The following is a 57,433-nucleotide window of genomic DNA, read 5'->3' on the forward strand; positions in this document are numbered from 1 at the left end:
CCTCTGTGTAGATGAGTAGTAGCAAAGTTAAGGCTTAAGCAATGGTGCGCATGGCGCAAGTCAGCTCGGCTTCCACGGCCACTTCACCATCAACCAACGCTGCTGCCTTGAATTTGAAAATACCCGCTTTCATACGCAGCATTTCCACTTGCAAAATGAGCTGATCGCCGGGTTCGACGGGACGCTTGAAGCGTGCGCCATCAATGCCTGCAAAGTAGTACACCGAGTTCTCGTCCGGGGAGGCGTCGAGTGCGTCAAAGGCCAACAAAGCCGCCGCTTGCGCCAAGGCTTCGAGCATGAGCACGCCAGGCATCACGGGGCGGTGTGGAAAATGCCCATTGAAGAAGTCTTCGTTGATGGTGACGTTCTTGACGGCTTTGATGCTTTTGCCCTTTTCCAGCTCAATCACACGATCAACCAGCAAAATGGGATAGCGATGGGGCAATTGCTTGAGTATTTTGTGAATATCCATGACTGTCATGATTGTGCTTTTTCCAGTTGTTTGATGCGATCGCGTAGCGCGTGCAAGTGCTTGAGCGTGACGGCATTGCGCTCCCAGCTGGCGTTGTCATCCAGCGGAAAGATGCCGGTGTACTGCCCGGGCTTATGAATAGAACGGCTGACCACAGATGCCGCTGAAATATGAACGTTGTCGGCCAAGCTCAGGTGACCCAGCACCACAGCGCCGCCCCCTATGGTGCAGTTGGCGCCGATGGTAGCCGAACCAGCCACCCCCACGCAGCCAGCCATGGCGGTATTTTTGCCTACACGCACGTTGTGGCCGATTTGGATCAAATTGTCCAACTTGACCCCATCTTCGATGACGGTGTCGTTCAAAGCACCGCGGTCTATGCAGGTATTGGCTCCGATTTCCACATCATCACCAATACGAACCGAGCCCAATTGTTCGATTTTTTCCCACCGCTCACCGTCGGGCGCAAAGCCAAAACCATCCGCCCCAATCACCACACCTGCATGCAACAAGCAGCGCTGCCCTATCACACAGTCTCGACCCACGGTGACACGTGATGCCAGTCGCGTGTGGGCACCTATGCGTGCACCTGCCTCCACCACACAGAGCGGACCGATGCATGCACTGGAATCCACAATGGCCAATGGATCGACCACTGCCGAGGGATGGATTGATCCATTGACGGGAATTTGTCCGAACACTGTTTTTTTCCACCACTGAGTCAAGTGCGCGTAGTACAGGTAAGGCTTGTCGGCCACGATGCAATCGCCACGCTCTATAGCCAACTCTTGCATAGCGGGCGATACGATGACACAGCCAGCCTGCGATGCGAGCAATTGCTGCTGGTACTTGGGATTGCTGAGAAAAGCGATCTGGGTGGGAGTAGCGGACTCCAAAGGGGCAATCGCATCGATGACCCGCTTCGGATCACCGTGCAATGTGCCACCCAGCGCTGCAATGATGTCGGCGAGGATCACCTCTTACCTCCCCGCGAGTGGATCAGTAAAGCGTGCTTTACTTGGCTTGATTCAAGATTTTCAAAACCTTGTCAGTGATGTCGTTGCGGCCACTGCTGTACGCCACACCGTCTTGGATCACGATATCGTATTTGTCTGCATCAGCCACTTGCTTAACGGCTTTATTGGCTGCCTCCAGCACTTTTTGCAACTCTTCATTGCGGCGGCTGTTCAAGTCTTCTTGAAACTCACGCTGTTTGCGTTGGAACTCGCGATTGAGATCGTTGAATTCTTTTTGGCGGGTTACCCGTTGGGTTTCGCTCAATGTTGGCGCATCGCGCTCAAAGCGCTCGCTCATGCTTTTGAGAGTCTGTTGGGTATCTGCCAACTCCTTTTGACGCTTGGAAAACTCTTGCTCCAAACGGGCAGTAGCTGCCTTGGCAGGTGCAGACTCCGAGGTAATACGCTGGGAGTTGATGGTTGCCACACGTGAGTCTTGTGCATGCGCGATCGAATGGGACAGCAACACTGACAGAGCAACCACGCCGAAAAATTTAAAGGCTTGCATTAGAAAGAGGTTCCGATCTGAAATTGGATGTTTTGGATTTTATCGCCAGAAAAATGCGACAGGGGTTGGGCAAATGCAATGCGCAGTGGGCCGACTGGGGAAATCCAGCTGATACCAACCCCCATGGAAGAACGCATGTCTTGCAGCTTAATGTCTTCATTCTCGCCGTAAATGCCTCCTGCATCCATGAAGAAATATGCACGCAAGCTCTTGTCATAGCCGCCACCAGGCAAAGGGGTCAACCACTCGGTATTTACCACAACGCGTTTAGTACCACCGTAATATGTTGAACCCGCATCGCGCTGTGTACCCGTGGTCAATGTACTTTGCTCATAGCCACGCACCGACCCCAAACCACCCAAATAGTAGTTTTTGAAGATCGGGTATGCGCGATCTCCTGTGGAAGCGCCTACAGACAACTCTGTATTCAGTGCAAACGTAACTTTTCGGGTGACTTCCACAAAGCGCTGCATTTGCAAGGTTCCACGGGCATAGCGCGTGTCCCCCCCCACACTCCATTCGGCACTGGTGCGCAAAATACCACCGCTACTGGGAACCAACGCACTGTCACGGGTGTCGCGCGTCCACCCCAAAGTCAAGGGCAAATACTGCGCCGAGTACCCGTAGCTATCGACGTAGTTGGTATAGACGGTTGGCATGTATGTGCCATCCAGAATCAAGTTCTTCTCGGCACCAACCCCGAGATAAATCGTGTCGTTGTCCGATACAGGCAAGCCAAAACGCATACTCACACCATCGGTTTCCAAACCGTAGCTGCTGGAATCGTAATCTGAGTAGGGACGGTAGGTGCGCTGGTACAGGTCAAAGGTACGCGACACGCCATCTTCTGTGAAGTACGGATTGGTTGTACTGAGTACCGTCGTTCGACTTGTTTTGCTGGTATTTAACTCCAAGCCCAAGGAATTACCAGAACCGAATGCATTGTCCTGCTTAAAACCAAAGGTCAGACCCAATCCATCAGCCGAGGAGACACCGGCTCCCAAGCTCACACTGCCAGTTGGTTTTTCTGCCACGGTCACCAGCAAATCCACCTGATCCGGTGAATCAGGTACTTCTTGCGTGTCTATTGATACATCCGTGAAATACCCCAAACGGTTCACCCGTTCGCGAGAAACACGAATTTTTTGACCGTCATACCACGAGGCTTCAAACTGACGAAACTCGCGCCGTATCACTTCATCACGGGTACGGTCGTTGCCTGCCACATTGATGCGGCGAACATACACACGGCGAGAAGGTTCAGACACCAAGGTCAAAGCCACTGTGTTGTTGCTGCGATCGATATCGGTACGCACCTCGGTGCGTGCAAACGCGTAGCCAAAATTGGCAAAATAGTCGGTAAACGCCTTGGTCGTTTTGGTCACATCATTGATGTTGTACGCACCACCAGCCTTGATGGTGATAAGGGATTGAAACTCAGGCTCCTTACCCAAGTAATTACCAGCCAATCGAATACCAGATACAACATATTTGGCCCCTTCAGACACGTTGATGGTGATATCAATCGCTGTTTTGTCAGGAGAAATTTCAACTTGGGTCGAGTCCACCTTGAACTCCAAGTAGCCTTGTGAGAGGTAATAGGAGCGCAATGTTTCCAAATCAGCATTGAATTTGGCACGGGAAAAACGATTGGATTTGGTGTACCAACTCAACCAATTACCGGTATTCATGTCGAGCTGATCCAACAAATCCGACTCGCTAAAACCTTTGGAACCAACAATGTGGATAGAGCGAATCTTGGCGGTTTCCCCCTCCACCACCGCAAAACTAATGTTGACCCGGTTGCGCTCCAATGGCGTGATGGTGGTGACTACCTCGGTGGAGTACATACTCTTGCTGATGTATTGGCGCTTGAGCTCTTGCTCAGCCTTGTCAACCAGCGACTTGTCCAACGGTCGCCCATCGGTCAAACCAATTTCTTTGAGTGCCTTTTTCAATGTGTCTTTGTCAAACTCACGCAGTCCCACAAAGTCCACATCGGCAACAACTGGGCGCTCCTCAACCACAACCACCAACACATCACCTTTGGCTTCGATGCGCACGTCTTTGAACAAACCCAAGCTGTACAAAGAGCGAATAGCAGAGGAAGCTTTTTCATCGGTGTAGGTATCCCCTGCACGCAACGCAATCGAGGCAAATACCGTTCCAGGCTCTACCCGCTGCAATCCCTCGACGCGGATGTCTTGTACTACGAATGGATCAAGTGCCCATGCCGCATGCGTCAGAGCGCTACCAATCACTGCGCCAGCTATCCAACGCATGGGTTTCACAATTTTTTTCATCAACAACTTCCTAGCGTATCAACCGATCAAACGGTTCACATCGTTGTACAGCGCGACCGACATCATGAGTAGCAGCAATGCCACTCCTACTCGCTGCAAATAATCCAACCAAATAGCTGGCAACGGACGACGAGCCACTGCCTCACAAAGATAATAAAGTAGGTGCCCACCATCCAAGACAGGCAATGGCAACAAGTTCAAAACGCCTAAGCTGACACTTACCAAAGCCATGAAGCTGACATATTCCACCCATCCAAGGGCCGCGGTTTTACCCGCGTAATCAGCAATCGTAATGGGGCCACTCAGGCTACGCCATGAGGTATGCCCAATCACCATGCCCCATAGGCTGCGCAGACTCATCTGCACCACGTCCACCATGTGCTGCGCGCCACGCCACAAGCCATCCAAGCCAGCATGGCGTACCAGCACCATCTCGGGTGCCCGACCAAGCGCAGCGCCAACGCGAGGCAGACGCTCGCTCTGGACTTGTTCCCAACGAGGCGTCACGGCTATGTCCATCAACACGCCATTACGACGAACTTGCCAAGTTTGGGTTTGTGCTTGGCTTTGGCGTATCCACAAGCGCAGTTGCGCGGCATCTTCCACCAAACGTCCATCCACACGAAGCACCTCATCGCCTGCCTGCAAACCCGCTTGTGCTGCTGCGGAATTGGGCACTACCGCCTCAATAACGGCGGGCGTATAAAATCCTTGCCATCCTAACTGGGCCATAAAGCGTGCGTCTTCCAGCGCCGTGTTGGCGAAGGCTTGCAAGGACAGTGTTTTATCCAGAGGTGTGCTGTGTCCTAGTTGCTGCACACTGAACACCAACCCCTCTTGCTGCCCCAAAATGGCTTGCACTACATGCCAACGCACATCGTCTAGAGATTGCACAGGATGGGAGACTTCATCATTCATGGCACGCACGGCCAACACGCGATCTCCCGCTGCAAAGCCTGCTTGCTGTGCTACAGAGGCAGGTACGGGACTAGGCAATTGGGCAACCACTTCTTGCTGACCGACCCAATTAACCAAGGCGTATAGCATCCATGCCAACAACAAATTCGCCAGAGGACCGGCAGCCACAATGCAGGCACGCTTGTACAAAGGTTGCCGATTGAACGCCAAATGTTTCTCTGCATCGATGACGTCACTCTCTTGTTCATCGAGCATGCGTACATAGCCGCCCAGTGGAATCGCACTCACACAGTATTCGATACCCGACACAGGCGAAACCTTGCGCCATACCACAGGCCCCATGCCAATGGAAAAGCGCAATACCTTGACACCACACCAACGAGCCACAGCAAAATGACCGTACTCGTGCACAGCGACAAGCACAACAATGGCAAATAAAAAAGCCAAAAGGGTCAACATGGCAAGTCCTTGGTCAATCGGTTCCGCAGCGAGCCAGCCATTCATGCGCTACAGCACGCGCTTGCTTGTCCAGTTCCAATAAGTCTTGCAGATTGCTAGGTTGGCTAGGCAAGACGCGCTCTAAGGTATTCGCATTCACTAGGTGAATCTGGTCAAAACGAATGCGTTTATCTAGGAAAGCCTGTACCGCCACCTCATTAGCAGCATTGAGCACAGCCGTAGTCCCAAATGGTGCCCGCATACTATCCCAAGCCAATTGCAAACCGGGGTAGCGCTGCTGATGCCCAGGGCTGCTTGCATCCTCAAAAGTCAAACCCTGCAAACGAGCAAAGTCCAAAGCACTAGCGCCCGATGTCACACGCTCGGGCCATGAAAGACCATAGGCAATAGGGCCGCGCATGTCAGGCGTTCCCAATTGCGCCACCACAGAGTTATCTACGTACTGCACCATAGAGTGAATCACACTTTGTGGGTGTATGACCACGCGAATGCGATCTGGTTCCATGCCAAAGAGGTAATGAGCCTCAATAACCTCCAAGGCTTTGTTCATCATGGTGGCTGAATCCACGGATATCTTGCGCCCCATCACCCAATTGGGATGGGCGCACGCTTGCTCTGGCGTAACTTGGCGCAATGCAGCGGGTTCCCAAGTCCGAAATGGCCCACCAGAAGCCGTCAAAATAATGTGGTCTACATCCACACTCCAACGCGCCCGATCCATCGGCAAGGACTGAAAGATAGCCGAGTGTTCACTGTCGATAGGCAACAACTCTGCTCCACCCTTGGTGATAGCCTGCATGAACAAATCGCCCGCGACAACGAGTGCCTCCTTGTTCGCCAACAGCACACGTTTACCTGCGTACGCAGCCGCCATGGTCGCAGGCAAACCTGCGGCACCTACGATGGCAGCCATCACAGCATGCACGCGCTCATCCTGCGCGACCTCAAGCAACGCTGTAGCTCCCACCAGAACGCGCGTAGAAGAAGCGCTATTAGCCAAGCGCAGCTCCAAATCCCGTCCCGCATCTGGATCCACGACCACCGCATAAACAGGGTTAAAGCGCAAACACTGCTCTAGCAAACGATCCACATTGCGATGCGCAGTCAAAGCAAAAACTTGCCACCGATCTGAATGCCTAGCCACCACATCCAAAGTATTCTGACCTATCGATCCCGTAGCGCCGAGCACCACCAACTGTTGCACCATCGCTTATACCCCCACCAACCACAATGCCATGGGCAGAACAGGCAACAGCGCATCCACCCGATCCAACACACCACCGTGACCAGGCAGCAAGCCACTACTGTCTTTAGCACCAGCACTGCGCTTAACCAACGACTCCAACAAGTCCCCCATCACGCTGGCAACAACCAAGAAAACCACAGCCAGTGGCCATAACCACATGAGATGTTGCTGCAAAGAGAAAAATACATGCACCACAGACCACTGCTGCATTGCCCATGCAAAGGCCAACACACACAACAACCCGCCAATCGCACCTTCCCATGATTTGCCCGGACTCAAGCTGGGGGCGAGTTTGCGCTGAATCCAACGCCCGCCAAAAGCCTTGCCAGAAAAATAGGCCATGATGTCAGCAATCCATACCAAAGACATGGTGGTCAATAAAAATGGAATGCCCATAGCCTTGGCTTTTACCGCAGCAAACCAAGCCACTGCAATCAAGCACCACCCGAGCAACAGACGCACACCCGCAGGAATGGAACTCCAAGCAGAGACGCCACGGTGCATGCACCATGCACCACCGAGCATCCACAGTGCTGAAACCCACAGCCACAGCCAAGAAGGCAATTGCAAGTGGAACCATAAAGCTATAGCACAGAGTACTGCCACTGCGACAGTACCCAACCAAACCAGCCCACTTTGGGTTGTATTGAGCCTCCCCCATTCCCACGCAGCAGCAACCATGGCAATGGCTGATACCACACCAAATGCCAATCCCGAGGACTCCAGTACTGCAGGTATCAGGATGAGGAGCAGCACCAATGCCGTCCAAACACGTTGCTTCAGCATATGGACTCCATGTGCAAACTCACTGTTTAGGAACCCTTGCGAACTTGCTCTGACGTTTTGCCATAGCGTCGTTCACGCTGCGCAAAATCATGCAACGCTGCATCTAAGGCCTTTTCATCAAATTCAGGCCACAGCAAGGAGGAAAAATACAGTTCGGCGTAGGCAGCTTGCCAGAGCAAAAAATTACTCAGACGGTATTCGCCACCCGTGCGAATAATCAGATCAGGATCCCGACTGGGTCGCAACGGCAAAGCAGCATCCAAGGCTGTTTCGCTAATTGCTTCTCCATTGGCTTGCAAGCGACGCACACCCTCCGCAATTTCCCAACGCGCCCCATAGTTGAAGCACACATTGAAGTGCAGACCTTGATTGGCAGCAGTCAACTCTTCCGCTTGCTGTAGGCCTTTTTGTACTTTGGCGGACAAGTGGTTACGCTCACCAACAAAACGCAGATGTACGCCATCTTGATGCAGTTGGGGAACCTCTTTGGCCAAACCATTGGCCAGCATTTCCATCAAGCCGTCCACTTCGTCAGCAGGACGCCCCCAGTTTTCAGACGAAAAAGCGAAAACCGTCAAAGTATCGATACCTCGAGTAGGACATACTCTAACGATGCGTCGCAAGGCCTCAAAGCCCTGCTTATGTCCAGCCAACCGTGGCAAAAAGCGCTGGGTCGCCCAGCGGCCATTGCCATCCATCACAATGGCCACATGCAAAGACATGGATGCAGTAAAACTCATGCTATGGACAGTCTTTAGACCGCCATGATGTCCTGTTCTTTGCTGGCAACCAGTTTGTCAATTTCTTGGATGTGCTTATCGGTCACTTTTTGAATGTCCGCTTCGCTGCGTTTCTGGTCGTCCTCGGATGCCAATTTGTCTTTCACCAGCTTTTTGACAGCTTCATTGGCATCGCGGCGGATATTGCGGACAGCCACTTTGGCGGCCTCACCTTCAGTACGAACCACTTTGGTTAATTCCTTGCGTCGCTCTTCTGTCATAGGAGGCATAGGAACGCGGATCAAATCACCCATGCTGGCTGGATTCAGACCCAGATCACTTTCGCGGATCGCCTTCTCGATTTTGGCACCCATGCCTTTTTCCCAAGGCTGTACGCTGATCGTGCGAGCATCCAGCAAAGACAAATTGGCAACTTGGCTCAAAGGCACCATGGAGCCGTAATAGTCCACATGCACTGTGTCCAACAAAGCGGGGTTGGCACGACCTGTGCGAATTTTGGTCAGATTGTGCTTGAACGCCTCAATAGATTGATCCATTTTGGCGTCCACGTTTTTCTTGATATCAGCAATCGACATGTTTTCTCCTAAAGCTGCCAGCGCAGTTCAAACGTGCACCAAAGTGCCCTCGTCCTCACCCATCACCACACGCAGCAGAGCGCCGTGTTTGAAGATAGAAAATACCTTGATAGGCAGTTTTTGGTCACGACACAAAGCAAATGCAGCCGCATCCATGATGCCCAAATTCTGCGACATCGCAGCATCAAACGACAGACGCGAATAACGGGTCGCCGTAGGATCTTTCTTGGGATCAGCGGTATACACACCATCCACCTTGGTTGCTTTTAGCACCACCTCTGCACCGATCTCTGCGCCACGCAGCGCAGCAGCCGTATCGGTAGTGAAAAAAGGATTTCCAGTGCCTGCCGCAAAAATTACCAGCTTGCCTTCCTCAAGGTATTGCAACGCTTTGGGGCGAACGTATGGTTCTACCACTTGCTCAATTCCAATAGCCGACATCACACGCGCTGTAAGGCCTGCTTTGTTCATCGCATCACCCAAAGCCAATGAATTCATCACCGTGGCCAACATCCCCATGTAATCTGCAGTGGCACGATCCATCCCAACCGAGCCACCTGCCACACCACGAAAAATGTTGCCACCACCGATAACTACAGCCACTTGCACACCATGGCGAGTCACTTCGGCAATTTCTTCTACGATGCGAACAATGGTGTCCCGATTAATGCCAAACTGGTCATCACCCATGAGGGCTTCGCCAGAAAGTTTCAGCAAAATACGCTTGTAAGCTGGTTGTGCAGTCATCAGGACACCTTTGTCGTTGAGAAAATTAAGCGGATTGCTTAGCTGCAGCGACTTGAGCAGCCACTTCAGCAGCAAAGTCGTCTACCTTCTTCTCAATGCCTTCACCCACCACGTACAAAGTGAATCCCTTCACAGTGGTGTTGGCAGCCTTCAGGTAGGCGGAAACCACTTGTTTGCCGTCAGCAGCTTTCACAAACACTTGATCCAGCAAAGAAACTTCTTTCAGGTACTTCTGAACAGAGCCTTCAATCATCTTGGCTGCGATGTCAGCAGGCTTGCCAGATTCAGCGGCTTTGGCCGTTGCCACTGCACGCTCTTTCTCGATCAAGTCAGCCGATACGTCGGCGCTGGTCAGTGCTACAGGCTTCATGGCAGCAATGTGCATCGCCACGTCCTTGGCAGCCACTTCTTCACCAGTAAATTCGACCATCACGCCAATGCGGGTGCCATGCAGGTAGCAAGCCAGTTGAGAACCTTCAAAACGCTTAAAGCGACGGAAAGTCATGTTCTCGCCGATCTTGCCGATCAAGCCCTTACGCACATCTTCCAGCGTGGGGCCAAAACCATCTTGGCTGTAAGCCAAAGCGGACAAGGCATCCACGTTCGTTGGATTGTGTTGAACGATCAAATCAGCAGCAGCCTTGGCCATGGCCAAGAAGCTGTCGTTCTTGGTCACGAAGTCGGTTTCGCAGTTGATTTCAATCAAGGCACCCACGTTGCCATTGATGCTGGAGGCCACAACGCCTTCCGCTGTGATACGGGCAGCTGCTTTGCCAGCCTTACTACCCAATTTAACGCGCAGAATTTCTTCTGCTTTGGCCATATCGCCATCAGCCTCGGTCAAAGCCTTTTTGCACTCCATCATGGGCGCATCGGTTTTGCCACGCAGTTCTGCCACCATAGAAGCTGTAATAGCCGCCATAAAATTCTCCGTTGAGTCTTGTTCAAACCAAAAAAAGGGGCACCAAGGCCCCCGCCAAGTGATTCACCTGCAATTAGGCAGATGCATCCTCGACTTCCACGAATTCATCTTCGCCTTCAGCCACAACCGCTTTGACGACTTCGTCAACCGCATTGGCACGGCCTTCCAAGATAGCGTCTGCGATAGCGCGGGCATACAAAGCCACAGCCTTGGCAGAGTCATCGTTACCAGGAATCACATAGTCAATGCCTTCTGGGGAATGATTGGTATCTACCACGCCAATCAGAGGAATGCCCAGTTTGCGTGCTTCAGCAATGGCAATCTTGTGGTAGCCAACGTCGACCACAAAAATGGCGTCAGGCAATGTGTTCATATCTTGGATGCCGCCGATGTCTTTTTCCAGCTTTTCCAATTCGCGTACAAACATGAGCTGCTCTTTCTTGCTCATGCTATCCAGACCTGTCTCTTGCTGTGCCTTCATGTCTTTCAGACGCTTGATAGAAGTCTTCACAGTCTTGAAGTTGGTCATCATGCCGCCCAACCAGCGCTGGTCAACATAAGGAGTGCCTGCGCGTTGCGCTTCTTCAGCAACGATTTCACGCGCTTGACGCTTGGTGCCAACCATCAAAATGGTACCGCGCTTAGCAGACAACTGCTTCACAAACTTGATTGCCTCTTCCAGCATAGGCTGGGATTTTTCGAGGTTGATGATGTGGATTTTGTTGCGATGGCCGAAAATGAAGGGGGCCATCTTGGGGTTCCAGAAGCGAGTTTGGTGACCAAAGTGGACACCCGCTTCCAGCATTTCACGCATGGATACAGTCATATTTACTCCAAAGGTTAGGTCTTGAAGTCGATTCACTGATTGCTAAAGCAGCAACACCTTGAACGAATCGCTCCGCGTTTCATTGCTTACACACCAAGTGCAAAGCCTGTCAATTCTAACATGCCTACATCGGAATAATAAAACTCAGCCACTTGCAACGTTCACCAAGGCTCTATAGCACCCCAAAATTGTGCGTACACTTGCACAATTACAAACCAAAGTGCAGTCCACAAGAGTCATGAAAATTGCCGTCATTGGTGCTGGCATAGCAGGGATTACCACCGCTTATCGTTTATCGCAAGAAGGGCACCAAGTTTGTGTTTTCGAGCGCCGTGCAGGCGTTTGTGAAGAAACCAGTTTTGCCAATTTGGGACTGAGTAGCAATGCCAATCTGCTCACCCTGCAAACACTGTCGAGCAATGCTGGACGATTGGGTCGTTTCTGGGAAGAAAAGAAGAGTTTGCAAGGCAGCGGCAATTGGCACAAACCACTGCTACGGTGGCTATGGCAGCGCGCCAAGCACAGCCCCAAGGTAGAACCATCGCTAATTAGTCTGCAGCGTTACAGCGCTCAATTACATGCCGACTGGTCCTCATTGCTCAAACTGGAAACTGAGCACACCGTTGGCCAAATCATCCTCATCAGTGATGAACAGGCTATGCCTGAGTGGTTGACTAAAGTAGAAGCCTTGAAAGCAGCTGGTATCAGCGCCAATGTGCTCAGTGCAGACGATGTACGCAAACGCGAACCGGCACTACACGCCACCTTGCCCTTGAGCGGAGGTATATGGTTACCCGGCGATCAGGTCACCAACAGTCGACAATTTGCGATTCAATTGCGCAATGAAGCACTCAAAAATGGCGTTGTCTTTCAATTCCAGCAAGAAATTACCACCTTGGAGCCCGGAGCCAAGGTTCGTCTTGGCACTGCCGATGGACAGTCGCATAGTTTCGACCATGCGGTCATTTGCACACAGCAACTCCCGGCATTCAGCCCTGTGAAAACTAATCCTACTCAGTCGTTTGCGTTGCTGGATAGTTACACCGCCACGGTACCAATCAAAGAGGCTTTGAACGCCCCCAATCATGTGATCCATGATGCAGCCAGTCGCATCACCATTTCGCGACTTGGCAACCGTCTTCGCATTCAAGGTGGAATGCATCACTCTGCGCCAGATCGTGACCCGCATCCAGCAACCGTTCAGCAGCTCTACAACACACTGGACAATCATTTCCCTGGTGCAGCCAATTACCCTGCCGGAACACAAACATGGCGCGGAGTTTGCTGCTTCTCTAGCGATAGCATGCCGGTAGTGGGACTGTCTTCAGCCACAGGAATTAGCTTAAACCTTGCGCACGGCATGCATGGTTGGTCTTTGGCATGCGCCTGTGCCGATCTATTGGCGCACCAAATCGTGCGCAAAGACTTTCCCTTGGATGCAAGATTGCTTGCACCACAGCGCTTGGGCCTGTAAAACAGAACGCTCTAGGGAGTTTTTATGCAAGCAGAACTGGCCACCAAATTGGCTGCAGCTGTCGACAAAATGCCTGCTTTTCCCAAAAGTGTGCAGCGCATCATTGAATTGACTCGTGACATCAATGCAGATGCACGTGAATTGGTGGACGTCATCGACAAAGACCCTGTTGTCACCGTGAAAATTTTGAAGGTAGTCAATTCAAGCTACTTCAATCTGCCACGCCAAGTCACATCTGTCGCCAATGCAGTGGCTTTTCTAGGATTCAATACGCTCAAAAACTTGTCTTTGAGCATTGCCGCGGTGGGCATGCTTTCCCCCAGTAACCAAGCGGGGTTTGACATGCAACAGTACTTGCTGCATTCGCTCTCTACCGCTGGAATTGCAAAAAAACTGGCTACACGGCTTGCGCAAGCTGATCCAATGGATTGCTTTATTGCTGGTTTGTTACATGACTTTGGCAAAGTCGTATTAGCCCAGCACATGCACGAAGCCTTCAAACTAGCGCTGGAACAAAGTCGTACTCACAACCTGTCTTTGCACGAAACCTTGCAACAAACGCTTGGAGCACACCATACTGAAGTAGGTGCGATGCTGGTTGAGAAATGGCGCTTTCCTGACAGTTTAGTTCAAGCAATTCGCATGCAAACACCAGGGGGAGACTTGGCATCTGGCATGGCTATTGCCATATTTGCAGCCAACCAATTGAGCAAAAAACTGAGCATGGGATTTGCTGGCAATCCATGCGTGCATGCGCTACCGCCTGCTGCAGAAGCCGCATTGGGCATGAACTTGGACATTTTAGCCGCTAGCGAAGACTGGGGTGTGGTGTTTGACGAAGCCAAAGTCTTTGCCAATCTTTGAAAGGCGCACATGAAAATTCGTTTTTGGGGTGTACGTGGATCCATCGCATCCCCTGGCGCACACACCGTGCGTTACGGTGGGAATACTACGTGTATAGAAATTCGCACGGACTCCAACGAACTGATCATTTTGGATGCAGGCACTGGGATATTTCCACTGTCTCAAACCCTGCTCAAAGAACTGCCAATCAACGCCAACGTATTCATTACCCACAGCCACTGGGATCACATCCAAGGGCTGCCCTTTTTTATCCCCAACTTCATCCCTGGCAACACATTGCATCTGTACGGCGCATTTGACCCCGTTTCAGGTCAAGGTGTTGAACAAGTGATGGCTGTGCAGTTGCAATACAGCTACTTTCCCGTGCGCGAAGCAGAGATGAAAGCACGCATTGAATACACCACCCTCATTCCCGGGCAATCGGTACAAGTGGGGGGTGCCTGCATTACGCCTGTGCTATTGAACCATCCTGTAGTGGACTTGGGTTACCGCATTGACTGTGATGGAAAATCGGTTTTTTTCACCGGAGACCATGAGCCGCCCTACAACATCTATGAAACACATGAACCACAGTATGCGGAGTATCAGAGCTTTGTCGATGAAAAAAAAGCCAACATCATGGAAGTGGTGCGTGGCGTGGATGTGCTGATTGCTGACTGTTCGTACACCGATGCGGAATACCCAAGCAAGATTGGGTGGGGCCACGGCACATTTGGAAGCAGCATAGAGATGGCCTTGCAAGCACAAGCCAAAGTATTGTTCTGCACGCACCATGAGCCCACTCGCAGCGACGATGCACTAGAGCAAGTCTTTCATCAAACGCTAAATGACCACCCAGAAGCGACCCAGCTGCTGGATATTCGCCTAGCGCGCGAAGGCGATTGCTTCGAGTTCTAGGCACCAGCGCCCATTGTTTTAGGCCACCACAATTTCGTCTTGGTGGTTGGCTATGTGCATCGCATGAGCCAGTGCAAAGTCGGCACGACTGAGCGCTCCATAGGCAAAGTGAGGCATCAACGCTCCAGAGTGCTTGTTAAAACGATCCACCGCTGCACGCAAGCGCTGCACGCCTGCATGCCAATCAGTACTCTGCGCCAGTACAGGTGCTCCGGGGATAGGATCGGTTAAACCGTGCGACATCTTGCCGCGCCACTTGAACACAGCAAATGCTGCCGATCCCACTGTAGCTTGAAAGAGTGCCCCTTTAGGCTCAGGAAAGCCATCCATGCTCATCTCCACACTTTGCGACATATGCTCCATCACCGCACCAATAGACCATGCGGTTGTACTTTGCACCGACTTGGCTTTTTCCAGTTTATCGAGCCAGCGCAATACGTCTGAGAGTGATTCAACTTTGGGGGTGTCAGCCATCGCCATTCCTTGCATAACGCTGAGTGAACTCAGCAAAAAAATACGTCTCTTCATGCGCGCATGGTAAAGCGCAACAACCTACAGTACAAAGAGACATAGCTCTAGTTTCAGCCCTTCAGATATGCTTGATGGGCATCCAGCCACGCATCAAAGCTAAGTGGCTGGACACCTGTGAGTTTTTCATAATCAGTCGTGACCTGTGCCACTCGGCCTTGGGCTGTATTGGTATCAAACGATGCATAGGCTTTGGCGACCGACTCAGGTAAGCCCGCTGCCACCATACCAGCGGCCAACTGCTCTACGGTTGCAGGAACCAACGCAATAGATTGTCCCGCAGCAGCTGCAACCAACTGCACAATCTCGGCGGTGTTGTATGCCTTGCTGCCACTGAGGGTATAGGTGTTTTTCCCCTGCTCTGTACGTGACACAGCATAAGCAGCTGCTCGTGCCAAATCATCGCGAGCAATGTGGGCCACGCGGCCATCACCCGCTGCACTGAACCACATTCCACTTTGCAAAGCAGGCACCGCAGATGCCAGCAAATTCTCAAAGTACCAGTGATTGCGCAAAATGGTCCAGCCGGGCAAAGAACTGCTCTTGATAGCAGCTTCGGTAGCCTCATGCTCTGGCGCAAACAGCACAGGCGAGCCTTCCGGCAAGGGCATTGATGTGTACGCCAAATGCACAACACCGGCGGCTTGGGCAGCGCGAATTGCCGTGACATGCTGGGCTGCGCGGCGTCCAATCGCGTCTGTGCTGATCAGCAGTACACGGTCGATACCTTGGAAGGCAGCCTCAGCTGAAGCATATGCATCCAAATCCAGAGAGCGCACCTCCATTCCCAATTGCGCCCAATCGTTCAGAGCAGCAGGTTTGCGGGTGGCTGCCACCACATTTTGGATAGGCAGCTTCACGGTGTGCAGCAAGTGGTGCAACACACGACGACCCAATTGACCACTGGCACCGGTAACCATAATTTTTTGCATATTGTCCTCTTTAAATATCAATAGTCTCTTTTTGAGACTTGGATTATTTTAGATACTTAAATACAATCGTAAAGAAGGCACAATTGGCCCCCTTGGTAACCCAAAGATTACTAATATGGAAAAAATCACGACCAGTGAGACTGCAACTCCTGCAGTGCGTCTGAGCGACTTGACGCAATGTCCTGTGCGAGATGTCATCGACAGGCTAGGCAGTAAATGGGCACTGTTGATCTTGGAGTTGCTGGCTGAGCAACCACGCCGCTTTGGTGACTTGCGCCGCAATGTGCCTGACATCTCGCAACGCATGCTGACGCAAACGCTGCGTGAACTGCAGCGTGATGGCTACGTTCACCGCAAAGTATTCGCCACCGTGCCACCCAGCGTGGAGTACAGCCTTACTACCCTAGGAATATCGCTCAAACAACCACTTGAGCAATTGGTGCAATGGGCCAGCCAGCACCATGCTGTCATTAGAGAAGCTAGGCAGCAATTTGATAAAACAACAGGCGCCGCAGCGCCTGTTGCCAGCATCGAGTGAGATTCACTCCTCGCGTATCAACTCAAAGTCATCGACATTGCCCCAGACACCAGGCTTGGAATCCACCAACACCCCGATGGTGCATTTGCCATCGCTGATTTTGAGGTCTTTGACAGTAGCTTGTGTCCATTTTTGCCACCCAGTGTTAGTCCAGCTAGCCGATTGACGGCCTGCAGCACCGCAGTCCCGCGCAAAAAGTTCCAAGGCTTTTTCCCCCCCTCCACCGGCTGCCCACGCTTTGAGCGTGTAAATGCCAGGCTTGAGATTGTCAAACTGGTGAACAACCTCAAACTGGAACGGATCGGATGACCAGTAATGCAGCGACTGAATGCCGCTGTGGGCATTGCCTGGGTTGCGCTCATTGCTCACTGCCGCAACACTGCCAGTGACAGTCCAATACTTGAGGTTGCCAGACTCAAAACTGTCATCCTGCACCATATTGCGACGGGGAACCACCGTGACGTTGGCTGTGACCTTCAAATCCATGCTGACAGCCTCACCTTTGAGTTGGAAAGTGCCAGTGTTTTGCAAAGCTTTCGCAGGTACATCCTCCCAATCGATGTAGACAGGACGCACCGCATCGTCGCTGAAGGTAACTTTGATGCTGGCTGGAGGACTCCAAAGTTCCCCTACAAACGCAGACAGCTCGACAGGGCCTTGGCTGATGACCTTGGGTGTTTGCGCAGAATCTGCCACATCACGCACGCGCTTAAACACAGCCAGTGATGGCAAGGCTTTGCCCTTGGCGTCGAACATCGCTTGGTTATCCCACCCATTGCCTTCGCCTGTTCGCCAGCCCACGCCATTGACCCCGTACCACAAAGGCTCCCAATAAAACAGCCCCGCACCCCGTGCACCAGGTACTTTGGCAACGGCATTAATCATGTCGCGCACCAAGCTCGCCTGCCCTTGTACTGTGGCTTTGTAACCCACAGACTTTTGCATACTGGCATTGAACAAATTAGGCCAGTTGTCACCGTTGTCCAAGGTATAGGCATAAGCTGTCTCCATGACGATGACATCCTTGCCGTAACGGGCCGATATTTCATCGGCATTGGTCTGAAAGTCTTCGATCGTTCCATGCCAGTAGGGATAGAAAGACATGCCAATCAGGTCGAAATCCACTTTCTCTGCCGTCAACAAATCAAAAACCCGACGGTAGAGTTCATTTTTCCCCCCATCGGCCAAATGGATCACGATGGGGGTGTGCTTACTGGTATCCACTGTTTTTTCCACCTCCCGGGTGGCGCGAATGCCTTGGCGCAACAAGCCCACAAAACCGGCATTGCCACCGATTTCTTCATCCGGGCGGCTTTTGAATGTCTTCCCATCGGGCCAGAGCAAACCACCATTGAGTTCATTGCCAACTTGGAGCATGTCAGGAAAGACTTGTTCGTTCGCCAAGCTCAGCAATACTTGCTTGGTGTAATCGTAAACTGCCTGCTCTAGCACAGCTCCTTTGAGTTTGGCCCACGCTGCGGGTTTGGTTTGCTTGTCAGGATCGGCCCAAAAATCGCTGTAGTGAATATCCAGCATGAACTTCAAGCCCAACGCTTTGGCCCGTTTGGCCAACTTGATCGTGGTCGCCAAATCGTTATTGCCACCGCCTACCGCTTGTCCTTTTTGCCCAACCGTACGCCCATTCTCAATCACACTCTCGGCATAAACAGGCGTGTGCCACAAGCGCAATCGTATCCAGTTAACACCGTTGTCTTTCAATATCTCCAGTGGATCTTTGCGATTGCCCATTTGGTCGTAATAACGAGCCCCCTTCTTTTCCATCTCATTCAAGATAGATACATCGGCTCCCATCACAAAATCGGGACGTAAATTCCCCACTGGTTCTACCGTGATAGCAGGTGACTGCGCCTGTACCGCTCCAAGCAGTGCCCCCAACAGCAACCCTGCGCCCAACCATTGTTTGACTTGTCTCATGCTCAATGTCCGGTAAGCCTTCACCGCACTGAATAATGCGGTGAAGGCAGTTCAACTGATTACTGACAATACAGCCGTGCTTACCACCAGTACTCGGCTTGCACACCAATCGCGTCCGCACTCTTTTTGCTGGTCGACCAGCTCTTGGCAGTGGCAGCAGCATCGTTCCAGTTGAAATGGGAGTAGAAGAAGCGCAACTCCGGACGGTCTTTGATGCCACCACCTGTGGAGATGGTTGGTGCAATCGTGAATTTATTAAGCGTCTGGGTATCACCATTCTCGGGTTTGGCCATGCTAAAGCCCACCTCAGTCAACAACTTAAAGTTATTGGTAAATGCATAGGCAACACGGCCACCCACAGCGGAATATTGTGTGCGGATCAAAATACCCGCTGTGTCATTCCAAGTTTTGCGATCTTCCACGCTCACCACCAATGCGCCACCCCACTTGCCTTGTTGGAAATTGAATTCATCCGCAATACGTGTTGCAGTTTGACGTGGTGCCTGTATTCTGACCCAAGGTTGTCCTTGGATCACTTGCGACCAAATTTCGCCATTTGAATCGGGGCTAGCACCGCCGAACGCACTAGCGAAGTTGCCATCTAAACCTGCTGCACCACTGGCAGTTTGCACAAACAGGTTATTGGCACCGCCCAAGCCCAATGCATTCCACTGACTGTGTTGGAAACCCAAAGCCAGTCCATCGGTACCCTTCACCCATTCACCAGACGCTAATTTGGAATACTCTTCAGTTTGCACAACCGTTCCAACCACACGCAGCCAACCACCCTCATTTACTTTGCTGGTGTTGTAGTCCACGTTGATGCGCGTGGCCAAGCCCCAGCCGTTTTGTTGGTTGCTGGTTACGTTGGCATCGCGGCGGTAGTAGCCCACACCCAGTTTGCCGCCAGCCACGCTGATGTTGTCCACACCGCCACCGTTGCCATCCAATTTGAAGTACTTGGTATCGGTGATATGGATGTCTGAGCGACCTTGGTAACGCTTACCAACCCAGAAGCTGACTTCAGGTGCGATGTCTGCCCCTGACACTTCGATGTACGCTTGGTTGGTCGTCCAGTTAGGCGATGCAGACATATTGGGACTGGAGTCAGTGGTGGAGTTGGAGTAATAGCCAGGCATCAAGTGGGCTGTCACCTCCAAGTCGCCAACCTTGGTCTTATTGGTCAAGTCAATTTCACCAAACACATCGCATTCATTGCCCAAGCGGAAAGTACCACCACCGTAATCACGGTCACCCAGACCGTAGCACTGCGTTGTGCGATCCCCAGAAGAAATGGTTCCAGCGCGGAAATAACCGCTGGTACTGAATTGGGCATGCGCTGTGGCATTGATTGCCAGCAATGCAGCTACTGCCACCGTTTGCATCACAAATGTTGCTTGCTTCATTGTCGTCTCCATATGGCTTGCGCCTGTTGTTAGGCAGGATTACCTGCAGATAAAACGTTTAACCTAAATACTAAAAGAATGTGCTACACGAGCACATCCGGATTAGCCCTTAACAGCCCCCGCAGTCAGGCCAGAGGTCAACCAACGTTGGGTTACCAAGAACAGCACCGTCAGTGGAATACCGGCCAAAACCGCCGTGGCGGCAAAGTCACCCCACAAGTAACGCTGGTTGAACAGGAACAAGCGCGACCCGACAGCCAAGGTCAGGTTCTCCTCGTTGTGCATCAAGACCGAAGCCACGGGGTATTCGATCATTCCGCCCAAGAAAGCCAACACAAACACCACTACCAAAATAGGCACGGCCATGGGCAACAGCACGTACACAAAGGCTTGCAACGGGGTGGCACCATCGACTGCCGCAGCCTCTTCCAACTCGTGGGGCACGCTGTCGAAATAGCCTTTGATAAGCCAGATGTGCTGCGCAATCCCACCGGTATATGCCAATGCCAAGCTCCAATGGCTATTAAGGCCCAACCACGGCACAAACTCCCCAATGCGTTCAAACAAAGCGTAGATGGCAACCAAAGCCAGCACCGAGGGAAACATTTGCAACAGCAGCAAACCATTGAGCAAGGTTGTTTTGCCCTTGAAGCGCATGCGAGCAAATGCATAGGCGCTGGTGATAGACAACAGCAAAGCAATCGCGGCCGAGACGAAAGACACTTTGAGCGAATTCCAAATCCACAGCAACACGGGGAACGGTGGTTTGACCAATTGCCCATCGGCATCGGTGTAAGAAAAGCCCAGTGCCAACTTCCAGTGCTCCAAGCTGAAGTTTTTGGGAATCAAACCACCGCCCAAGAAATTTCCCTGCTTGAACGAGATGGACAAAATCACCAAAAAAGGCAGCACGGTGATGGCTACAAACATCAGCATCCATGCATGGGCCAGCAAAACGCGCCAGCGCTGCGATTTTTTCATTACCACGGCCATAGTCAGCGTCCTTCCTTGCCTACTTTGAACAACTTGAGGTTGATCACCGCTAAAGTACCCACCAGCACAAACACCAGTGACGAGATGGCACACGCCAAGGCATAGTTCTGCCCTGAATCCTGAAATGCAATGCGGTAGGTGTAAGACGCTAAAAGATCGGTCGCTCCCACCGGCACCATGGTGTCCAAATAATCCGGCGCACCTCCGGTCAGCAAGGCAATCAACGTGAGGTTATTGAAGTTCGTCGCAAACGAGGCCACCAGCAAAGGCGCAATCGGCTTGGCAATCAGTGGCAAGGTGATGCGGAAAAAGTTCGTCAAAGGCCCCGCTCCAGCCAAAGCCGATGCTTCGTACAACTCGGACGGAATCGCCTTGATCAAGCCCATGCACAAAATCATCATGTAGGGATAACCCAACCATGCGTTGACGATGAGCACCATAGACCTAGCCAAGCCCGCCTCCGAAAACCATCCGGGGCGAATACCAAACAAGGCATCCAACACGGCATTGATCTCACCCAAATTTTCGTTGAACAACCCACGAAACACCGGGATAGAAATGAACGCAGGCACCGCATACGGCAAGAACAACATGATGCGGTAGAAGTTGCGATGACGCAGCGCATCCCAGCTCAGCAAAGTCGCCAACACAATGCCCAAACCGAAGGTAAACAAGGTATTGAGAGTGGCAAAGCTAAACGTCCAAGCAAACACCCGCAAAAAGGGGTCGAGAAATTTTTCCTCGGTGAAGATTTGCACGTAATTCTGCAAACCCACTACGGCGCGAAAACCCGGTTCTACCGTGCTGCCATCAACACGCGTCCAAAAGCCCGTACGCAGGTTGGCCGACAACACCTGCTGGCTGGCCAATTCGGTCAGCGACCCATCGGCATTGATTTGGAATTTGGGCTTCATACTGACAAAACGGCGCAAACTGCTCATACGCAACTCTTGCCCATCGGGCAGCACCGCCACCACTTTCTCCAAGGCATCCTTGTGCTGCAAGAGGTCTTTGAATCCCAAGGCAGCGTCAGCCTCTACGACACCGGCTACCAAAGGCAGGCGCACAGGCTCTCCCAACGCAAAGAGGGCCGAGTGGTATTGCGCGCCATCATCGGCCGTCATCAAAAGTTGAAAAGCGCCCTCACGTGGAATGACTTGGGCTTGCATTCCATTGCCTTGGCTATCCATCTGCCCCAGCAGCACCTCGCGGCTACGCTCCAAAGTCAGCAAATGGGCCGAGCTGTAGTTGGTGAAACTGATGGAAAAGGTGTACGCCATGGGCAACACGATGAACACCACTGCTGCCAATACCCCTGGAAACACATAACGCCAGGCATAAAAGCGGGGCGACAGGTACAGCAAAAAGCCCAAGGCCAAAGCACCCAAGGTGCTGATTGCCAAAGCCTTCTGGTGCAGCATCAGCATGACCACCACCAAGGCCAGTACGGCTAGCACAGCCAGTACCCCCAAGGCAGCTACTGCATAGTGCAACAGGGAACGTTTACGCACGATTGGACTCTCTCTCATATTCACGTTCAAGGCTCACGAAATCACCACCGAAGGGCCACTCACAATCAGTCGGCTGCCGTGATGCGTTTGGCAGCACGATTGAGGCCATTGCTCACGCTCTCGCGGCCTTGCGTAATGTTTTGCAGCGCAGCGGACATGGCCGTCCAAAAACGCGTCATTTCGGCAATATTGGGCATAGGCGTCCCGCTTTGGGCTGTTGCCATGGCTCCGGCAATGCGTGGATCAGACTTCAACTCGGTGTAATAAGCCTTGTTAGCAGGCACACCCAGTGGCACATGGGCGTTCATGGCCTTGAGTCCATCCATCGACAGCAGATAACTTTCCAAAAACTCGTTGGCAATTTCCTTGTTGGGCGTAGAGCTCGACAACATGGCACCCACTACCCCCACAAAAGGGCCACCTTGCTTGCCATCCACTTTGGGAAAGGGCGCCACGCCAAAATCGATCTTGCTCTTTTTCAGGTTGTTCCAACTCCATGGGCCGTTGATCATCATCGCCACACGGCCCTCATTCATACCCGCTTCGGCTTCCGCGTAGTTGGCAGTCTTGGGCATCACGCCCGCATTGATGAGCTTCATCAGCGTTTCCATGCCACGCACAGAGCCGGGATTGTTCATGCCCGTATCCTTGGCGTTGTAGCTGCCATCGGGATTGCGCTTGAAGGCATAACCACCACCCGCTGAGAACAAACCGTAGGAGTAATACACCTCGGTCATGGGCCACATGATGGCGCGCTTGCCATTGGCATTGAGCTTCTTGTCCAGCTCAATCACCTCCTCCCAGCTACTGGGAGGAGTGGGCACTAGCGCCTTGTTGTAGAGCAAAGCCACCGATTCGATGGACAGCGGATAGCCCCATACCTTGCCCCCCATAGTCCATGCACTCCAAGCCAAAGGATCGATGGCATCCATGGTCTTTTTAGAAGGGGTCACAGGGCTGATCAAACCCGACGATGCCCAGCTACCCGCACGGTCATGGGCCCAAATCCAAATGTCAGGGCCTTTGCCTGCTGCTGCAGCTTGCTCAAACTTGGCAATGGCATCCTCTGGGTGCTCCACCTTGACGGGGATACCCGTGTCCTTGGTGAACTTCTCCCCCATTTTGATGATGCCGTTGTAGCCCTTGTCGCCGTTGATCCAAATCGTCAATACGCCCTTCTCGGCAGCGTGGGCTACCGCGCCCCAACCGGCCACCAGCGCTGCTGCCAAGGCCACGGATACACCACGGCGGGTCAAAGTTGCCAATGTATTACTCATACCTGTCTCCTCGTTGTTGGATTTACGCATTCAAGGCCGGCAAAGCCTGGCCGTCTTTGTCAAACACATGCCCATGCTGGGCTGGCACATGCACATGGGCCACATCACCGACTGCCACGGCGCTATCACCGGGCAAGCGCAGTGTGATTTGCGCTTGCTCAGGCACATCCAGATAAGCGTAGGTCATATCGCCCAAACGCTCGACCCAATTGACCCGGCAAGGCAAGGTATTGGCCTGCGCTTGCGCCACCATGCTCAGATGCTCGCTGCGCACTCCCAGTGTGACGGCATCCCCCACTTGGAGCGCACCGGCTTGTACCGCCACCTGCAAATCGCGTCCATCGGCCGTTTTCACCCACACGCCATCGGCTTCCAAACGGCTCACGACGGCTTGGATAAAGTTCATCTTGGGGGAGCCAATAAAGCCCGCCACAAACAAATTCTTGGGGCGCAGATACAGCTCCATGGGGCTGCCCACTTGGGCAATGCTGCCGTACTTGGCAATCGCCTCGCCACTGTGCAGCAGCACAATCTTGTCGGCCAAAGTCATGGCCTCCACTTGGTCATGCGTCACATAGATCGAGCTGGCCTTGCCGTACTCGCGGTGCATGCGGGCAATCTCCACCCGCATTTGGGTGCGCAAAGCCGCATCCAAATTCGACAACGGTTCATCGAATAAAAATACCCCAGGATCGCGCACCAAGGCACGGCCAATGGCCACACGCTGACGCTGTCCTCCCGACAAGGCTTTGGGCAAACGCTCCAGCAAATGCTCGATTTGCAGCACCTGCGCAATGTTGCTTACCCGATGGTTGATCTCGTCTTTCTTATAACCCGCCAAACGCATGCCAAAAGCAATATTGGTGGCCACATCCATATGCGGGTACAGCGCATAGTTCTGGAACACCATGGCCACATTGCGTTCCGATGGGGCCAACTCGTTGACGCGACGACCACCAATCAGCAAATCACCTGCCGTCACATCCTCTAAACCAGCAATCATGCGCAACAGAGTGGATTTGCCGCAACCACTGGGGCCGACAAACACACAAAATTCGTTATCCGCAATGTCCAAACTCACATCCTTGACGGTGGTGCTAAGCCCCCCGTCAAAAGACTTGCTAATACCACGCAAACTCAAGCCAGCCATTACAGACTCCCACCTTCAGAAAAAACCACACGCTCTTCACGCCAGCACTGCATCTGCACCGACAACACATCAGCACCGTGCGGATGCGCACGCAACTGTGCACGGGCCTTGTCTTCCAGATAAATGGGCAAGGCTGGATTGACTGCCAGCACCTTGAGCACCAAACACGGCCACCGGCCATCCAGGGCAAAACGGTCAATACCAATGCGCCAAGTCTCACCATCCCAGTAATGGTCATCCACCAGTTGGCCATTGGCATACAAACGTGCAGCATCGCCCACATAGTCCAATGCCAATATCACCCGCTGCGCATCACCAGGGCCTGCTGTTGGCATGATGATCTCCCACTGGCTCGCTTGCTCATAAGCCGCATCGCTCGGGGCCAAAGGCACGGAACACTGGCGCCACGCCACATGGGGCCCCATGCGCACGGGCGGTGGTATTTGCTGGTCATGCAACAAGACACACTGCACATCTCCCTGGGCAGCGGCATTGACTGGCTCTGTCAGCGCAGGGCATACCAGCGCCCATTCATCGCCATGGCCCTCGCCCAAGCCTTGGCTGGGATACACGTGGGCTTGCGCCACGCCGTCATCTGGCACCTGAAAAACCAAAGCGTCGCCCTGTTGGTAGAGCATGCACTCACTCATCACCAAGCGCTGGGCACCAGCAATCTCCATGCGCTGCGCTTGATCGGCCTGCTTAGCCGATAGCACCACCACCCGGTGACACTGACCATCGTCGGTATGCACCTGCACCACAACGGGGTAGGCATCGGGCAGGGGCGTCACACGCCATTGGTCTGGCAAGCGCTCAACCTTGGCACCAGCCGACTGCACCCGCGCTACATGCGCGGCATCTAGCACCCATTCCGGTGCTACGCCAGGCACTGCAAACAGCACCAGCACTTGGCCTTGCTCTGTGCTCCAACGCGTCAGTGGCTGCACAGTGGCGTAAGCCACCCTAGCCGCCCCCAATGCCAAACCAAAAGGCCAAATACAACTCACTCCATTGGCAATATGCACACCGGGAAACACTTGCGACCACCCATCCCCCTGCAAGCGCAGGTGCACATCGGCAAAGTGGGGCATGGGATATTGGCGCACATGGTTGTTGATAAACACAAAACCACTGCGCCCTGCTCCACGCACTGCCACCCGCACATCGCGCAAGTTGCTTGCATCGGGCACATAGCCGTTTGGAATGGCCGCATCCATGCCCGCAAGCTCTTCGCCAAATGCAGCCATGAAGCTATGCACCGTGCGCAAGCGCCCATAGCTTGGGCGCGCCAAGCCATACTGCCCTAAAGGAGCACGAAAGTCATACCCCACCACAGGCACATCATTGGGGTAACCCGTGTCTTGCGTTTCTTGCAGGCGGGTGCCCGGTGGATTGGAGCCACCGTGGTACATGTAATAGCCATACAAATTGGCCCCCGACCCCACTTGCACCAATGCCGTGGCAGCCACATCTTCGGTTGTGACCACTGGGCGACGGTGGTACGACACGTGCATACCGCCCCCTGCTTCAGCCAAGAAAAAGGGGTAACGCTGCTTATCAATCTGCCCGCTGGCTGGCGTGCCTTCGATATTGCCCATCTCGCCAATGCTGCGCATGGTGTTGAAGACGAACACACCCGAAGGATCTTGCTGATACTGGCTGGCACCCCAGAAACCGTCCGCATAGGCACCAGACACTGGAATCACCTCTTGCGCCGGAATATCCAGCGTAGGCCAGCCCGTCACGGTGTACAGCGGCACGCGCATACCCGCCTGCACCGCCAAACGCTTGAGCTCGGCGATGTGCTCTGCCCCACAACCCGGGCCAGTAGAGCCATATTCGTTTTCTAGCTGAACACCAACAACCGGGCCACCATGCTCCCACATCAAGCCCTGTAGCTGCTGGCCAATCGCATTGAACCAGCGCTCTACTTCTGTCAAATATTGGGGGTGGTTGCTGCGCAGCCCCTCACATCCCAACTGCAGCCAGTCAGGAAAGCCGCCATAGCGCACCTCGGCATGCACCCAAGGCCCTGGACGCAGGTAGCACAGCATGCCGCACTCCTGCACCAAAGCGACAAAACGGCGTAAATCTGCCGAACCTTGCCACTGGTAGTGCCCCTGTTGCGCCTCATGGTGGCTCCAGATGATGTAAGACGCGACAATATCTACCCCACCAGCACGCATCTTGCGCAGCTCAGCTTCCCACTCGACTTGGGGGTAGCGCGAATAGTGGAACTCCGCCATCACCGGCATCCACGGCTTGCCATCACGCACCAGCGAGACGTTATTGACCTGCAACGAGCGACCCTGCTGCTGGTAGTGGCCCAAATTCAGATAGCTCGACTCCACCACCCGGGTATGGGCAGGCACGGTGATGTCAACGACTTTGTCTCCAGTATGCATGGTTTTAATTAAACGATTAACTCCATGAAGTGTAGACACGACAACAGGGCATTGCATTAGGGTTATCCCCTGAGATATCGCTTTATTTCATAAAGTGCAGAACTTGCATTGACAGTTTTTCGGGCTTCTGTTTGAATCAAAGGTTAATCCTTTAACCAACACCAATCTATTACAAACGGAGACGCGAACCAATGAAACTGGGCGTTTGCTACTACCCTGAACAATGGCCAGAAGACTACTGGCATCAGGACGCTCAAGACATGGCCCATTTGGGTATCCAAGTAGTCCGCATTGCGGAATTTGCTTGGTCCCGCATGGAACCATCCGAAGGTCTTTACCAATGGGAATGGCTGGACAAAGCCATCCACATTTTGGCCGAAGCAGGCCTACAAGTTGTGCTGGGCACACCAACAGCCGCCCCACCCCGCTGGCTGGTGGACAAAGATCCCAGCGTATTGCCCATGGACGCTTATGGTCGGCGCAAAGGTTTTGGCGCCCGGCGCCACTGCGACCTGTCCAACGCCTCCTACCGCAACGCCAGTGCCGCCATCGTGCAGGCCATGGCGCAACGCTATGGCAAGCATCCGGCCGTGATCGCTTGGCAAACCGACAATGAATACGGTTGCCACGACACCCTAACCTCCTATTCGCCCGATGCGCTGCGCCGCTTTCGACTGTGGTTAAAAGAACGTTATAAAACCATAGAAACCCTCAACACCGCGTGGGGCAATGTGTTTTGGAGCATGGAAGTGGGCAGCTTTGAGCAGGTTGAACTGCCCATCACACTGGCTGCGCCCGCCAACCCCATCCACAGCTTGGACTTCAAACGCTTTGTATCGGACGAAGTGTGCAGCTTCAACCGCATGCAAACCGAGATACTGCGGACGCACTCCCCCGGGCGCGATGTGCTGCACAACTTCATGGGTTTTTACGGCGAGTTTGACCACCACCGCATGGCGCAGGACTTGGACATTGCCACTTGGGACAGCTATCCACTGGGCCACACCGAAACAGTGCCATTCATCACCGAAGCAGATCGGCAACGCTGGTCGCGCACTGGTCACCCCGACCTGTCGGCCTACCACCACGACCTGATGCGCGGCTTGGGCCAAGGCCGTTGGTGGATCATGGAGCAACAGGCTGGGCCGGTGAACTGGGCGCAGTGGAACCCAATTCCCATTCCCGGCATGGTGCGCGCTTGGACACTGGAAGCCTGGGCCCATGGGGCTGAAGTGGTGTCTTACTTCCGCTGGCGCCAGCTGCCCTATGCGCAAGAGCAAATGCATTCGGGCCTGCACCTGCCCAACCGCCAACTGGACCAAGGCGGCCTAGAAGCGCGCCAAGTGGCCCAAGAACTGGCGCAACTGCCTCCAACGCGCAGCAACCCAGCCCCTGTAGCCTTGGTGTTGGACTACGAAAGCCTGTGGATCTACCAAATCCAACCCCAAGGGGCTGATTTTCACTACCAAGAACTGGTCTTTCAGTACTACAGCACCTTGCGCCAACTGGGCTTGGATATCGACATCGTATCCCCCGATGCCACGCTGGAAAATTACGCTGCAGTTATCGTCCCCAGCATCGCCCGCATCAGCCCCGCACTGGCCGACAAACTGGCACAGCATCCGGGCCATGTGCTGCTGGGGCCGCGCAGCGGTAGCAAGACAGAGCACTTTGGCATACCTGCTGAACTGCCACCGGGCCCACTGCAAGTTCACCTGCCCATTCAGGTGTTGCGCGTGGACAGTCTGCGCCCCCACACCACACTCGCAGTGCAGCAAGGTCAGCACACCATTGGGCACGCCAGCCGCTGGCGCGATGTGGTGCAACCCCTGCCACAAGCCAATACCAGTGGCCTGCAAGTGCACGCCCACTTTGCCGACGGCCTGCCAGCACACGTACAGCACGGGCGCTTGCACTACCTAGCCGCTTGGTTGGGTGAAGGCTTGCCAAGCGTTTTGCAGACGGTGCTGCATGCTGCCGGAGTGAGCACACAAGCACTGACCGGAGGTTTGCGCTTGCGCAGCCACGGACAGCTGCGCATGGCCATCAACTACGGCCCCGACGCTGCTGCCGTACCAGTGCCACCGGGCACCCCGCTGCTGCTGGGACAGGCGGTGCTGCAGGCAGGGGAAGTGGCCATATGGGACACTGCGGCAGGGATGTAACAATCCACCGCAAAACACAACATTCTCACCATGGTCACCATTGCGCAAATAGCCGAACAAACCGGGGTAAGCGTTGCCACCGTCTCCAACGTGATGCGAGACCGCGGCAAGGTAGGCAAGGAAACCCGCGAACGCATCTTGGCCTTGGCCAAAGAACTGGGTTACCGCCCCAACCTGAACGCCCGCGCCTTGGTGCAAGGGCGGGCACAAACCATTGCGCTGGTGGCCTCGAGCATTGCCAACCCCTTCTATCCCGAGTTCGCGCAAGCAGTGGAAACAGCCGTGCGCAAGCTGGGCTATTTCCTCATCGTCTGCAACACCAATGACGACCCGGAGCAGGAAAAAGCCTACTTGGATGCCGTCAGCGGATCGCTGGCCCACGGCATCTTGGTCATGAACGCCGACTTCGTGCAGATAGACGCCTTGCTGGACATGCACAACCGCGGCATACCCGTGGTGCTGTGCATGTGGGAACGCCCGCAAGAGCCACCTGCATTGCCCTGCGTGGCGGTGGACTTCTACCAGGCGGGAGCCTGCGCCGCAGAACACCTGCTCAAGCTGGGGCACAAGCAAATTGGTGCCATCGTGGGCAGCTTGCCCACGGGCAACCACATTTGGCGTTATCGAGGATTCAAAGAAACGCTGGAAAAAGCTGGCTTGCAGGTGGATGAAGCACGCCAAGTGCGCTTTGGCCACGACAGCATTGACGCTGGCCGCAATGCCGCCCACGGTCTGCTGGCAGGCAACCCGGCGCTGACCGCGATTTTTGCCACCAACGACCTGCCTGCTGTGGGTGTGCTGCAAGCCGCTGCCGACTTGGGCCTGCAAGTGCCCTACGAACTGTCGGTGGTGGGGGTCACCGACATCCAACTGGCGCACCAAATGCGCCCTGCCCTGACGACCGTGGCTGTACCTACCCAAGAAGCCGCCGACATGGCCGTGGCCATTTTGATGGAAGAAATCCAGCAAGCCCAAGGCCAACCAGCCATGCGCATCACCGCAGCACCCCAACTGGTGGTGCGCGGCTCCACCACCCGCGCACGCGCCAGCCAGTAAGCCGCGTCAGCCCTCGAACTGCGGGTGCAGTTGGCGGATCTTGGCCATGGCCATGCCAGCGGCGGCGGTGCGGGTTTCCACGCCCAGCTTCACAAAGACACGCTCCAGGTGTTTTTTCACCGTCATGGGACTTGAGCCCAAGATGTCGCCAATGTCTTTATTGGTCTTGCCTTTGACCACCCAGTACAGCACCTCGGCTTCGCGGGCGGTGAGTTTGAAAGCCAAGCTCATGGAGCCAATCACCGCCTCGTCCGACACTTCGCGCATTACCACCAGCCAGTCGCCCCCGGCATCGCTGTCACCAATTTGCTGGTGTAAGCGGCAAATCAGGCGGGCAGCCCCCCGCTCCAGCACCAGCTTGGCAGGCTCCAAACCGTCGGCCACCTGCTGCAGGCACTGAGCCAACCACTGTTGCAGCTCGACAGGGGTATGCGGGGCCTCGGTACCGCAGTGGCGCAGCAACAGCTCCCGCGCCAGCGGGGTTTGCCACAAGAGCGCCCCATCGCTGGCACGCACCGTCATGCTGGCATAGCCAAAGGCATCCAAGGCATGGCGGGCTTGGCGGCGCTCGCGTGCACCCTGCAAATGCACCTGCATGCGGGCCAGTACCTCTTTGGGCTTGATGGGCTTGGTCACATAGTCCACCCCACCAGCTTCCAGCGCTGCCACCAGGTATTCGGTCTCGGTCAATCCGGTCATGAAGATGATGGGAATGTGCGCCAAACTCGCCTGCCCCTTCATGGCCCGTGCCACGGCAAAGCCGTCCATGCCGGGCATCATGGCGTCCAGCAGCACCACATCGGGCTCGGCCTGCAGGGCGCGGGCCAAAGCGGACTCACCCGAGGTGGCCACCAACACGGTGTAACCCGACTCCTCCAGTGCATCGTGCAGCACAGCCACGTTGTCGGGCACATCGTCCACGATGAGCACCACATCGCTACTGGCGCGGTTCAGGGTTTTGTCCACACGCTCACGGTGGGCTTGCATGGTCTGTCTCCATCTCGTTCAGGTAGGCCAACAGCGCATCGAATTGGTACTGCTGCGCCAAGGTGCGTGTGTGTTCCAGCACGGCCAGAGACACTCCCACCGGTGTTTGAGCCTGCAGGGCATCGAGTGCATTGACCACGCCGCGGTAGTAGCCCAGTTCGGCCGCTTGGCGCACCTCGCTCCAGTCCAACGCAGCGGGTAAGGGCAAGGCTTGTGGCGCTGCGGGCAAAGGCGCTGCCTGCTCAGGCAGCCCCCACTCTAGCTGCAGCTTACGGCCCAGCCAGTCGAGCAGCTCACTGTGGCGCACGGGTTTGACGATAAAGTCTTCCGGCGGCAGGCCCAAACCGTTGTCCAACCCCCGGTCAAAGGCGTTGGCCGACACAATGGCCACCGCCATGCTGGCCGTACCGGGCATGGCGCGCACACGGCGCAGGGTTTCCCAGCCATCAATGCCAGGCATGGCCAAGTCCAGCAACAAGGCGTCGGGGCGCAGTCCGGCACTGAGCAAATCCAGGCAATCGAAGCCGCTGGCCGCGGTGCGCACCTCAAAGCCCAGTGGCTGCAAGAGGCTCACCAGCAGCTCGCGGTCGGCCTCCTCGTTGTCCACCACCAACAACTTGCGGCGTGGCCCAGCGTAACCGTGGCGCACCTGCTGCGGCACCGGCAGGCGCAGCGCATCGGGCACGTCGCGCAGTTCGGGCAAGAAAAGGCGCACCTCGAATACCGAGCCCTGCCCCACGGTGCTGCTGGCACGCAGTTCACCGCCCATGAGGTCGGTCAGCATTTTGGCAATGGTCAGCCCCAAGCCCGAGCCACTGGCCTGCCCAGCCGAGGTGCTGCCCCGGGCGAAGGGTTCAAAAATGCTGGCTAGCTCCTGCGCAGTCATGCCCGGGCCCGTGTCAACGATGTCGATTTGTGCCATTTGCCGCGCATAGCGCAAGCGCAGTGTGACCGCACCGCGCTGGGTGAACTTGACGGCATTGCCCAGCAGGTTGAGCACGATTTGCCGCACCCGCCGCGCATCGGCCCGCACCCACTGCGGCACATGGCCCAGCACCTCGAACTCAAAGCGCAAGCCCTTGCCCTGCGCTTGCAACTCCACCATGGAGGCAATCTCTTGCATATCGTGCGCAAACTGCATGGGCTGCACGTCCAGCGTGAGCTTGCCATTTTCGATCCGCGCCATGTCCAACGTGTTGTCTATGAGTGAGAGCAAGTGCTCGCCCCCGCGCTTGATGACGCTGATGGCCTGGCGGCGGTGCGGCGGTATGGCCGCATCCTCGCCCATGAGCTGGGCATAGCCCAAGATGCTGTTGAGCGGCGTGCGCAGTTCGTGGCTGATGGCGCTGATGTAGCGGCTCTTGGCGTGGTTGGCCGCCTCGGCTGCTTGCTGGGCTTGCTCGGCTTGGCGCTTGGCCGCTTGCAAGGCTTGGTCGGTGCGGCGGTGCAGCGCAATTTCGCGCACCAGCAGGTGGGTTTGGCGGTTGGACTCTTCTTGCGCCACCTTGCGGCTTTTGTGCGCCAACACCAACCACCACGCCACGATACCCAAGAACAGCAGCAGCGCCGCAAACACCTTGCTAAACCCCGACCACAGCGCCTCGCGCAGCGTGGTTTGCATGTCAGGGTAATCGCGCAGGCCATCCAATTCCTGCGCGTAAAACACGCCAAACACGGTAAAGAGCAGTGGCGCGATCACCGCCATCAAGAGCACAAAATGGCCCAGCCCGTTGTCTATGAGCGGCCAGACCCGGCGCGGCAACAACCAGCGCAGCGTGGCCGACCACTGGGCCGACAAGCTGGCGTGGGGTTTGCACATGTCGCCACAGCGGGCATCGAGCGTGCAGCACAGCGAGCAAATAGACCCTTGGTAAGCCGGGCAATGCGCCATATCGGGCGCTTCGTATTCGCGCTCGCAAATGACGCAGCGCTGTAGTTGGGGCGCGCTGTGGGCCATCGCTGCCAGTGGTCCGCTGTGCTGGCGCGGTGCAGGGGCAAACTTCCAGTCGGGCTTGCGGGCCAAGTAGTAGCGCCCCTTGGTAGCCCACGCAATGAGCGGCGCTGCCAGCAAGGCCGTCAGCATGGCCACCACCGCCGAGAAAGCCTGCGCCACCACGCCAAACAAACCCAAATACGCCAAGATAGACGTGCCCGAAGCCAGCACCATGGCCCCCACGCCCACCGGGTTGATGTCGTACAAATGCGCGCGCTTGAACTCAATGCCCCGTGGCGACAAGCCCAGCGGTTTGTTGATGACCAAATCGGCCACCACCGCCATGATCCAAGCAATGGCGATGTTGGAATACAAGCCCAGCACCTTGCCCAAGGCGTGGAACACATTCATCTCCATGAGCATGAAAGCAATCAGGCAGTTGAACACCACCCACACCACCCGTCCTGGGTGGCTGTGCGTCAGGCGTGAGAAAAAATTGCTCCACGCCAGCGACCCGGCGTAGGCGTTGGTCACATTGATCTTGAGCTGTGACACCACCACAAACAGCGCCGTGGCCGCCACCGCCCACCCCAAATGGGGAAAGACGTATTCATACGCCGCCAAGTACATTTGGTTGGGATCCACCGCCCGGTCTGCCGGCACGCTGCGCTGCAGCGCCAGCCACGCCAGCAGGGCACCACCCAGCATCTTGACCACTCCCACCAGCACCCAGCCCGGCCCGCCCACCAGCACCGCTGCCCACCATTGGCGGCGGTTGGCCTCTGTGCGGGCAGGCATGAAGCGCAGGTAGTCGGCCTGCTCACCCATTTGGGTGATCAAGGCCACCCCCACCGTCAGTGCCGCACCAAAAAGCACCCAATTGAAGCCTGCATCAGCCGCCGATTCACCAACATAGTGCGATATGCCTGCAAACGCACCAGGATCGCGCGTCAGCACAAACACAAAGGGCACCAGCAGCATGATGAGCCACAGCGGCTGCGTCCACATTTGCAGGCGGCTGATGGTAGACACCCCGTGCGTGACCAGCGGAATGACCACCACGGCGCACAACAAGTAGCCCCACGAGGGCGGTATATCCAGCGCCAGCTCCAGCGCGTAGGCCATGACCGCCGCCTCCAGCGCAAAGAAGATGAAGGTGAACGAGGCATAAATGAGCGAGGTGATGGTCGAGCCGATGTAACCAAACCCAGCTCCGCGGGTGAGCAAATCCATGTCCACCCCGTAGCGGGCGGCGTAGACGCTGATGGGCCAGCCAGCCAGAAAAATCAGCACCCCAGTCGCCAAAATGGCCCACAAGGCATTGAGGAACCCGTACTGCACCAAGAGTGTGCCGCCCACCGCCTCCAAGATAAGAAACGAGGCCGCGCCAAAAGCCGTGTTGGCCACGCGAAACGGCGACCAGCGCCGAAAACGCTGCGGGGTAAAGCGCAGCGCATAGTCTTCCATGGTCTCGCGCGCGACCCAATTGTTGTAGTCGCGGCGCACCTTCACCACGCGCTGGGCGGGGGCGGTATTCAGGTCGGGGTCAGTCACCCCCCAAGGGGTGCAGATTCCATGCCACGACAAGCCTTGGCAGCACTGCCAAGCAGCCCATCACGTGCGAACTGCGCCTTTTGGCGTACAGCCACCCCCTAGGAGCGCCCACGCCCCACAACAGGGCACAACACTTGCTAAGCAGCGGGCATGGAACTCACACCCCGCGAAAAAGACAAGCTGCTCATCTTCACCGCTGCCTTGTTGGCAGAGCGCCGCAAGGCGCGTGGGCTCAAACTCAACTACCCCGAGGCCATTGCCCTCATCACCGCCGCTGTGATGGAAGGTGCCCGCGATGGCAAAACCGTGGCCCAGCTCATGAGTGAAGGACGCACCGTGCTGACCCGCGACGACGTGATGGAGGGCGTGCCCGAGATGATTCCCGACATCCAAGTGGAAGCCACTTTCCCCGACGGCACCAAGCTCGTCACCGTGCACCAGCCCATTGTTTAACGACCGCCAACCCCACTGCCCCAACACCGCCTATGTCCTGCACACCCACCCCCTCATCAACCGCAACCCGCACCGTTCACCGGCTGCAAATTGCTAGCATTTTTATAGCGCTTTCAGCTTTATCCATGGGCGCTAGCGCCCATACTGGCCATGGAACCCACAGCCTGATGGAAGGTTTGGCACACCCCTTTGGCCCCGATCACCTGCTGGCCATGCTGGCCGTGGGTGTGTGGTCGGTCAGCGCCCTGCCAGCCAACAAGGCTTGGCAGGGGCCTGCCACCTTCCTGCTGGCCTTGGTGCTGAGCGCCATCGTGGGAGCCAGTGGGCTTACCGTGCCGTTCTTGGAACATGCCATTGCGCTGTCGGTGTCCTTGTTCGGGCTGATGCTCATGGTGGCCGCCAAACCATTGGCTTTGCCCATGCCCACAGCGTTCGGTTTGGGCTTGGTGGCAGTAGCGGCATCCTTGCATGGCTTGGCGCACGGTGCCGAAACACCTGCGAGCGGTTTTGCTGGCTACGCCGCTGGCTTTGTGCTCACCACCGCCTTGCTGCATGCGGGCGGCGTGCTTGCGGGCTTGGGGCTGCGCCGCTGGCTGGCCGAGCGCAGCACCCCGGTGCTGGCGGCCTTGGGCGGCGGGCTCGGACTTGCTGGTATGTATTTGTTCAGCCAACTGTAAGGCCGCACCCATGATCCCCGGCGAACTCCTTCTTGACGACGGCGAACACCCGCTCAACCCCGGCCGCCCCACCCTCAGCATGGTGGTGCACAACACGTCCGACCGCCCCATCCAGGTCGGCTCGCACTACCACTTTGCCGAGACCAATGCGGCGCTGGACTTTGACCGCACCGCCACCCGTGGCATGCGGCTGAACATCCCATCGGGCTCTGCTGTGCGTTTTGAGCCCGGCCAGCAACGCACCGTGGAACTGGTGCCACTGGCGGGCGACCGCATCGTGTACGGCTTTCGCGGTTTAGTGCAAGGAAAACTCTGACCATGGCAACTATCGGACGCCGCGCCTACGCGGAAATATTTGGCCCCACCGTGGGTGACCGGGTGCGCTTGGCCGACACCAACCTGCTCATTGAGGTGGAAAAAGACTACACCTTGGCCGCTGGTGGTTACGGCGAAGAAGTGAAGTTTGGCGGAGGCAAAACCATCCGCGACGGCATGGCGCAAAGCCAGCGCACGCGCGACGGGACTGGGACTGGCCCCTCCGGTGGCGGCGCTGTGGACACGGTGCTGACCAACGCGCTCATCCTCGACCACTGGGGCATCGTCAAGGCGGACATCGGCCTGAAAAACGGGCGCATCGCGGCCATCGGCAAAGCAGGCAACCCCGACACGCAACCGGGCGTGGACATCATCATCGGCCCGGGTACCGAAATCATCAGCTGCGAGGGCAACATCGTCACTGCGGGCGGCATTGACAGCCACATCCACTTCATCTGCCCGCAGCAGATCGAAGAAGCCCTGACCAGCGGCGTGACCACCATGCTGGGCGGCGGCACGGGCCCGGCCACGGGCACCTTCGCCACCACCTGCACGCCGGGGCCGTGGAATATGGAGCGCATGCTGCAAGCAGCCGACGCCTTCCCCATGAATCTGGGTTTTTTGGGCAAGGGCAACGCCAGCCTGCCAGAGCCGCTGCGCGAGCAGATCAACGCCGGGGCTATTGGCCTCAAACTGCACGAAGACTGGGGCACGACGCCCAGCGCCATCAGCAACTGCTTGGACGTGGCCGACGAGACCGACACGCAAGTGGCCATCCACTCGGACACGCTCAACGAGTCCGGCTTTGTGGAGAACACCATTGCGGCCACCAAAGAGCGCGGCATCTGCGCCTTCCACACCGAGGGCGCAGGCGGCGGCCACGCACCGGACATCCTCAAGGTGGTGGGCCAGGCCAACTTTTTGCCCAGCTCCACCAACCCCACCATGCCCTACACACGCAACACGCTGGACGAGCACGTGGACATGCTCATGGTGTGCCACCACCTGGACGCAGGCATTGCCGAGGACTTGGCCTTTGCCGAAAGCCGCATCCGCAAGGAAACCATTGCGGCCGAGGACATCCTGCACGACATGGGCGCGATCTCCATGATGAGCAGCGACAGCCAAGCCATGGGCCGTGTGGGCGAGGTCATCATCCGCACCTGGCAAACGGCGGACAAGATGAAGCAGCAGCGCGGCAGCCTAGAGCAAGACAGCAGCCGCAACGACAACTTCCGCGCCAAGCGCTACGTGGCCAAATACACCATCAACCCCGCTATCGCGCACGGCATCAGCCACGAAGTGGGCAGCATCGAGGTGGGTAAATGGGCCGACTTGGTGATCTACAAACCCGCCTTCTTTGGCATCAAGCCCGCGCTCATCCTCAAGGGCGGCTTTATTGCCCACGCCGCCATGGGCGACCCCAACGCCTCCATCCCCACGCCGCAACCCGTGCACTACCGACCCATGTTTGGCAGCTTTGGCGGTGCACTGCACAAGGGATCGTTCACCTTCGTGTCCCAAGCGGCCCAACAAGCTGGGGTGAAAGAGCGCTTTGGCTTGGCCAAAAACGTGTCGGCCGTGAAAAACATCCGGGCCGTGCGCAAACAGCACATGGTGCACAACGCCTACCTGCCCACCATGGAGATTGACGCGCAAACCTACGCCGTGCGCGCCGATGGCCAACTGCTGGTGTGCGAACCGGCGACGAAACTGCCCATGGCGCAGCGCTACTTTTTGTTCTGAGCCTCTTTAGCGCCCCCTGCATGACCACCCTATTCATCCGCCACGACAACCTGAGCGACCCGCGCATCGAAGCCTTCATGCAGGAGCATTTGCGCGACATGTACGCCGCGTCACCCCCCGAGAGCGTGCATGCGCTGGACATGAACAAGCTGCGCCAGCCGGGCATCTTGTTCTACAGCGCATGGGATGCGCTCGATGCCCCTCCTGAGGCCACGCTGCTGGCCACGGGTGCGCTCAAGCTGCTTGATGAAGCTGGTCATGGTGAGATCAAATCCATGCGCACCCACGCCCAGCGCCGGGGCCAAGGACTGGCGGGCCAGATGCTGCTGCACATACTGAACCAGGCCCGTGCACGCGGCTTGCAGCGTGTGAGCCTAGAAACCGGGACGCAAGACTTTTTTGCCCCAGCCCGTCAGCTCTACCTGCGCCACGGCTTTGTACCCTGTGAACCGTTTGCAGACTACCAACCAGACCCGTACAGCGCCTTCTTCACCTTGGCGCTGTGAAAACTGACGCACGAAACTGGCAACACCAACTAGCCGCACAATCGTCGTTTTGAAAACGACTGGCAGATCACCCTATGTTGACCGTATCCAAACTCATTCCCCAAGGCAAAGGCCTTGCCAAAGTGTTACTCGCCCGCGCCGCCACGGTGGAACTGGACTGGGACGTGCGCCAAAAAAGCCGCTTTGACGCCACCGACTCCACAGGCCGCGTGTTGGGCGTGTTTTTGCCCCGTGGCACGGTGGTGCGCGGGGGCGATGTGCTGGTGGCCGAAGACGGTTCCTTTGTCGTGGTGCAAGCAGCCGCCCAAAGCGTGCTGCGCGTGACCCACTGCAGCAACCACGGCACGCCGTTTGACCTGCTGCGCGCGGCTTACCACTTGGGCAACCGCCACGTGCCCATGGAGCTGCACCCCGACCACTTGCACCTCGAACCCGACCACGTGCTGGCCGACATGCTGCGCAGCATGCACCTGATCGTGACCGAGACACAGGCCCCATTCGAGCCCGAAGGCGGTGCGTACGGATCGGCCCACGGCCCCGGTGCGCACAGCCATGGGCATGCGCACCACGGGCATAGCCATGACCACGATCATGCACACGACCATGACCATGACCATGGACATAACCACTCCCACAACCACCAGCACGCAGAGGGACACAACCATGCCCACGGCGATGGCTGTGGCTGCGACCACCACCATGGCCACTGACACGGGTTTGCTGCAACTCATGTGGCTGGCCTCGCCAGCCCTGCCGGTGGGCGGATTTTCGTACTCCGAAGTGCTGGAAGCGGCGGTAGAAGCTGGTTTGGTCAGCAACGAGGGCGAAGCAGCGCTGTGGCTCTTAGACCAACTACAGCTAACCTTGGCCCGCAGCGAGCTGGTGGCGCTGCAACTGTCCATACACGCTTGGCGCAAGCATGATGCAGAGCAGGTGCGCGCCTTGAACCAATGGCTGCTGACCACCCGCGAGAGTGCCGAGCTGCGCCTGCAAAGCGAGCAAATGGGCAAAAGCCTGCTGGACTGGCTGCGCAACCACACCACGGCGGCTCCGGCTGATATTGCCCTGCTTGCCAGCATGGGCACCGTGGGCTACACCAGCGCGTTTGCACTGGCTGCCAGCGCCACGCAAGCGCCGCTGCGTGAATGCCTGCTGGCTTATGCCTTTGGTTGGGCCGAGAACATGATGCAAGCGGCCATCAAATCCGTCCCACTGGGCCAGAGCGCCGGGCAGCGCATCCTGAGCGCGCTGGCCGAGCGCATTCCCACCGCAGTCGATGCGGCACTGGCCCACGAATCCATCCACACCGCCCAGGCATTTGCCCCCATGCTGGCCATTTTGAGTGCCCAGCACGAGGTGCAATATTCCCGGCTTTTTCGCTCCTAGAGCTTATCCAGACTGCTCAAGCAGCTATCACTTTTATAGCAAACACCATGACAGCATTGCACCACATCCCCCACCGCACCAAGACCCTGCCCCCCTTGCGCGTAGGCATTGGCGGGCCTGTTGGCTCTGGCAAAACCACCCTGTTGGAAATGCTCTGCAAAGCCATGCGTGAGCAATACGACTTGGTGGCCATCACCAATGACATTTACACCAAGGAAGACCAGCGCCTGCTGACCCTGAGCGGCGCACTGCCAGCCGAGCGCATCATGGGCGTGGAAACGGGCGGTTGCCCGCACACCGCCATCCGCGAAGACTGCTCTATCAACTTGGAGGCCATTGACCGCATGCTGGGCGAGTTCCCCAATGCCGACATCGTGTTCGTGGAAAGCGGTGGCGACAACTTGGCCGCCACCTTCAGCCCCGAACTGAGCGATTTGACTATTTACGTGATCGACGTGGCGGCGGGCGAGAAAATCCCGCGCAAAGGCGGGCCTGGCATCACCAAGAGCGACCTGTTTGTGATCAACAAAACCGACTTGGCCCCGCACGTGGGTGCCAATTTGGAGGTGATGCGCGCCGACACCCAGCGCATGCGCTCCACCCCCAAAGGACTCAAACCCTTTGCCATGACCAACCTCAAAACCCAGCAGGGCCTGCAGGAGGTGATTTCTTTCATCGAAACCAAAGGCCTGCTGAAAACCGCTTGAAGGGCTTAAAAGGTTTCCCAGTCGTCGTCTGCGGTCGTTGCCTTGGCTGCGGACGACACCGTGCTGTCGCTGCGGGACAGCGCTTTGACCACTACGGGCCTAGCCAGTGCAGGCTTTACCACAGGGCTAGCCAGTTTGGCTGCTGGCGTCACCGATGTGGGCAGCGCTGACTTGACCAGCGGCTTGCTCACGACCATGGATGCAGGTTGCAAAGCCAGATCACCCACTTTGAATACCGATACCACTTCGTTCAAGCGTTGGGCTTGATCACGCAACGAAGAGGCTGCAGCAGCACTTTGTTCTACCAAAGCCGCATTTTGCTGGGTCATCTGATCGAGTTGATTGGTTGCGCTGCTGACCTTGGCAATGCCTTCGCGCTGCTCCATAGCAGAAGAGGAGATTTCGGCCACCAAGTCGCTCACCCGGCGCACGCTGCTGACAATTTCGCCCATAGAGCGGCCCGCTTCTTCTACCAAACCAGAACCTGCTTCAACCGACTCCACAGAGGCGGTAATAAGGGACTTGATCTCTTTGGCTGCATCGGCACTGCGTCCGGCCAAAGAGCGCACCTCGGTAGCTACCACGGCAAAACCACGGCCTTGTTCACCCGCACGTGCAGCTTCCACCGCCGCGTTCAGAGCCAAGATATTGGTCTGAAACGCAATGCCATCGATAACGCTGATGATGTCGCTGATCTTGCGCGAGCTATCGGTAATCTTTTGCATGCTATCGACCACCTGATCCACCACTTGGCCTCCATGCGTAGCAGCCGTAGCTGCAGAGCTGGCCAACTGGTTGGCTTGGTTGGCGGTGTCGGCCGCTTGCGTGACCGAATTGGTGAGCTGCTCCATACGGGACGAGGTTTCTTGCAAGCTGCTAGCAGTTTGCTCGGTGCGCTGCGACAAGTCTTGGTTCCCCAAGGCAATTTCGCTGGATGCGGTGGAAATAGAACCTACCCCTGCGCGTACGTCGGACACTAGCTGGCGCAGGCGATCGGACATCATGCTCAACGCCTGCAGCAAGCGACCCAACTCATCTTGGCGTTGGTTGACCTGTATGCGCATGGACAAATCACCTTTGGCAATGGCTTGGGCCAAGGCCACTGCCTCATCCAATGGCTGCACTACCGACCCGACAATGCGTGAGGACAAGTACAGACCTGTAGCAATCACCAACAATGCCACCACGCTGCCAATCCCCAGTGCGATGTTCAGCTGCTCTTGTTTACTGACACCTAAGGCTACCAAGCGCTCTTTTTGCATATCGATGTATTTATCTTGCTGCGCCAAATAGGTGTCTGCCGCTGGTCGCAGTTTGCTATCGACCAACTTTTTGGCCGAGTCGATGTCTCCAGCCGACCGCAACTGCTGCGCTTGACCAACCAATTCGAGCACCACTTTGCGAGCTTCTCCAATGCGGTCTAACTGCTCCTTGTCTTGGGCGAGCATAGCTTCTTCATTGATTTGCTTCTGGATATCGGTCACCATCGCAGAGGCTGCTTTGCGTGCCTCCAACAAGCGCTTGCTCACATCTTCGTCGGTAACAATCGCCCCGATGATGGCGCGCTCGACACCAAGCTCGGTTAATCCATGCCATTTCATCGCCACCCCGATACGGCGCTCAGCAGCATTGATTTGCTCGGTCGTTTTTTCATCGATATACGCACGGTATTGAATCAGTACCGTCGATAGCAACAACATGACCCCCAACAGACTGATGACAAGCAGCCATAACTTGCGGGCGATAGAAAGTCTCGCAAACAGCATAAGTACAAATGTTAGTTATTGTTAAAAACATTATGCAATGTTATCCATTATCAATGCATACGTTAAGGCGTATTTATCTGCTCTTTTTCAACTCCCCTCCAAAAAGCCCCCTTCAAGCCGTGTTAACACCGCCGATCGGTTTAGAATCGCTGCCTTATGGAAGCTTGGCCGAGCGGTTTAAGGCACCGGTCTTGAAAACCGGCGAGGGTTTATCCCCTCCGTGAGTTCGAATCTCACAGCTTCCGCCAAATACAAAAGCCCTGTGCCTGCGCACAGGGCTTTTTGCTTTGTCAAGTTCACTTTGGCTACGATTGCTACACTGAACATACCCTTTGTTCACGCATCTCTAGCCGCACCGCGGCCTTTCCATGAGTAACTCCACTGCCACCACACCGCTCTCCGCTCTGCTACACCACGCCCCTTTTGTTCGTTACTGGCTAGGCCGCATGGGCGGTGTCACCGCCAACCAAATGCTGATGGTCGCCGTGGCTTGGCATATGTATGACATCACGTCCAGTCCGTGGGATTTGGGTTTGGTCGGTCTATTCCAATTTGTGCCTGCGCTGCTCATGGCATTGCCCGCAGGCCACGTGGCCGATCGTGTTCACCGTGGCCGCATTTTTGCCTGCAGCTTGGCGGCACAAGCCACAGTGGCTGCGGTCATGCTGCTCAGCACACACTACGGCACCGCCACACGCGAACTTATCCTCTTGCTATCTGTCGTGCTCGGCATCGCCCGTGCCTTCCAAATGCCAGCGCAACAGGCCATCTTGCCGTCTTTGGTACCACAAACCCTGCTGCCCCGCGCAATCGCACTCAACGCTTCAGGCATGGAAATCGCCGTGATCAGTGGGCCTGCACTGGGGGGACTGATTTACACCTTGGGCGCGCAGTGGGTCTACACCACCTGCATCGTGCTGCTATCTATTGCCATCACGCTGATTTTGGCAGTGGATTACAGCCACAAACCGCCGCCAGCAGCGCAAGGATGGCAAGGCTTTTTCGCAGGGGTGGCCTTTGTGTGGCGACGCAAAGTGGTCTTGGGCGCAACCACTTTGGACTTGTTTGCTGTGCTCTTAGGCGGAGCTACCGCTTTGCTGCCTATCTATGCCAAAGACATTTTGCACACAGGCCCCATAGGTTTGGGAGTCTTGCGCTCTTCACCCGCCATTGGGGCTTTTTGCATGTCCTTGGCTCTGGCCCGTTGGCCGCTGCATCGCAAGGTTGGAGCAAAACTCCTAAGCGCTGTGGCTATTTTTGGTTTAGCCATTGTGATCTTTGGACTCTCCACCTCTTTCTTCGTTTCCATGCTGGCGCTGATCGTGACCGGAGCCGCAGACTGTGTGAGTGTGGTGGTGCGTGGCAGTTTGGTGCAGCTAGAAACGCCCGATGACATGCGTGGGCGCGTAGCCGCAGTCAACTCCATTTTTATTGGTGCCTCCAACCAACTGGGGGAGTTTGAATCCGGTGCCACCGCCGCCATGTGGGGGCCTGTAACTTCGGTAGTGGCCGGTGGTGTGGGTACCATGCTCATCGCGGCAACTTGGCTCAAGCTTTTCCCTGCATTGGCCCAACGCGACCACATGGAACCACACAAGGAAGCGGCAAAGACCTGACCGGCTATGGCGGCCTAACCCCCTTCCCCGTTTTCCTAGACCAGCGCTATTTACGGCGCTTGGCCTTGCGCACAGCGGTTTTGGCAGCCTTGGCGGCTTTGGCCAAACTGGCCACAGATGTTTTTTTGCGGCTGCTTCGCCCTGTGGGTTCTGCAGCCTCAGCACTGCGGCTGCGCGGTGTCTTGCTGGGCGCAGCCGTCGGCTGGCTGCGGCTGGTTTTGGCTGGCGCTTTGCCTGCAGCACCGGCCTTACTACTGCCTGGAACATAGGCCCCACGCTCTTCGGTTACCAAGCGGAAATCGATACGGCGACCATCCAAATCGACTCGGCTAACCTGCACTTGCACCGCCGTGCCAATGCTGTATCGAATGCCCGTGCGTTCACCGCGCAACTCTTGCCGCGCTTCGTCAAAGCGGAAATATTCGCCCCCCAACTCGGTAATGTGCACCAAGCCTTCCACGTACAAGGAGTCGAGCGTCACAAACAAACCGAAGCTGGTCGCCGCCGTCACCACGCCGTTGAAGACCTCGCCCAAATGCTCGCGCATGAACTGGCACTTGAGCCACGCCTCCACATCGCGGCTGGCCTCATCGGCACGGCGCTCATTGGCACTGCAATGCAAACCCGCAGCCTGCCACGCCATCGACTGGGCTTGCGCTTTTTTTCCACGCACCACTGGTGCATTGGCTGGTGGCTTCATGCGCCGCGTCCATTGTGTCTGCGCAGCCGTAGGCGTGGGCAGCGCAGGCAGTTCGTAAACTTTATCGGCCAAGATAGCCTTGATCACGCGGTGTACCAGCAAATCGGGATAGCGGCGAATGGGGCTAGTGAAGTGCGTGTACCCCTCGTACGCCAAGCCAAAGTGGCCACTGTTGATGGGCGTATAGATGGCTTGCTGCATGGAACGCAGCAACATGGCGTGAATTTGTTTGGCATCGGTGCGCTCTTTGGTCGCATCGGCAATGGCTTGGTATTCACCCGGCTTGGGCTCTTCGCTCAACGAGAACTGCACCCCCATACTGCGCAGGTAGTTGCGCAAAATTTCACGCTTCTCAGGCGTAGGGCCTTCGTGCACACGGTACAAGCCCATGTGCTTGCTTTGCAAAATGAAGTCTGCACTGCACACGTTGGCAGCCAACATGGCCTCTTCGATCACTCGGTGCGCCACATTGCGGGTGCGCGGCACGATTTTTTCGATGCGGCCATTGGCATCGCACACAATTTGCGTTTCGGTCGTATCAAAGTCCACGGCTCCGCGCGCTTGGCGCGCTTTGAGCAATGCTTGGAACACATCGTGCAGGTCTATCAGGTGCGGCACCAAGTCTTGGCGCTTTTGCGCTTCTGGCCCCCGTGTGTTGGACAAAATGGCAGCCACCTCGGTGTAGGTAAAGCGGGCATGGCTCCACATCACTCCAGGGTAGAACTGGTAGGCCATTAACTCACCCTCTTCGCTTATCAGCATGTCGCACACCATGCACAGACGATCCACATTGGGGTTAAGTGAGCACAAGCCGTTGGACAGCTTTTCGGGCAACATGGGAATCACGCGGCGCGGGAAGTAGACGCTGGTGGCGCGGTCATAAGCGTCTATGTCGATGGCTGAGCCGGTTTGCACATAGTGACTGACATCGGCAATAGCCACCAGCAAACGCCACCCATTCTTGGCCGTACGGCCTTTGCCAATGCGGGCGGGTTCGCAGTACACCGCATCGTCAAAATCGCGCGCATCTTCGCCGTCAATCGTCACCAACGGTATATCGGTCAAATCGATACGGCCTTTTTTATCCGAGGCTTGCACTGTCTCGGGCAAGCCTTTGGCCTGTTCCAAACACGCCGAAGAAAACTGGTGCGGCACGCTGTACTTGCGCACAGCAATCTCGATCTCCATGCCTGGATCGTCTACCTCACCGAGCACTTCATGCACACGCCCTATGGGCTGGGCGTACAGCGCTGGTGGCTCCACCAACTGCACCACCACCACTTGCCCGGGGCGGGCATCACCCAGCCCCCCTTTGGGAATGAGCACATCTTGCCCATAGCGTTTGTCTTCAGGAGCCACCAACCAGACGCCACTTTCATGCAGCAAGCGTCCAATAATAGGTTGCTCTGAACGCTCCAATATTTCAAGCACACGCCCTTCGGGGCGGTTCTTACGATCCATGCGCGTCACACGGGCGCGCACCTTGTCTTGGTGCAGTACCGCACGCGCCTCGTTGGGCGCTAGGTACACATCGGCACCTCCGTCCTCACGCACTATGAATGCGTGACCATCCCTATGTCCTTGGATGATGCCTTTGAATTCTTCCAACATTTAAATTCCAATCAAAAAGCCATGCTATACTAGCGTCTTTCCTGAAAGCCCAGGTGGCGGAATTGGTAGACGCACTAGTTTCAGGTACTAGCGCTGCGAGGCGTGGAGGTTCGAGTCCTCTCTTGGGCACCAAAATTGAAAAATCAGTATAGCCTTCAAGCCGTACTGATTTTTTTTCGTCTGCACTTTTTTCGTTATTTTCTTCACCATCGGCTGCATCAAGCCCACCAATCTTGCGTGGGGCCTTGCACCATGGATCGCAGTACATCGCTGCGCGTCACAAAACCCACCACCTTACCTGCCTCACCAACAACGGGCACACCAGACAAACCTGCATCAAGCAGCAAGCGCACGAGTTCACGCACATCACTGTCCACCGTGACCATGGGCGATGGACTGAGCATGCACTCGGTCACAGGTTTGTGCAACGCTGCGCTGCGGTTACCGTGCAGCGCATCGTCTGGCCACAGGATTCGCATCAGCTGCACGCGCCCGACCAATCCCACCAACACCGCCTCGGGGGTGACTACGGGTGCTTGCGCAATGTGGTGGAGCTCCAAGAACTCCCACGCTTGCTGGCATGTGAGCTGATCGTCCAGCAGATGGACTTGGTGGCTCATGATCAACTCCACCCGGCTGGATGGATGTGATGCAGCGCGTTGCGCTGCGGTGGGCTCTTGATACACCTGCCCTGCTTTGCCATACAGAGAGAACATGCCTACCTCCTTGAGGCTAGGCACGCCCAGCCCTAGTCCGAATTGGACAGGAAAAGCCCCTGTAAGTCACTCAAAAAATCGAAGCCTTTATCGGTGGGCCGAATACGCTTCCAATCGCGCTCTATCAAACCTTGGCTTTCGGCTTGCTGCAGCGCACCTTCTAGGCGGGTGAGCGCCAAGCCCGTCCGATCAACGAAATCCTGCACCGCAAAACCCTCGCGCAAGCGCAGCGCGTTGAGCATGAACTCAAAGGCCAAGTCTTCGCGCGCCACCTCATCCTCTTGGGCTACGGCATTGCCAGCTTCAGCCCCCTGCAGATAGCGCATGGGATCGCGCAAACGCACTTGGCGCACCACGCGGTGGGCAAAGCTCAGCTTGCCGTGCGCCCCTGCGCCAATGCCCAGATAGTCGCCAAACTGCCAGTAGTTCAGGTTGTGCTGGCACTGGTGCCCCGCTCTTGCGTAGGCGGACACCTCGTAGCGCTGCAAGCCACTCTGCCCTGTGAGCGCTGTGATGTCGTCCAGCATGTCGTACGCAATATCTTCATCGGGCAACACTGGCGGGAACTTGGCAAAGTAGGTGTTGGGCTCGATGGTGAGGTGATAAACCGACAAATGCGGTGGCGAAAACTGCAAGGCTTGGTTCACATCGGCCTTTAACTGCTCGCGCGTTTGGCCTGGCAATGCGTACATCAGATCGATGTTGAAAGTATCAAACGCCTGCGCAGCTTCTTCCAGTGCAGCCAAAGCCTGAGCCTTGTTGTGCACACGACCCAGCACGCGCAAAAAATCATCGTTGAAACTCTGCACCCCCACTGACAGGCGCGTCACCCCTGCTTGGCGAAAGGCACGAAAACGGTCGCGCTCAAACGTGCCCGGATTGGCTTCGAGCGTGATCTCACAGTCTGGCGCCAGCCGAATGCGGGCACGTACATCGGCCAGCAATTGGTCGAGCAAATGGGGCGAAAGCAGACTGGGCGTACCCCCACCGATAAAGATGGTCTGCACTGTGCGCCCCCACACCATCGGCAAGCTGCTTTCCAGGTCGCGCACCAAGGCCTGCACATAGCGCTGGCCCAAGTCATCGTCCAGCCCGTTGGAGAGTTCGTGCGAATTGAAGTCGCAATACGGGCACTTGCGCAAGCACCACGGTAGGTGAATATAGAGCGACAGCGGTGGCAAGCTGGTGAGCTGCAGCGCCCCAGGGCGCATGTAGTGCTGAATGTCCTGCATGCGCCGCAATCAAGGCAGCCAGCGGCTGCGAATCATCTCCACCATGGCCTGCGCGGCTTGACCGCGATGGCTGTGGGCGTTTTTCACCTCGGTAGGCAATTGGGCAAAAGTCTGGCCAAACTGCTCAATGAACATCACTGGGTCAAAACCAAAACCATTGCTACCCACTGGCTCGGGAGCGATCAAGCCACTCACGCGACCTACGGCGATCAGCGGCTCAGGGTCTTCAGCACTGCGCACAGCCACCAGCGTGCTAACCATGGCTGCACGGCGGTTACTCACACCCTGCATTTGCTCCAACAAAGCACGTACATTGTTGGCATCGCTTTTTTCGTAGCCAAACTGGGTAGCGTAGTAAGCCGTGTCGACCCCCGGCAAACCACCAAAAGCATCAACACACAAACCAGCGTCGTCGGCCAGCGCGGGCAGGCCTGTGCACTGGGCGGCATTACGGGCTTTGGTCAGAGCGTTTTCCACAAAGGTGCGGTAGGGCTCGGGTGCTTCGGGCACGCCCAAATCGCCCTGGCAGACCAAGGTGCAACCCAACGGCGAGAGCATGGCTTGCAGCTCTTTGAGCTTGCCTTGGTTGTTAGAAGCCAAAACAATTTTCATGGGGCTCAGGCTTTCAGTGCTTGCTGCTGCAACACCATCAACTCGGTAATGCCTTTCTCGGCCAAGCCCAGCAAAGCATCCATTTCGCTGCGGCTAAAGGGCGCTCCCTCGGCCGTGCCCTGGATTTCCACAAAACGCCCAGCCCCGGTCATGACCACGTTCATGTCGGTATCGCAGGCCGAGTCTTCGGTGTATTCCAAATCGAGCAGTGGTGTGCCCTGCACAATGCCCACACTGATGGCAGCTACTGAAGCGATGATGGGGCTTTGAGCAATCAGCCCCTTGGCCAATAACTGATTCACTGCATCTTGGGCGGCAACAAAAGCCCCCGTAATAGCAGCTGTGCGGGTTCCACCATCGGCTTGGATCACGTCGCAGTCGAGCTGGATGGTGCGCTCACCGAGCTTACTCAAATCAAACACAGCGCGCAGCGAGCGGCCAATCAGGCGCTGAATTTCTTGCGTGCGGCCGCTTTGCTTGCCCTTGGCGGCTTCGCGGTCGCTGCGGGTGTGGGTGGCACGCGGCAACATACCGTATTCGGCCGTGACCCAACCCTCACCACTGCCACGTTTGTGGGGCGGCACGCGCTCTTCCACGGACGCGGTACACAGCACTTTGGTGTTACCAAACTCAATCAGCACCGAACCTTCGGCGTGCATGGTGTAACCACGGGTGATGCGCACGGGGCGCAATGCATCGGCTGCGCGGTTGGCGCTGCGGACAAAACTCATACCAATACTCCTGGGGAGAAAAATCAGTTCTTGCGCTCGGCAGAACGGCGGATGGCTTCATTGATCTCGGCAATCGAGCGTTCAATGGCCTCGTCATCAAAATCGTCTATCTCTATGTCATTCCAACTGGCTTGCACAGTGGAGGCAAACACGCCCTCTTCGATCGATTCGGTCGAGATGGTGCCGCGCGTGGTTTGGAATTGCTCCTCGACCTCCCACTCCAGCGCGATCATGGTCACGTTGTCACCTTTACCGCCCGCATTGGACAGGGCTAACTCCACCAAATCGGGGGCACTGTCAGTTACAGGCTTGGCACACAACTCACGTACGATATCGGCATCGGCCACAGCACTCCACAAACCGTCAGAGCACAGCATCAGGCGGTCACCACCCAACAGATGCACAGGACCTGTCACGTCGTACAGCGGCTTTACGGGTGAACCCAAGCAGGTGTAGAGCACGTTGCGGTTGACCGTTTGGGCCAGCACTTTGTCTGCCCCTTGCTCTGCGTAAGAATGGTCTTTGGTACGGGTCAACATCACGCCGTCACGCACCCAGTACAGACGGGAGTCACCGCAGTGAATCCAATACGCCTTGCCGCCCTGCACCATGCAAGCCACCAGCGTGGTGCGCGGCGAATCGCTCAAACCCTGTTCCATGGAAAAGCGCAGAATTCGGCGGTGCGCAGCCAGCAAAGCGCGTTCCAAGAAGGAAGGCACATCGGCCACTTCGGGATTGGCTTCGCGCTGAAACTGCGCCGCCACTGTGTGCAAGGCCAACTGGGCCGCTACCTCACCATGCGGATGCCCGCCCATGCCATCGGCAACCAAAAACAAGCCGCTCGCTTTGGTATAGCAATAGCCCATGCGGTCTTCGTTTTTATCACGCCCCCCCTTGCGACTGACTTGGAAGATGGAAAACTTCATTTGGTTTTTCCTTGCGCGCCTGCTGGCTTCTTGCTATCAGGCACCAAGCTGTCAAGCTGCAACCGCATCTTCTCAGCCACGCTAAGTTTGGTATAGCGTCGCTCACCTTCGCGAGCCAGCTCTTTTTGTAGTGCAAACACCGATTGGGGTCTTGCCAAGGGATCCAGCGACATGCACCACTGCACCACTTCGATCAAATTGTCCGAATACACGCCACGCATCTTGGCCAACGATGCCATCAAGCGATCCTTGTCCTGCCGCTGCGGCGCTTCTATGGGCGGATACCCTTGCATACAGGCATAAATGCAAGCGCCAATAGCGTAAATATCTGTCCACGGCCCCAACGAGGAATCGCGGCGGTACATCTCGGGAGCCGCAAAACCCGGCGTGTACATGGGGCGGATGAAGTTACCCTCTTTGCTCAGCACCTCGCGGGCAGCGCCAAAATCGATCAGCACCGCACGGTTGTCATCGGTAATGAAGACGTTGGCCGGCTTGATGTCCAAGTGCAACATCTTGTGCTGGTGCACGATGCGCAAGCCACGCAGAATTTCATCAAACAGTGACCGGATGGTGGACTCGCGAAACACCTTGGCTTTTTTCAGTTCACGGGCCGTGACGATGAAGTCTTGCAGGGGGGCTCCCTCCAAGTAGTTCATGACCATGTACACGGTCTCGTTATCACGGAAGAAATTGAGCACGCTAACCACCGACGCATGTGAAATCTGCGCCAGTGAACGCCCTTCCTCGAAAAAGCTCTTGAGCCCCAAGCGGTAGAGGGACAACTTCTCGGGCACGATCTGGGGAGTCAGCTCCCCCACATCGCGGGTAGCCAGAGAGGAAGGCAAATACTCCTTGATGGCCACTTGCTGACCTTCTGGATCCATGGCCAAGTACACCACCCCAAAACCACCTGCCGCCACTTTGCGAACAATGCGATAACCACCAATGATGGTATCTGGAGGTAGTGGCGAAGGCTTGGCCTTGGTATTCATAAATGCGGTTATTCTCGGGCCTCGTTAGACCTCAATAGGCTTATCTATGGCAGTTTACAGCATGACCGGCTACGCCAGCGCCCAGCTGAGCGATGCCACATCCCCCGCCACAGACGGTGGTTCGGCCCCTGCCCCCACGGTGCGCTTGGCGGTCGAAATCCGCTCTGTCAACAGCCGCTTTCTCGATCTTAGTTTCCGCTTGCCCGATGAGCTGCGCCAACACGAACCCGCACTGCGTGAACTGTTGCAATCTAGCCTCAAACGCGGCAAGGTAGAACTGCGCTTGGCCTTGGAACGCCTGCAAGCTACTGGAGTAAGTGACCCCTCCGTCAAACTGTTGCAACGCCTGAATGCAGCACAAGACCAAGTGCGCGCCTGGCTCCCCTCCGCTCAGCCCCTGAGCGTGGCCGAAGTGCTACGCATGGCGGGCAGCGAGCAACACACCAGCACTGACCTGAGCGAATCCATCCTACCGCTGGCGCAAGAATGCCTCAAAGAATTTGTGCAATCGCGCCAGCGCGAAGGCAAGCGCTTGGCCCAATCGCTGCAAGAGCGCATTACCCAACTGCAAGAGCTGGCCAAGCAAGCCGAGCCTCTGGTGCCTCAGTTGGTACAGCAACAGCGTGAACGCTTTTTGCAACGCTGGCGTGAAGCCATGCAACTGACCGATACCGAAGCCACACCTGAAGCCGCGCAAGAACGCGCCCTGAGCGAAGCCACTGCCTTTGCCATCCGCATCGACGTGGCCGAGGAAATCACCCGCCTGCAGTCGCACCTGAGTGAAATAGCCCAGCTACTCAAAAAAGGGGGCGACATCGGCAAACGGCTGGACTTCATCATCCAAGAACTGCACCGCGAGGCCAACACACTGGGCTCCAAATCTGCGGCACTGGAGATGAGCCGCATCAGCGTGGACATGAAAGTACTGATAGAACAAATGCGCGAGCAGGTGCAAAACATAGAATAAGCAATGGTCTCAACAACATCCCCTGCATTCCCTGCCGACTACCCCGGCAACCTGTTTGTGGTGGCTGCCCCCAGTGGTGCGGGCAAGTCCAGCCTGTGCAAAGCCCTGCTGGAGCTGGACTCGCGCCTGCAGCCCTCGGTATCGCACACCACCCGCGCCCCGCGTGGCCAAGAAAAGCATGGCCGTGAATACTTCTTCGTCTCGCCACAAGAGTTCGACTCCATGGTCGAAACCAACGCCTTCTTGGAATGGGCCAACGTCCACTCCAACCGCTACGGCACCTCGCGCAAAGCCATTGAAGAACGCATGGCACAAGGCTCGGACGTGATTTTGGAAATCGACTTCCAAGGCGCCATGCAGGTGAAAGAAAAGTTTGCAAACGCCGTATGCATCTTCATCTTGCCACCTAGCTGGGAAGAACTGCGCTCACGCCTAGAACGCCGTGGCGAAGACGCACCCGACACCATTGAACTGCGCATGCGCAATGCCCAAGTGGAAGTAGCGCAGGCCAGCCAATTCGACTTCGTTATAATCAACGAGTTATTTGACCGGGCCTTGTTCGATCTGAAAGCCATCGTTCATGCCCAGCGTCTGAAGTTTGCAGCCCAACGCCGCGCCCGGGCTGAAACTTTCCAAGCACTCAATATCGCGTAAACACACCGGAGCTCTACACATGGCACGCATCACCGTTGAAGACTGCCTCAAGCAAGTCCCTAACCGCTTCCAACTGGTTCTGGCCGCTACCTACCGTGCACGCATGCTCAGCCAAGGCCACACCGCCAAGGTAGAGAGCAAGAACAAACCCGCCGTGACTGCTCTGCGCGAAATCGCCGCAGGCAAAGTCGGCGTGGAAATGCTCAAGAAAGTACCGCTGTAATCCAGCGCCTTTCTTCCAATAAAAAAACCGCAGCCTAGGCTGCGGTTTTTTTATGCCTCTCCGGCTAGGTTAGCGGGGTTAGATTTCGCCTGCGCAAACTTTTCGGCCATGGTGGGGTTGCCACGGGTCAGTTTTTTGATGGTCACATCCTGCGCCTTGTCATTGGCCAAGCGCAGGTTGCGGTCTGTACCCAGCAGGGCTTCTTTGGTTTTTTGCAGGTGATCGATGGACTTGTCGATCTCATCAATCGCCGTCTGAAAGCGCCGCGAAGCCAGGTCGTAGTTCTTGGCAAAGGCGGACTTGAACGACTCCAGCTCGTTCTCGAAGTTGGTCACATCCACGCTCTGCGCCTTCACCAACGCCAACTCGGTCTTGTACTGCAGCGCGTTCATCGCCGCGTTGCGCAACAGTGTGATGATGGGGATGAAGAACTGCGGGCGGATCACGTACATCTTGGGGTAGCGGTAAGACACATCCACAATGCCCGTGTTGTACAGCTCGCTCTCGGGCTCCAGCAGCGACACCAACACCGCGTACTCGCAGCCTTTTTCGGTGCGGTCTTTGTCCAGCTCTTTGAAGAAGTCTTCGTTGCGCTTTTTGGTGGCGGTGGTCTCGCTCTCGTTTTTCATCTCAAACATGATGGAGACGATTTCCGTGCCCCCCTCGTCTTGGTCGCGGAAGATGTAGTCACCCTTGCTACCGCTGCTGGCATCGTTGTCCTTCTCAAAGTAGGCCCGCTGGAACGCCGTTGGGCGCAGGCGGTTGAACTCGGTCTCGCAGTGCTGCTCCAGCGTTTCGCCCACCATCTTGGTGGACAGGCGCGCCTTCATGTCGCGCAGGCGCTCTATGGCTTCATCGCGGTCTTTGAGCTGGGTTTCGTACTTGTCTTTGAGCGACTGCTCCGCCAACTGCTTAGCCATCTCGCTCTGATCCAGTTGGGCGCGCAGGGCTTGTAGCTCAGCGTCTTTGGCGGCCACGGCCTGCTGGTATTTCACTTGCAGCTGGGCGCGGTTCAACTCGGCAGCGGCTTGCTGCTCACGCTGCATCTGCTGCAGGTCGTGGGCCAGCTTGTCGCGCTCTTGTTGCAAGGCTCCCAAGGCTTCGCTCACGGCCAGTTTGCGCTCCACATCCGCCGCCTGCAGCTGGGCAGTCAGTTGGGCACGCAGCTGCGCCAGCTCGGCCTGCTGGGCAGCGGCTGCGCGTTGCAGCTCGGTCGCGGCGGTGGCTTTGGCCAGTTGCAGCGCGCTGTGCTTTTCGCGCTCGGCCACAGCCAAGCGCCCTTGTAGCTCGCGCTCAAACTCCGCGCCCTTGACCTGCTGCAGTATGTCCGCGTACCCGGACTCGTCAATCTTGAATGCGGTGCCACAGTGCGGGCATTGGATGTCGTGCATGTTGTTTCTTTCTAGTTGGCTGATTACACACTGACTGCAGCATGCAGCCAGTGCGCGTGCATATTGAATATTTATGGTCGTAGTTTGCCCAAAAGCGCCGCCGCCCGCTCAATCTCTGCAGGCTCCAAGGCGGCAAAACCCAGCAGCCAGCCGTCGACTGCGTTGGGCTTTGCGTACAGCGGCCCCAAACGGGGAGTGGCAACCCCCAGTGCAGCGGCGGTCAGTGTCAGTTTTTGCTCTGTACCGTGTGGCAGCAGTACCACCATCTGCAGCCCTCCGTTGCAGGGCAATGGCTGGGCCCACGGGCAGTGCTGGGCCAAGGCCTGCAGCAACAGGTCGCGCCGGCTGCGGTACAGACGGCGCATGTGGCGCAGGTGGGCAGCGAAATAACCCTGCTCCATGAACTGCGCCGTAACAGCCTGCGGCCACTGCGCGCTGTGCCCATCCATGACGCTGCGGGCGGTCACCAGCGGTATCACCAGCTCGGGCGGCAGCACCGCGTAGGCCAGCCGCAGCGATGGGAACAAGGTCTTGGAAAAAGTGCCCACATAAATCACCCGCTGCCCACCGTCCAGCCCTTGCAGACTGGGCGTAGCGCGTGCGTCGTACAAAAACTCGCTGTCGTAGTCGTCTTCCACAATCCAGCACCCATGCTGGTGGGCGTAGTCCACCAGCGCCATGCGCCGCTCCAGGCTCAGGGTGGCGCCCGTGGGGTATTGGTGCGAAGGGGTGAGGTAGATCAAGCGCGGCGGCTCCAGCGTGAAGTCGGGCACCAAGCCTTGGGCATCCACCGGCATGGGCACGACCGTGGCACCGGCTGCTTCAAACGCCGTGCGCGCACCCCGGTAGCCCGGGTCTTCCACCCAGACCCGCTGCCCTGGGTCCAGCAGCGCGGTAGCCAGCAGCTGCAGTGCCTGCTGCGAACTGGTCAGCACCAGCACCTGCTCTGCCGTGCAGGCCACCGCCCGCGACTGCGTCAGGTACTGCGTCAGCGCTTGGCGCAGGTCTTGGCGGCCTTGGGGGTCGCCATAGCGCATCAGGTCTTGCGGCTGTGTGCGCAACAGCCGGGCACTGAGTTGACGCCACAGTGCATGGTCAAAAGCCCGCAAGTCCGGGCTGCCCGCAGCAAAAGCCTGCAACTGCAGCGGCTCCATACAGCCGCCCGTGTTCACCAGCATCTGCCCGCGCCGTGACAGTGCCAGCGGTGTGGCTGGTTTAGCTGGTGTTGAGGGTACGCGGCCAGTCGCTCGGGTCTGCGGCATGGCTTGCAGCTCGGCCACAAAGCTGCCGCGCCCAGTGTGGCGCATGACATAGCCCTCGGCCTCCAGCTGGGCATAGGCTGCCTCCACCGTCACCCGGGACACTCCCAAATCCTGCGCCAGCACACGGCTGGCTGGCAGGCGTTGCCCTGCTGCCAAAGTGCCGCTGCGCATAGCCTGGCGCAGCGCAGCACACACCCGCTCGCGCAGCCCTTGGCTGCTGGCTGCAGCATCAAACAAGGTGGTCCACAAACTGGGCTGGGCAGGTTTCATTGGTCTTATACAGATTCATTAATTGGCATTAATGGTAAGACCACTTAACCCTACAGTGGAGTCCCGTCTCAACGGTTTAAGGAGTTTTTCATGGCGCAGCCTGCTTCCCACGTTCTGGCCTATGCACCCGCCAGCCCGGCCCAGATGGCCGAATTCATGGCCCACAAGCTCAGCTACCACGCCGATGCGTGGGACGTGGCCGAAGACCTGCGCGCCGGCGTGGCGCAACTGGTCGTCATAGACACCCGGTCCGAAGCGCTCTACGCACGCGGCCATGTGCCCGGTGCTATCAACTTTCCGCACCGCTTGATGACCGCAGAAAGCACCGCCCGGCTCGACCGCAGCAAGGTGTATGTCACCTACTGCGACGGCATCGGCTGCAATGGCTCGACCAAAGGTGCGTACAAACTGGCCAGCCTGGGCTTTACCGTGAAGGAAATGCTGGGTGGCTTGGACTTTTGGATACGCGACGGGCAACCGCTGGCCACCGGCAGCGAACCGGGCACCATGCCAGCCAATGCGGCAGCTATTGAGTGTGCGTGTTGATGGAGCAGCAGGCCAAGGCTTGGCGCGTGAACCGCGCTTTGCCAGAGCATGCTGCACTGCTTACGCCTTTGTGCGCCGCCCATGCAGCCTACGAGCAATGCAGCTTTGCAGTGGTTGGGCATACAGAGCGCCTGCATGCGGCACTAGCTGACAAGTTGGTACACATATGGTGGCTGGAATTGGTCAACACAGGTGAAGCCGCAGGCTATGCCAGCGTCACCCTTGACTGGGCAACCCTGACTGCGCAGCCCTTTGCACATTTGGACTGTCTGTATCTGGTTGATGCTGTACGTGGCCTTGGT

General features: G+C 56.5%; 53 protein-coding genes and 2 tRNA genes (1 of these 55 running past the window's edge). 22 read left to right on the plus strand and 33 right to left on the minus strand.

Going from position 1 to position 57,433, the window contains the following annotated elements; translation table 11 throughout:
* Nucleotides 1-34: 34 nt before the first annotated feature.
* The 12 genes from fabZ to rpsB all read right to left on the minus strand — a co-directional run bounded on the left by fabZ (nt 35) and on the right by rpsB (nt 11,518).
* Nucleotides 35-481 carry a 3-hydroxyacyl-ACP dehydratase FabZ gene (gene fabZ, locus KIK84_RS10980; RefSeq protein WP_214123136.1) on the minus strand — a complete coding sequence of 149 codons (447 nt, stop codon included), beginning with the start codon at nt 479-481 and terminating at the stop codon, nt 35-37.
* Nucleotides 478-1,449, minus strand: coding sequence for a UDP-3-O-(3-hydroxymyristoyl)glucosamine N-acyltransferase (gene lpxD / locus KIK84_RS10985; protein ID WP_214123137.1), 972 nt, complete (start codon nt 1,447-1,449; stop codon nt 478-480). The genes fabZ and lpxD overlap by 4 nt, the downstream gene beginning before the upstream one ends.
* Before the next feature lie 37 nt (nt 1,450-1,486).
* Nucleotides 1,487-1,996, minus strand: a complete 510-nt coding sequence (locus KIK84_RS10990) for an OmpH/Skp family outer membrane protein (protein ID WP_214123138.1) — start codon at nt 1,994-1,996, stop codon at nt 1,487-1,489.
* Complete coding sequence (gene bamA / locus KIK84_RS10995) at nt 1,996-4,299, minus strand: outer membrane protein assembly factor BamA (RefSeq protein WP_214123139.1); 2,304 nt, start codon at nt 4,297-4,299, stop codon at nt 1,996-1,998. Before bamA ends, KIK84_RS10990 begins: the two co-directional genes overlap by 1 nt.
* 18 nt (nt 4,300-4,317) lie before the next feature.
* Nucleotides 4,318-5,676 carry an RIP metalloprotease RseP gene (gene rseP, locus KIK84_RS11000; protein WP_214123140.1) on the minus strand — a complete coding sequence of 453 codons (1,359 nt, stop codon included), beginning with the start codon at nt 5,674-5,676 and terminating at the stop codon, nt 4,318-4,320.
* A gap of 13 nt (nt 5,677-5,689) precedes the next feature.
* Nucleotides 5,690-6,883 (minus strand): 1-deoxy-D-xylulose-5-phosphate reductoisomerase, encoded by a 1,194-nt coding sequence (ispC, locus tag KIK84_RS11005; RefSeq protein ID WP_214123141.1) that lies wholly within the window; start codon nt 6,881-6,883, stop codon nt 5,690-5,692.
* A 3-nt stretch (nt 6,884-6,886) separates the two neighbouring features.
* Nucleotides 6,887-7,708, minus strand: coding sequence for a phosphatidate cytidylyltransferase (locus tag KIK84_RS11010; protein WP_214123142.1), 822 nt, complete (start codon nt 7,706-7,708; stop codon nt 6,887-6,889).
* 26 nt (nt 7,709-7,734) lie between these two features.
* A complete protein-coding gene (gene uppS, locus KIK84_RS11015; protein ID WP_214123143.1) occupies nt 7,735-8,448 on the minus strand; it encodes a polyprenyl diphosphate synthase in 714 nt (237 codons plus the stop codon).
* A 14-nt stretch (nt 8,449-8,462) separates the two neighbouring features.
* Nucleotides 8,463-9,023, minus strand: a complete 561-nt coding sequence (gene frr, locus KIK84_RS11020) for a ribosome recycling factor (RefSeq protein ID WP_214123144.1) — start codon at nt 9,021-9,023, stop codon at nt 8,463-8,465.
* 27 nt (nt 9,024-9,050) lie between these two features.
* Nucleotides 9,051-9,773 carry a UMP kinase gene (gene pyrH, locus KIK84_RS11025; protein WP_214123290.1) on the minus strand — a complete coding sequence of 241 codons (723 nt, stop codon included), beginning with the start codon at nt 9,771-9,773 and terminating at the stop codon, nt 9,051-9,053.
* 22 nt (nt 9,774-9,795) lie between these two features.
* Nucleotides 9,796-10,692, minus strand: coding sequence for a translation elongation factor Ts (gene tsf / locus KIK84_RS11030; RefSeq protein ID WP_214123145.1), 897 nt, complete (start codon nt 10,690-10,692; stop codon nt 9,796-9,798).
* Nucleotides 10,693-10,765: 73 nt separating this feature from the next.
* Entirely contained in the window at nt 10,766-11,518 is a 753-nt protein-coding gene (gene rpsB / locus KIK84_RS11035; RefSeq protein ID WP_214123146.1) for a 30S ribosomal protein S2, read from the minus strand.
* Between the two features lie 238 nt (nt 11,519-11,756).
* On the opposite strand from rpsB, the gene KIK84_RS11040 reads away from it, so the two are divergent.
* The 3 genes from KIK84_RS11040 to KIK84_RS11050 are packed head-to-tail and all read left to right on the plus strand — an operon-like array spanning nt 11,757 to nt 14,753.
* Nucleotides 11,757-12,992, plus strand: coding sequence for an NAD(P)/FAD-dependent oxidoreductase (locus tag KIK84_RS11040; RefSeq protein WP_214123147.1), 1,236 nt, complete (start codon nt 11,757-11,759; stop codon nt 12,990-12,992).
* Between the two features lie 24 nt (nt 12,993-13,016).
* Nucleotides 13,017-13,856: an HDOD domain-containing protein gene (locus KIK84_RS11045; protein WP_214123148.1), complete on the plus strand. Its 840-nt coding sequence runs from the start codon at nt 13,017-13,019 to the stop codon at nt 13,854-13,856.
* Between the two features lie 9 nt (nt 13,857-13,865).
* Nucleotides 13,866-14,753 carry an MBL fold metallo-hydrolase gene (locus KIK84_RS11050; protein WP_214123149.1) on the plus strand — a complete coding sequence of 296 codons (888 nt, stop codon included), beginning with the start codon at nt 13,866-13,868 and terminating at the stop codon, nt 14,751-14,753.
* An 18-nt stretch (nt 14,754-14,771) separates the two neighbouring features.
* Here the strand turns inward: KIK84_RS11050 and KIK84_RS11055 are convergent, their stop codons facing one another.
* Together KIK84_RS11055 and KIK84_RS11060 are read right to left on the minus strand one after the other, a co-directional pair.
* Complete coding sequence (locus tag KIK84_RS11055; protein ID WP_250207918.1) at nt 14,772-15,227, minus strand: DUF1569 domain-containing protein; 456 nt, start codon at nt 15,225-15,227, stop codon at nt 14,772-14,774.
* Nucleotides 15,228-15,334: 107 nt separating this feature from the next.
* Nucleotides 15,335-16,213: an SDR family oxidoreductase gene (locus KIK84_RS11060; protein ID WP_214123151.1), complete on the minus strand. Its 879-nt coding sequence runs from the start codon at nt 16,211-16,213 to the stop codon at nt 15,335-15,337.
* Nucleotides 16,214-16,328: 115 nt separating this feature from the next.
* On the opposite strand from KIK84_RS11060, the gene KIK84_RS11065 reads away from it, so the two are divergent.
* Nucleotides 16,329-16,751: a winged helix-turn-helix transcriptional regulator gene (locus tag KIK84_RS11065; RefSeq protein ID WP_214123152.1), complete on the plus strand. Its 423-nt coding sequence runs from the start codon at nt 16,329-16,331 to the stop codon at nt 16,749-16,751.
* A gap of 3 nt (nt 16,752-16,754) precedes the next feature.
* Here KIK84_RS11065 and KIK84_RS11070 read toward each other — a convergent pair whose 3' ends face one another.
* The 7 genes from KIK84_RS11070 to KIK84_RS11100 all read right to left on the minus strand — a co-directional run bounded on the left by KIK84_RS11070 (nt 16,755) and on the right by KIK84_RS11100 (nt 27,428).
* Entirely contained in the window at nt 16,755-18,686 is a 1,932-nt protein-coding gene (locus KIK84_RS11070; RefSeq protein WP_214123153.1) for a glycosyl hydrolase 53 family protein, read from the minus strand.
* 80 nt (nt 18,687-18,766) lie between these two features.
* Nucleotides 18,767-20,092, minus strand: a complete 1,326-nt coding sequence (locus KIK84_RS11075) for a carbohydrate porin (RefSeq protein ID WP_214123154.1) — start codon at nt 20,090-20,092, stop codon at nt 18,767-18,769.
* Nucleotides 20,093-20,194: 102 nt separating this feature from the next.
* Nucleotides 20,195-21,085, minus strand: coding sequence for a maltose ABC transporter permease MalG (gene malG, locus KIK84_RS11080; protein ID WP_214123155.1), 891 nt, complete (start codon nt 21,083-21,085; stop codon nt 20,195-20,197).
* A gap of 2 nt (nt 21,086-21,087) precedes the next feature.
* Nucleotides 21,088-22,596, minus strand: a complete 1,509-nt coding sequence (gene malF / locus KIK84_RS11085; RefSeq protein ID WP_214123156.1) for a maltose ABC transporter permease MalF — start codon at nt 22,594-22,596, stop codon at nt 21,088-21,090.
* Nucleotides 22,597-22,661: 65 nt separating this feature from the next.
* Nucleotides 22,662-23,873, minus strand: coding sequence for a maltose/maltodextrin ABC transporter substrate-binding protein MalE (gene malE / locus KIK84_RS11090; protein ID WP_214123157.1), 1,212 nt, complete (start codon nt 23,871-23,873; stop codon nt 22,662-22,664).
* 22 nt (nt 23,874-23,895) lie between these two features.
* Entirely contained in the window at nt 23,896-25,023 is a 1,128-nt protein-coding gene (locus tag KIK84_RS11095; RefSeq protein WP_214123158.1) for an ABC transporter ATP-binding protein, read from the minus strand.
* The gene (locus KIK84_RS11100; protein WP_214123159.1) at nt 25,023-27,428 is read right to left on the minus strand and encodes a beta-galactosidase; all 2,406 of its coding nucleotides are present in this window, start codon (nt 27,426-27,428) and stop codon (nt 25,023-25,025) included. The genes KIK84_RS11095 and KIK84_RS11100 overlap by 1 nt, the downstream gene beginning before the upstream one ends.
* 191 nt (nt 27,429-27,619) lie before the next feature.
* Between KIK84_RS11100 and KIK84_RS11105 the strand changes: the two genes are divergently transcribed.
* Together KIK84_RS11105 and KIK84_RS11110 are read left to right on the plus strand one after the other, a co-directional pair.
* Nucleotides 27,620-29,593: a beta-galactosidase gene (locus tag KIK84_RS11105; protein ID WP_214123160.1), complete on the plus strand. Its 1,974-nt coding sequence runs from the start codon at nt 27,620-27,622 to the stop codon at nt 29,591-29,593.
* A gap of 30 nt (nt 29,594-29,623) precedes the next feature.
* Entirely contained in the window at nt 29,624-30,649 is a 1,026-nt protein-coding gene (locus tag KIK84_RS11110) for a LacI family DNA-binding transcriptional regulator (protein ID WP_214123161.1), read from the plus strand.
* Between the two features lie 6 nt (nt 30,650-30,655).
* Here KIK84_RS11110 and KIK84_RS11115 read toward each other — a convergent pair whose 3' ends face one another.
* Both KIK84_RS11115 and KIK84_RS11120 read right to left on the minus strand, forming a co-directional pair.
* Nucleotides 30,656-31,636 carry a response regulator gene (locus tag KIK84_RS11115; RefSeq protein ID WP_214123162.1) on the minus strand — a complete coding sequence of 327 codons (981 nt, stop codon included), beginning with the start codon at nt 31,634-31,636 and terminating at the stop codon, nt 30,656-30,658.
* Entirely contained in the window at nt 31,620-35,036 is a 3,417-nt protein-coding gene (locus tag KIK84_RS11120; protein WP_214123291.1) for a hybrid sensor histidine kinase/response regulator, read from the minus strand. The genes KIK84_RS11115 and KIK84_RS11120 overlap by 17 nt, the downstream gene beginning before the upstream one ends.
* 237 nt (nt 35,037-35,273) lie before the next feature.
* Between KIK84_RS11120 and KIK84_RS11125 the strand changes: the two genes are divergently transcribed.
* From KIK84_RS11125 to ureG, 8 genes are all read left to right on the plus strand, one after another.
* Entirely contained in the window at nt 35,274-35,576 is a 303-nt protein-coding gene (locus tag KIK84_RS11125) for an urease subunit gamma (protein ID WP_214123163.1), read from the plus strand.
* A 32-nt stretch (nt 35,577-35,608) separates the two neighbouring features.
* Nucleotides 35,609-36,253, plus strand: coding sequence for a HupE/UreJ family protein (locus KIK84_RS11130; protein WP_214123164.1), 645 nt, complete (start codon nt 35,609-35,611; stop codon nt 36,251-36,253).
* Nucleotides 36,254-36,263: 10 nt separating this feature from the next.
* Nucleotides 36,264-36,569, plus strand: coding sequence for an urease subunit beta (locus KIK84_RS11135; protein WP_214123165.1), 306 nt, complete (start codon nt 36,264-36,266; stop codon nt 36,567-36,569).
* Nucleotides 36,570-36,571: 2 nt separating this feature from the next.
* Nucleotides 36,572-38,314: an urease subunit alpha gene (gene ureC, locus KIK84_RS11140; RefSeq protein WP_214123166.1), complete on the plus strand. Its 1,743-nt coding sequence runs from the start codon at nt 36,572-36,574 to the stop codon at nt 38,312-38,314.
* 20 nt (nt 38,315-38,334) lie between these two features.
* The gene (locus tag KIK84_RS11145; RefSeq protein ID WP_214123167.1) at nt 38,335-38,820 is read left to right on the plus strand and encodes a GNAT family N-acetyltransferase; all 486 of its coding nucleotides are present in this window, start codon (nt 38,335-38,337) and stop codon (nt 38,818-38,820) included.
* A 74-nt stretch (nt 38,821-38,894) separates the two neighbouring features.
* Nucleotides 38,895-39,530 (plus strand): urease accessory protein UreE, encoded by a 636-nt coding sequence (gene ureE / locus KIK84_RS11150; protein WP_214123168.1) that lies wholly within the window; start codon nt 38,895-38,897, stop codon nt 39,528-39,530.
* Nucleotides 39,484-40,206, plus strand: coding sequence for an urease accessory protein UreF (locus KIK84_RS11155; RefSeq protein ID WP_214123169.1), 723 nt, complete (start codon nt 39,484-39,486; stop codon nt 40,204-40,206). The genes ureE and KIK84_RS11155 overlap by 47 nt, the downstream gene beginning before the upstream one ends.
* 47 nt (nt 40,207-40,253) lie before the next feature.
* On the plus strand, nt 40,254-40,913 hold the full coding sequence (gene ureG / locus KIK84_RS11160) for an urease accessory protein UreG (RefSeq protein WP_214123170.1): 660 nt from the start codon (nt 40,254-40,256) through the stop codon (nt 40,911-40,913).
* A 5-nt stretch (nt 40,914-40,918) separates the two neighbouring features.
* Here ureG and KIK84_RS11165 read toward each other — a convergent pair whose 3' ends face one another.
* Nucleotides 40,919-42,679: a methyl-accepting chemotaxis protein gene (locus KIK84_RS11165; RefSeq protein WP_214123171.1), complete on the minus strand. Its 1,761-nt coding sequence runs from the start codon at nt 42,677-42,679 to the stop codon at nt 40,919-40,921.
* A 158-nt stretch (nt 42,680-42,837) separates the two neighbouring features.
* Between KIK84_RS11165 and KIK84_RS11170 the strand changes: the two genes are divergently transcribed.
* Nucleotides 42,838-42,927 (plus strand) — tRNA-Ser (locus KIK84_RS11170).
* Between the two features lie 120 nt (nt 42,928-43,047).
* Nucleotides 43,048-44,295, plus strand: coding sequence for an MFS transporter (locus KIK84_RS11175; protein ID WP_214123172.1), 1,248 nt, complete (start codon nt 43,048-43,050; stop codon nt 44,293-44,295).
* Between the two features lie 46 nt (nt 44,296-44,341).
* Here the strand turns inward: KIK84_RS11175 and rnr are convergent, their stop codons facing one another.
* Nucleotides 44,342-46,606, minus strand: coding sequence for a ribonuclease R (gene rnr / locus KIK84_RS11180; protein ID WP_214123173.1), 2,265 nt, complete (start codon nt 46,604-46,606; stop codon nt 44,342-44,344).
* A gap of 47 nt (nt 46,607-46,653) precedes the next feature.
* Between rnr and KIK84_RS11185 the strand changes: the two genes are divergently transcribed.
* Nucleotides 46,654-46,738 (plus strand) — tRNA-Leu (locus tag KIK84_RS11185).
* Between the two features lie 86 nt (nt 46,739-46,824).
* Here the strand turns inward: KIK84_RS11185 and KIK84_RS11190 are convergent.
* From KIK84_RS11190 to KIK84_RS11215, 6 genes are all read right to left on the minus strand, one after another.
* A complete protein-coding gene (locus KIK84_RS11190) occupies nt 46,825-47,322 on the minus strand; it encodes a CBS domain-containing protein (RefSeq protein ID WP_214123174.1) in 498 nt (165 codons plus the stop codon).
* Between the two features lie 32 nt (nt 47,323-47,354).
* Nucleotides 47,355-48,554 (minus strand): radical SAM family heme chaperone HemW, encoded by a 1,200-nt coding sequence (hemW, locus tag KIK84_RS11195; RefSeq protein WP_214123175.1) that lies wholly within the window; start codon nt 48,552-48,554, stop codon nt 47,355-47,357.
* A 9-nt stretch (nt 48,555-48,563) separates the two neighbouring features.
* Nucleotides 48,564-49,166 (minus strand): RdgB/HAM1 family non-canonical purine NTP pyrophosphatase, encoded by a 603-nt coding sequence (rdgB, locus tag KIK84_RS11200; RefSeq protein ID WP_214123176.1) that lies wholly within the window; start codon nt 49,164-49,166, stop codon nt 48,564-48,566.
* 5 nt (nt 49,167-49,171) lie between these two features.
* A complete protein-coding gene (gene rph, locus KIK84_RS11205) occupies nt 49,172-49,849 on the minus strand; it encodes a ribonuclease PH (RefSeq protein ID WP_502757553.1) in 678 nt (225 codons plus the stop codon).
* A 71-nt stretch (nt 49,850-49,920) separates the two neighbouring features.
* Nucleotides 49,921-50,823 (minus strand): PP2C family protein-serine/threonine phosphatase, encoded by a 903-nt coding sequence (locus KIK84_RS11210; RefSeq protein WP_214123178.1) that lies wholly within the window; start codon nt 50,821-50,823, stop codon nt 49,921-49,923.
* Entirely contained in the window at nt 50,820-51,818 is a 999-nt protein-coding gene (locus tag KIK84_RS11215) for a serine/threonine protein kinase (protein ID WP_214123179.1), read from the minus strand. Before KIK84_RS11215 ends, KIK84_RS11210 begins: the two co-directional genes overlap by 4 nt.
* A gap of 46 nt (nt 51,819-51,864) precedes the next feature.
* Between KIK84_RS11215 and KIK84_RS11220 the strand changes: the two genes are divergently transcribed.
* The 3 genes from KIK84_RS11220 to rpoZ are packed head-to-tail and all read left to right on the plus strand — an operon-like array spanning nt 51,865 to nt 53,662.
* On the plus strand, nt 51,865-52,785 hold the full coding sequence (locus tag KIK84_RS11220) for a YicC/YloC family endoribonuclease (protein WP_214123180.1): 921 nt from the start codon (nt 51,865-51,867) through the stop codon (nt 52,783-52,785).
* A 3-nt stretch (nt 52,786-52,788) separates the two neighbouring features.
* Nucleotides 52,789-53,439 (plus strand): guanylate kinase, encoded by a 651-nt coding sequence (gene gmk / locus KIK84_RS11225; protein WP_214123181.1) that lies wholly within the window; start codon nt 52,789-52,791, stop codon nt 53,437-53,439.
* 19 nt (nt 53,440-53,458) lie between these two features.
* Nucleotides 53,459-53,662: a DNA-directed RNA polymerase subunit omega gene (gene rpoZ, locus KIK84_RS11230; protein ID WP_214123182.1), complete on the plus strand. Its 204-nt coding sequence runs from the start codon at nt 53,459-53,461 to the stop codon at nt 53,660-53,662.
* Between the two features lie 50 nt (nt 53,663-53,712).
* Here the strand turns inward: rpoZ and KIK84_RS11235 are convergent, their stop codons facing one another.
* Complete coding sequence (locus tag KIK84_RS11235) at nt 53,713-55,053, minus strand: DUF2130 domain-containing protein (RefSeq protein WP_214123183.1); 1,341 nt, start codon at nt 55,051-55,053, stop codon at nt 53,713-53,715.
* A gap of 71 nt (nt 55,054-55,124) precedes the next feature.
* Entirely contained in the window at nt 55,125-56,585 is a 1,461-nt protein-coding gene (gene pdxR, locus KIK84_RS11240) for a MocR-like pyridoxine biosynthesis transcription factor PdxR (RefSeq protein ID WP_214123184.1), read from the minus strand.
* 90 nt (nt 56,586-56,675) lie between these two features.
* Between pdxR and KIK84_RS11245 the strand changes: the two genes are divergently transcribed.
* Together KIK84_RS11245 and KIK84_RS11250 are read left to right on the plus strand one after the other, a co-directional pair.
* Entirely contained in the window at nt 56,676-57,131 is a 456-nt protein-coding gene (locus KIK84_RS11245; RefSeq protein ID WP_250207921.1) for a rhodanese-like domain-containing protein, read from the plus strand.
* On the plus strand, nt 57,131-57,433 hold the 5' portion of the coding sequence (locus tag KIK84_RS11250) for a GNAT family N-acetyltransferase (protein WP_250207939.1). Its footprint extends 162 nt past the window's final position; the window shows 303 of its 465 coding nt (coding positions 1-303); its start codon is at nt 57,131-57,133; its stop codon lies off the right edge, out of view. The genes KIK84_RS11245 and KIK84_RS11250 overlap by 1 nt, the downstream gene beginning before the upstream one ends.

The sequence above is a fragment of the Curvibacter sp. CHRR-16 genome (assembly GCF_018474005.1).
Classification (GTDB): Bacteria; Pseudomonadota; Gammaproteobacteria; order Burkholderiales; family Burkholderiaceae_C; genus Allorhodoferax.

Excerpts from the sequence above, each read along its gene's own strand:
- KIK84_RS11075 (WP_214123154.1), bottom strand. The coding sequence starts at position 20,092 with ATGAAGCAAGCAACATTTGTGATGCAAACGGTGGCAGTAGCTGCATTG.
- KIK84_RS11165 (WP_214123171.1), bottom strand. The coding sequence starts at position 42,679 with ATGCTGTTTGCGAGACTTTCTATCGCCCGCAAGTTATGGCTGCTTGTC.
- KIK84_RS11130 (WP_214123164.1), top strand. The coding sequence starts at position 35,609 with ATGTCCTGCACACCCACCCCCTCATCAACCGCAACCCGCACCGTTCAC.
- rseP (WP_214123140.1), bottom strand. The coding sequence starts at position 5,676 with ATGTTGACCCTTTTGGCTTTTTTATTTGCCATTGTTGTGCTTGTCGCT.
- KIK84_RS11110 (WP_214123161.1), top strand. The coding sequence starts at position 29,624 with ATGGTCACCATTGCGCAAATAGCCGAACAAACCGGGGTAAGCGTTGCC.
- bamA (WP_214123139.1), bottom strand. The coding sequence starts at position 4,299 with ATGAAAAAAATTGTGAAACCCATGCGTTGGATAGCTGGCGCAGTGATT.
- KIK84_RS11120 (WP_214123291.1), bottom strand. The coding sequence starts at position 35,036 with ATGGAAGACTATGCGCTGCGCTTTACCCCGCAGCGTTTTCGGCGCTGG.
- rnr (WP_214123173.1), bottom strand. The coding sequence starts at position 46,606 with ATGTTGGAAGAATTCAAAGGCATCATCCAAGGACATAGGGATGGTCAC.
- ispC (WP_214123141.1), bottom strand. The coding sequence starts at position 6,883 with ATGGTGCAACAGTTGGTGGTGCTCGGCGCTACGGGATCGATAGGTCAG.
- KIK84_RS11145 (WP_214123167.1), top strand. The coding sequence starts at position 38,335 with ATGACCACCCTATTCATCCGCCACGACAACCTGAGCGACCCGCGCATC.
- KIK84_RS11190 (WP_214123174.1), bottom strand. The coding sequence starts at position 47,322 with ATGTTCTCTCTGTATGGCAAAGCAGGGCAGGTGTATCAAGAGCCCACC.
- rpoZ (WP_214123182.1), top strand. The coding sequence starts at position 53,459 with ATGGCACGCATCACCGTTGAAGACTGCCTCAAGCAAGTCCCTAACCGC.
- KIK84_RS11235 (WP_214123183.1), bottom strand. The coding sequence starts at position 55,053 with ATGCACGACATCCAATGCCCGCACTGTGGCACCGCATTCAAGATTGAC.
- KIK84_RS11215 (WP_214123179.1), bottom strand. The coding sequence starts at position 51,818 with ATGAATACCAAGGCCAAGCCTTCGCCACTACCTCCAGATACCATCATT.
- KIK84_RS11065 (WP_214123152.1), top strand. The coding sequence starts at position 16,329 with ATGGAAAAAATCACGACCAGTGAGACTGCAACTCCTGCAGTGCGTCTG.
- KIK84_RS11050 (WP_214123149.1), top strand. The coding sequence starts at position 13,866 with ATGAAAATTCGTTTTTGGGGTGTACGTGGATCCATCGCATCCCCTGGC.
- KIK84_RS11095 (WP_214123158.1), bottom strand. The coding sequence starts at position 25,023 with ATGGCTGGCTTGAGTTTGCGTGGTATTAGCAAGTCTTTTGACGGGGGG.
- fabZ (WP_214123136.1), bottom strand. The coding sequence starts at position 481 with ATGACAGTCATGGATATTCACAAAATACTCAAGCAATTGCCCCATCGC.
- KIK84_RS11100 (WP_214123159.1), bottom strand. The coding sequence starts at position 27,428 with ATGCATACTGGAGACAAAGTCGTTGACATCACCGTGCCTGCCCATACC.
- KIK84_RS11220 (WP_214123180.1), top strand. The coding sequence starts at position 51,865 with ATGGCAGTTTACAGCATGACCGGCTACGCCAGCGCCCAGCTGAGCGAT.
- KIK84_RS11210 (WP_214123178.1), bottom strand. The coding sequence starts at position 50,823 with ATGAAGTTTTCCATCTTCCAAGTCAGTCGCAAGGGGGGGCGTGATAAA.
- tsf (WP_214123145.1), bottom strand. The coding sequence starts at position 10,692 with ATGGCGGCTATTACAGCTTCTATGGTGGCAGAACTGCGTGGCAAAACC.
- ureE (WP_214123168.1), top strand. The coding sequence starts at position 38,895 with ATGTTGACCGTATCCAAACTCATTCCCCAAGGCAAAGGCCTTGCCAAA.
- pdxR (WP_214123184.1), bottom strand. The coding sequence starts at position 56,585 with ATGAAACCTGCCCAGCCCAGTTTGTGGACCACCTTGTTTGATGCTGCA.
- ureG (WP_214123170.1), top strand. The coding sequence starts at position 40,254 with ATGACAGCATTGCACCACATCCCCCACCGCACCAAGACCCTGCCCCCC.
- KIK84_RS11045 (WP_214123148.1), top strand. The coding sequence starts at position 13,017 with ATGCAAGCAGAACTGGCCACCAAATTGGCTGCAGCTGTCGACAAAATG.
- uppS (WP_214123143.1), bottom strand. The coding sequence starts at position 8,448 with ATGAGTTTTACTGCATCCATGTCTTTGCATGTGGCCATTGTGATGGAT.
- gmk (WP_214123181.1), top strand. The coding sequence starts at position 52,789 with ATGGTCTCAACAACATCCCCTGCATTCCCTGCCGACTACCCCGGCAAC.
- KIK84_RS11070 (WP_214123153.1), bottom strand. The coding sequence starts at position 18,686 with ATGAGACAAGTCAAACAATGGTTGGGCGCAGGGTTGCTGTTGGGGGCA.
- KIK84_RS11105 (WP_214123160.1), top strand. The coding sequence starts at position 27,620 with ATGAAACTGGGCGTTTGCTACTACCCTGAACAATGGCCAGAAGACTAC.
- malG (WP_214123155.1), bottom strand. The coding sequence starts at position 21,085 with ATGGCCGTGGTAATGAAAAAATCGCAGCGCTGGCGCGTTTTGCTGGCC.
- KIK84_RS11245 (WP_250207921.1), top strand. The coding sequence starts at position 56,676 with ATGGCGCAGCCTGCTTCCCACGTTCTGGCCTATGCACCCGCCAGCCCG.
- KIK84_RS10990 (WP_214123138.1), bottom strand. The coding sequence starts at position 1,996 with ATGCAAGCCTTTAAATTTTTCGGCGTGGTTGCTCTGTCAGTGTTGCTG.
- ureC (WP_214123166.1), top strand. The coding sequence starts at position 36,572 with ATGGCAACTATCGGACGCCGCGCCTACGCGGAAATATTTGGCCCCACC.
- frr (WP_214123144.1), bottom strand. The coding sequence starts at position 9,023 with ATGTCGATTGCTGATATCAAGAAAAACGTGGACGCCAAAATGGATCAA.
- KIK84_RS11115 (WP_214123162.1), bottom strand. The coding sequence starts at position 31,636 with ATGCAAGCCCACCGTGAGCGTGTGGACAAAACCCTGAACCGCGCCAGT.
- KIK84_RS11125 (WP_214123163.1), top strand. The coding sequence starts at position 35,274 with ATGGAACTCACACCCCGCGAAAAAGACAAGCTGCTCATCTTCACCGCT.
- hemW (WP_214123175.1), bottom strand. The coding sequence starts at position 48,554 with ATGCAGGACATTCAGCACTACATGCGCCCTGGGGCGCTGCAGCTCACC.
- KIK84_RS11055 (WP_250207918.1), bottom strand. The coding sequence starts at position 15,227 with ATGGCTGACACCCCCAAAGTTGAATCACTCTCAGACGTATTGCGCTGG.
- KIK84_RS11155 (WP_214123169.1), top strand. The coding sequence starts at position 39,484 with ATGCCCACGGCGATGGCTGTGGCTGCGACCACCACCATGGCCACTGAC.
- rdgB (WP_214123176.1), bottom strand. The coding sequence starts at position 49,166 with ATGAAAATTGTTTTGGCTTCTAACAACCAAGGCAAGCTCAAAGAGCTG.
- KIK84_RS11010 (WP_214123142.1), bottom strand. The coding sequence starts at position 7,708 with ATGCTGAAGCAACGTGTTTGGACGGCATTGGTGCTGCTCCTCATCCTG.
- KIK84_RS11135 (WP_214123165.1), top strand. The coding sequence starts at position 36,264 with ATGATCCCCGGCGAACTCCTTCTTGACGACGGCGAACACCCGCTCAAC.
- malE (WP_214123157.1), bottom strand. The coding sequence starts at position 23,873 with ATGAGTAATACATTGGCAACTTTGACCCGCCGTGGTGTATCCGTGGCC.
- rpsB (WP_214123146.1), bottom strand. The coding sequence starts at position 11,518 with ATGACTGTATCCATGCGTGAAATGCTGGAAGCGGGTGTCCACTTTGGT.
- KIK84_RS11060 (WP_214123151.1), bottom strand. The coding sequence starts at position 16,213 with ATGCAAAAAATTATGGTTACCGGTGCCAGTGGTCAATTGGGTCGTCGT.
- KIK84_RS11175 (WP_214123172.1), top strand. The coding sequence starts at position 43,048 with ATGAGTAACTCCACTGCCACCACACCGCTCTCCGCTCTGCTACACCAC.
- KIK84_RS11040 (WP_214123147.1), top strand. The coding sequence starts at position 11,757 with ATGAAAATTGCCGTCATTGGTGCTGGCATAGCAGGGATTACCACCGCT.